39 protein-coding genes, 1 tRNA gene, 2 pseudogenes and 1 riboswitch are annotated in these 53,785 nt (G+C 65.0%); of the genes and pseudogenes, 23 read left to right on the forward strand and 19 right to left on the reverse strand.

The features are described 5' to 3' along the window. Positions 1 to 157 precede the first annotated feature (157 nt). The 4 genes and pseudogenes from DS843_RS27495 (at position 158) to DS843_RS27510 (ending at position 3,703) form a co-directional block, all read left to right on the forward strand. Entirely contained in the window at positions 158 to 1,174 is a 1,017-nt protein-coding gene (locus tag DS843_RS27495; RefSeq protein WP_149472016.1) for a hypothetical protein, read from the forward strand. A 64-nt stretch (positions 1,175 to 1,238) separates the two neighbouring features. Continuing rightward, positions 1,239 to 2,006: an ADP-ribosylglycohydrolase family protein gene (locus DS843_RS27500; protein ID WP_149472017.1), complete on the forward strand. Its 768-nt coding sequence runs from the start codon at positions 1,239 to 1,241 to the stop codon at positions 2,004 to 2,006. Positions 2,007 to 2,096: 90 nt separating this feature from the next. After that, positions 2,097 to 2,362, forward strand: a pseudogene (locus DS843_RS27505) (transposase); the annotation flags it as partial. Between the two features lie 825 nt (positions 2,363 to 3,187). Next, positions 3,188 to 3,703: a hypothetical protein gene (locus tag DS843_RS27510; RefSeq protein ID WP_149472018.1), complete on the forward strand. Its 516-nt coding sequence runs from the start codon at positions 3,188 to 3,190 to the stop codon at positions 3,701 to 3,703. An 81-nt stretch (positions 3,704 to 3,784) separates the two neighbouring features. Here DS843_RS27510 and DS843_RS27515 read toward each other — a convergent pair whose 3' ends face one another. Then, positions 3,785 to 4,450, reverse strand: coding sequence for a hypothetical protein (locus DS843_RS27515; protein ID WP_149472019.1), 666 nt, complete (start codon positions 4,448 to 4,450; stop codon positions 3,785 to 3,787). Between the two features lie 601 nt (positions 4,451 to 5,051). Between DS843_RS27515 and DS843_RS27520 the strand changes: the two genes are divergently transcribed. After that, a complete protein-coding gene (locus tag DS843_RS27520; RefSeq protein WP_149472020.1) occupies positions 5,052 to 8,318 on the forward strand; it encodes a hypothetical protein in 3,267 nt (1,088 codons plus the stop codon). Positions 8,319 to 9,239: 921 nt separating this feature from the next. On the opposite strand, the gene DS843_RS27525 is transcribed toward DS843_RS27520, so the two are convergent. From DS843_RS27525 to DS843_RS27540, 4 genes are all read right to left on the reverse strand, one after another. Then, on the reverse strand, positions 9,240 to 10,163 hold the full coding sequence (locus DS843_RS27525; RefSeq protein WP_208852341.1) for a 5'-nucleotidase: 924 nt from the start codon (positions 10,161 to 10,163) through the stop codon (positions 9,240 to 9,242). A 271-nt stretch (positions 10,164 to 10,434) separates the two neighbouring features. Then, positions 10,435 to 13,152 (reverse strand): DEAD/DEAH box helicase, encoded by a 2,718-nt coding sequence (locus tag DS843_RS27530; protein WP_149472021.1) that lies wholly within the window; start codon positions 13,150 to 13,152, stop codon positions 10,435 to 10,437. Between the two features lie 3 nt (positions 13,153 to 13,155). Continuing rightward, positions 13,156 to 14,844: a site-specific DNA-methyltransferase gene (locus tag DS843_RS27535; protein ID WP_149472022.1), complete on the reverse strand. Its 1,689-nt coding sequence runs from the start codon at positions 14,842 to 14,844 to the stop codon at positions 13,156 to 13,158. Further along, entirely contained in the window at positions 14,841 to 17,714 is a 2,874-nt protein-coding gene (locus tag DS843_RS27540) for an SNF2-related protein (RefSeq protein ID WP_149472023.1), read from the reverse strand. The genes DS843_RS27535 and DS843_RS27540 overlap by 4 nt, the downstream gene beginning before the upstream one ends. Before the next feature lie 418 nt (positions 17,715 to 18,132). On the opposite strand from DS843_RS27540, the gene DS843_RS27545 reads away from it, so the two are divergent. Together DS843_RS27545 and DS843_RS27550 are read left to right on the forward strand one after the other, a co-directional pair. Then, a complete protein-coding gene (locus DS843_RS27545) occupies positions 18,133 to 18,735 on the forward strand; it encodes a recombinase family protein (protein ID WP_149472024.1) in 603 nt (200 codons plus the stop codon). A 707-nt stretch (positions 18,736 to 19,442) separates the two neighbouring features. After that, positions 19,443 to 22,595: a bifunctional diguanylate cyclase/phosphodiesterase gene (locus tag DS843_RS27550; RefSeq protein WP_286192360.1), complete on the forward strand. Its 3,153-nt coding sequence runs from the start codon at positions 19,443 to 19,445 to the stop codon at positions 22,593 to 22,595. A 30-nt stretch (positions 22,596 to 22,625) separates the two neighbouring features. Here DS843_RS27550 and DS843_RS27555 read toward each other — a convergent pair whose 3' ends face one another. From DS843_RS27555 to sfsA, 4 genes are all read right to left on the reverse strand, one after another. Then, positions 22,626 to 23,051 carry a tellurite resistance TerB family protein gene (locus DS843_RS27555; RefSeq protein ID WP_149472026.1) on the reverse strand — a complete coding sequence of 142 codons (426 nt, stop codon included), beginning with the start codon at positions 23,049 to 23,051 and terminating at the stop codon, positions 22,626 to 22,628. An 84-nt stretch (positions 23,052 to 23,135) separates the two neighbouring features. Further along, a complete protein-coding gene (radC, locus tag DS843_RS27560) occupies positions 23,136 to 23,927 on the reverse strand; it encodes a RadC family protein (RefSeq protein ID WP_149472027.1) in 792 nt (263 codons plus the stop codon). Positions 23,928 to 23,997: 70 nt separating this feature from the next. After that, positions 23,998 to 24,828 (reverse strand): type I methionyl aminopeptidase, encoded by an 831-nt coding sequence (map, locus tag DS843_RS27565; RefSeq protein WP_149472028.1) that lies wholly within the window; start codon positions 24,826 to 24,828, stop codon positions 23,998 to 24,000. A gap of 59 nt (positions 24,829 to 24,887) precedes the next feature. Continuing rightward, complete coding sequence (gene sfsA, locus DS843_RS27570; protein WP_149472029.1) at positions 24,888 to 25,616, reverse strand: DNA/RNA nuclease SfsA; 729 nt, start codon at positions 25,614 to 25,616, stop codon at positions 24,888 to 24,890. Positions 25,617 to 25,707: 91 nt separating this feature from the next. Between sfsA and DS843_RS27575 the strand changes: the two genes are divergently transcribed. Both DS843_RS27575 and DS843_RS27580 read left to right on the forward strand, forming a co-directional pair. Beyond that, positions 25,708 to 26,493, forward strand: a complete 786-nt coding sequence (locus tag DS843_RS27575) for a competence/damage-inducible protein A (RefSeq protein WP_149472030.1) — start codon at positions 25,708 to 25,710, stop codon at positions 26,491 to 26,493. Positions 26,494 to 26,578: 85 nt separating this feature from the next. Then, entirely contained in the window at positions 26,579 to 26,839 is a 261-nt protein-coding gene (locus DS843_RS27580; protein WP_286192361.1) for a hypothetical protein, read from the forward strand. Between the two features lie 72 nt (positions 26,840 to 26,911). On the opposite strand, the gene DS843_RS31430 is transcribed toward DS843_RS27580, so the two are convergent. Further along, complete coding sequence (locus tag DS843_RS31430; protein WP_167525492.1) at positions 26,912 to 27,079, reverse strand: hypothetical protein; 168 nt, start codon at positions 27,077 to 27,079, stop codon at positions 26,912 to 26,914. Positions 27,080 to 27,268: 189 nt separating this feature from the next. Between DS843_RS31430 and DS843_RS27585 the strand changes: the two genes are divergently transcribed. From DS843_RS27585 to DS843_RS27595, 3 genes are all read left to right on the forward strand, one after another. Then, positions 27,269 to 27,353, forward strand: a tRNA-Leu gene (locus DS843_RS27585). 413 nt (positions 27,354 to 27,766) lie between these two features. Then, a complete protein-coding gene (gene bfr, locus DS843_RS27590; protein WP_149472031.1) occupies positions 27,767 to 28,243 on the forward strand; it encodes a bacterioferritin in 477 nt (158 codons plus the stop codon). 156 nt (positions 28,244 to 28,399) lie between these two features. Continuing rightward, positions 28,400 to 28,657: a hypothetical protein gene (locus DS843_RS27595; RefSeq protein WP_149472032.1), complete on the forward strand. Its 258-nt coding sequence runs from the start codon at positions 28,400 to 28,402 to the stop codon at positions 28,655 to 28,657. A 133-nt stretch (positions 28,658 to 28,790) separates the two neighbouring features. Here DS843_RS27595 and DS843_RS27600 read toward each other — a convergent pair whose 3' ends face one another. Next, on the reverse strand, positions 28,791 to 31,817 hold the full coding sequence (locus DS843_RS27600; RefSeq protein ID WP_149472033.1) for a transglycosylase domain-containing protein: 3,027 nt from the start codon (positions 31,815 to 31,817) through the stop codon (positions 28,791 to 28,793). 288 nt (positions 31,818 to 32,105) lie between these two features. Beyond that, the gene (gene hisS, locus DS843_RS27605; RefSeq protein WP_149472034.1) at positions 32,106 to 33,455 is read right to left on the reverse strand and encodes a histidine--tRNA ligase; all 1,350 of its coding nucleotides are present in this window, start codon (positions 33,453 to 33,455) and stop codon (positions 32,106 to 32,108) included. Between the two features lie 158 nt (positions 33,456 to 33,613). Here hisS and pyrC point away from each other — a divergent pair, with 158 nt between their 5' ends. Beyond that, the gene (pyrC, locus tag DS843_RS27610; protein ID WP_149472035.1) at positions 33,614 to 34,669 is read left to right on the forward strand and encodes a dihydroorotase; all 1,056 of its coding nucleotides are present in this window, start codon (positions 33,614 to 33,616) and stop codon (positions 34,667 to 34,669) included. Between the two features lie 2 nt (positions 34,670 to 34,671). Here pyrC and DS843_RS27615 read toward each other — a convergent pair whose 3' ends face one another. Further along, a complete protein-coding gene (locus tag DS843_RS27615) occupies positions 34,672 to 35,559 on the reverse strand; it encodes an ion transporter (RefSeq protein WP_149472036.1) in 888 nt (295 codons plus the stop codon). Between the two features lie 155 nt (positions 35,560 to 35,714). Then, positions 35,715 to 37,328, reverse strand: coding sequence for an exodeoxyribonuclease VII large subunit (gene xseA, locus DS843_RS27620; RefSeq protein ID WP_149472037.1), 1,614 nt, complete (start codon positions 37,326 to 37,328; stop codon positions 35,715 to 35,717). A 75-nt stretch (positions 37,329 to 37,403) separates the two neighbouring features. On the opposite strand from xseA, the gene purD reads away from it, so the two are divergent. From purD to DS843_RS27635, 3 genes are read left to right on the forward strand one after another with little or no spacing between them, the layout of a single operon-like run. Then, positions 37,404 to 38,693: a phosphoribosylamine--glycine ligase gene (purD, locus tag DS843_RS27625; protein WP_149472038.1), complete on the forward strand. Its 1,290-nt coding sequence runs from the start codon at positions 37,404 to 37,406 to the stop codon at positions 38,691 to 38,693. 32 nt (positions 38,694 to 38,725) lie between these two features. Further along, on the forward strand, positions 38,726 to 39,022 hold the full coding sequence (locus DS843_RS27630) for a nucleotidyltransferase family protein (RefSeq protein ID WP_149472039.1): 297 nt from the start codon (positions 38,726 to 38,728) through the stop codon (positions 39,020 to 39,022). Continuing rightward, positions 39,019 to 39,375 carry a HepT-like ribonuclease domain-containing protein gene (locus tag DS843_RS27635; RefSeq protein ID WP_149472040.1) on the forward strand — a complete coding sequence of 119 codons (357 nt, stop codon included), beginning with the start codon at positions 39,019 to 39,021 and terminating at the stop codon, positions 39,373 to 39,375. Before DS843_RS27630 ends, DS843_RS27635 begins: the two co-directional genes overlap by 4 nt. Here DS843_RS27635 and DS843_RS27640 read toward each other — a convergent pair. Further along, entirely contained in the window at positions 39,359 to 39,814 is a 456-nt protein-coding gene (locus DS843_RS27640; protein ID WP_149472041.1) for a nucleoside deaminase, read from the reverse strand. The genes DS843_RS27635 and DS843_RS27640 overlap by 17 nt on opposite strands. A gap of 92 nt (positions 39,815 to 39,906) precedes the next feature. Between DS843_RS27640 and DS843_RS27645 the strand changes: the two genes are divergently transcribed. The 3 genes and pseudogenes from DS843_RS27645 to rsmD all read left to right on the forward strand — a co-directional run bounded on the left by DS843_RS27645 (position 39,907) and on the right by rsmD (position 42,023). After that, a complete protein-coding gene (locus DS843_RS27645; RefSeq protein ID WP_149472042.1) occupies positions 39,907 to 40,116 on the forward strand; it encodes a dodecin in 210 nt (69 codons plus the stop codon). Between the two features lie 106 nt (positions 40,117 to 40,222). After that, positions 40,223 to 41,017, forward strand: a pseudogene (locus tag DS843_RS32170) (pseudouridine synthase); the annotation flags it as partial. 415 nt (positions 41,018 to 41,432) lie between these two features. Then, positions 41,433 to 42,023: a 16S rRNA (guanine(966)-N(2))-methyltransferase RsmD gene (gene rsmD / locus DS843_RS27655; protein ID WP_149472044.1), complete on the forward strand. Its 591-nt coding sequence runs from the start codon at positions 41,433 to 41,435 to the stop codon at positions 42,021 to 42,023. Here the strand turns inward: rsmD and DS843_RS27660 are convergent. Then, a complete protein-coding gene (locus DS843_RS27660) occupies positions 42,014 to 43,204 on the reverse strand; it encodes a calcium-binding protein (protein WP_149472045.1) in 1,191 nt (396 codons plus the stop codon). The two genes, rsmD and DS843_RS27660, sit on opposite strands and share 10 nt — an antisense overlap. Before the next feature lie 213 nt (positions 43,205 to 43,417). Here DS843_RS27660 and DS843_RS27665 point away from each other — a divergent pair, with 213 nt between their 5' ends. Both DS843_RS27665 and ribB read left to right on the forward strand, forming a co-directional pair. Then, positions 43,418 to 45,082: an alpha-amylase family protein gene (locus DS843_RS27665; protein ID WP_149472046.1), complete on the forward strand. Its 1,665-nt coding sequence runs from the start codon at positions 43,418 to 43,420 to the stop codon at positions 45,080 to 45,082. A 74-nt stretch (positions 45,083 to 45,156) separates the two neighbouring features. After that, positions 45,157 to 45,309: riboswitch (FMN riboswitch) on the forward strand. A 136-nt stretch (positions 45,310 to 45,445) separates the two neighbouring features. After that, positions 45,446 to 46,120 carry a 3,4-dihydroxy-2-butanone-4-phosphate synthase gene (ribB, locus tag DS843_RS27670; protein ID WP_149472047.1) on the forward strand — a complete coding sequence of 225 codons (675 nt, stop codon included), beginning with the start codon at positions 45,446 to 45,448 and terminating at the stop codon, positions 46,118 to 46,120. A gap of 56 nt (positions 46,121 to 46,176) precedes the next feature. On the opposite strand, the gene mutL is transcribed toward ribB, so the two are convergent. After that, complete coding sequence (mutL, locus tag DS843_RS27675) at positions 46,177 to 48,105, reverse strand: DNA mismatch repair endonuclease MutL (RefSeq protein ID WP_475849425.1); 1,929 nt, start codon at positions 48,103 to 48,105, stop codon at positions 46,177 to 46,179. Positions 48,106 to 48,391: 286 nt separating this feature from the next. Here mutL and DS843_RS27680 point away from each other — a divergent pair, with 286 nt between their 5' ends. Further along, the gene (locus DS843_RS27680) at positions 48,392 to 49,597 is read left to right on the forward strand and encodes a hypothetical protein (RefSeq protein ID WP_149472048.1); all 1,206 of its coding nucleotides are present in this window, start codon (positions 48,392 to 48,394) and stop codon (positions 49,595 to 49,597) included. Positions 49,598 to 50,063: 466 nt separating this feature from the next. Here DS843_RS27680 and DS843_RS27685 read toward each other — a convergent pair whose 3' ends face one another. Then, complete coding sequence (locus DS843_RS27685; protein ID WP_149472049.1) at positions 50,064 to 51,242, reverse strand: hypothetical protein; 1,179 nt, start codon at positions 51,240 to 51,242, stop codon at positions 50,064 to 50,066. A 211-nt stretch (positions 51,243 to 51,453) separates the two neighbouring features. After that, positions 51,454 to 53,097, reverse strand: a complete 1,644-nt coding sequence (gene pgi / locus DS843_RS27690; RefSeq protein ID WP_149472050.1) for a glucose-6-phosphate isomerase — start codon at positions 53,095 to 53,097, stop codon at positions 51,454 to 51,456. 175 nt (positions 53,098 to 53,272) lie between these two features. Between pgi and DS843_RS27695 the strand changes: the two genes are divergently transcribed. Further along, the gene (locus DS843_RS27695) at positions 53,273 to 53,455 is read left to right on the forward strand and encodes a hypothetical protein (RefSeq protein WP_149472051.1); all 183 of its coding nucleotides are present in this window, start codon (positions 53,273 to 53,275) and stop codon (positions 53,453 to 53,455) included. Positions 53,456 to 53,785: the final 330 nt, after the last annotated feature.

Raw genomic sequence — 53,785 nt, forward strand, 5'->3', positions numbered from 1 at the left:
CGCCGAGGCCGACGTCCCCGCCCAGGCAAAGGCCATCCTCGACCTCCGCGAACACTTCAAGGTCCGTCGCCACAGATCGATGCGGTGATTGCCCGGCCCGAGCCGAGGGTGCGCTCGCAACGCTTACGATGGACAGGAGGAGCAGCGCAGCGAAGTCGTGCGGGCGCTGCTCGCTGCCGGAATCGGGGTTCGCCGCCAGGGGGCGAGTGTCCGTGCCGCCTTCGATGGCTATCATTACGATCACTTCGTCCGCCTCGATTTTGACGGCACATCAGAGGAATGCCTCGCTGCCATCACGCAGGCGCTGACGGTTCTGTCGCCGGATCAAACAGGGCATCCACTGCCGGTTCGTCCCAGTATCGAAGCGCCCAATGTTGAGCGGCTGCTGGCCGATAAGGACTCTGAGCTTTCGGTACTGAAGGAGCAACTGAACCAGCAGCAGGCATCAGCGGCGCTCAGAGTCCAAGTCCTTGAACGGCTACTGGCTGCGGCGAAGTCCGAACGAGACGAGTGGGCAGCCCACTTCCAAGACCTTCAACCATCTGGATTGCTGCGTGCTGGTGATCGGCTGGCTGAGGAGAAGATCGCCGCGCTCGAAGCGGAGCTTGCCGCTCTTCAGCAGGACCATGAGAGTTTTGTCACCTATGCGAATGAGCTCGAACGCGATGCGGCGCTGCATCTCCAGACGGAGGTGGAGGCACGACGGGCGCATGAGCGTCGAGCGGAGGCTCTGAATATGGAGCTTCAGGCGCTGCGCGCGTTGGGTGTTGATCGTAGGGTGGGGAGGGTGACGGGCGACGCGGAGGACATCCTGAAGGACCTGCTTCACGCCACGTTCCCAAGGCTGGGGTTCGATGACGACAGCTACAATGAAATCTTGGTCCGGTTTCCGCGACGCGCGCCATTGTTCGAGGCGCTGCGCAAGCTCGACCAAAATGACGACCTTCCCGTTCACGTTCTCAGCGGCTTCCCGACCGTTCGAAAGGTCAAGGTTCATATCCGGACCGGTGATCCTTCGGCTCCCAACATGGGGCGGATCTATTTGAGGGAGGGGCTGCCTGGAAAAGCCTTCACCGTCTTCGTGCGCCGCAAGACGGACAAGGCAGAACAGAATAGAGCCATCCGGAACATTGCGAGCGTCGATCTGACCGTTGCGTGCGGTTTCGATGAATGAATTTGATTGATTGGTCTGTGTCCAAAGCATCAACGGCTGGAGGTTGGACCTGGAGTGGAGCGCGATGAAAGGTGCGATCATTGGTGACATCGTAGGCAGCGTCTACGAGTGGGACAACATCAAGACGAAGGACTTCCCGCTGTTTGTCGAGGATGGGAGCTTTACGGACGACACCGTGTGCACGGTGGCGCTGGCCCATTGCATTATGGATTGGGGAGACCCGGTGGCGTATCTGCGGCGCTGGGGAAGGCGCTACCCCGATGCGGGTTATGGCGGGAGTTTCGGTCGCTGGCTTTGGGCTGAGGAGCCGGAACCCTACGACAGCTTCGGGAACGGTGCCGCCATGCGGGTGTCTCCGTGTGCTTGGCTTGCGCCGAACAATCGCGAGGCGCGGTCCCTCGCACGCGCGGTGACCCGCGTCACGCACAACCACCCCGAAGGAATGCGCGGCGCGCAAGCAGTGACCGATGCCATTTGGCTCGCCCGGCGCGGTGCTGGCTGCGATACCATCCGTGCTCGTGTCTCCGAGCGGTACAGATATGATCTCTCGCCCAGCGTGGGCGACATCCGTCTCGGCTATTCGTACGATATCACCTGCCAAGGCACCGTGCCCCCGGCTATCATCTGTGCGCTTGAAGCAAATGATTTTGAAGATGCAATCCGCAACGCTGTGAGCATTGGCGGGGACAGCGATACGCTTGCTGCCATCTCGGGGAGTATAGCTGAGGCAATGTTCGGCATTCCCGATGCACTCTGGATCAAGGCTGCGGAGTATTTGCCGGAGGACATACGGGCGGTAGTGGCTAGATTCGAGGGAAGCGTGGTGATGTAGATCGTGGGCCGCTTCTGCGACTGGTATGTGGGATGCAGCTGATTCCTGCTGAATTGAATAGCAATGAGGCTCAGCACGAGGGAGTATTAGGAGGTCATCCCGTACTTTGCCTTCCCCCGCGAGGTGCAGCGTATCCTTTACACAACAATTTCCATTGAGGCCCTCAACTCGAAGCTGCGTCGGGCGGTGCGCGCCAGGGGCATTTCCCCAATGACAAGGCCGCGCTGAAGCTCCTATTTCTCGTCTTGAACCGCGCTGAAAAAGACTGGAAGATGCCGCCGCGGGAGTGGACGGCCGCAAAGGCACAGATGGTCGTCATCTTCGGAGAGCGCTTCGCAAAGGCGATGAACGCCTGATACTCAACACGCCCCGCCAAGCACGAAACTCCTGACACTCCCCAGCTACGCCGAGACCGCACGCCGACGATCTACACCCCGGCGTCATACTCCTCTGCCATTAGCACGCAGGGAAGGTCGGCGACCACCCCCAGTGAGGGGAGTTGACCATCGAGTTGCAAAGCTGACCACCATGAAGGAGCCAGCCGTGATCGACCGCGAGAACGTCAACGCTCAGCCTTTCACCCGGACGCGCCGCCACGTACTGCTGCCGCATCGAGGCAAGCTGGTGTGGCAGTTTAGGCCTAAGCCGCGCGCTTTCACGCGCTGGGCATGGCATGGCTGCGGTCGCCGTTACCTGCGCACCTACTCGGTGACCCTGCGAGGGCCGTGCTACCTCGAAATCAACCGTTACAGATAGGAGGGCTTCGGCTCTACACACGGGCGACTTAGCTAGCGTGCCTTGCTCTGTCTAAATTTTCAGGCGCAAGTACCAAGGAGAAAATGGCGGTTGACATTGTAGACGACGCCTCTGAGCGATGCTTGAGACCGTTGCATGAGGTCGGAGCGGGCGGATAGAGCCTCGCCTCACCTTGCCAGACGCGCTCGACACCGCCAACGCTGCTCTCGATACAGCACAGGCGGCGGATGTCGCCTATTGCGGCTTAATCTACGCATCTGACATTGCCATTCATGCGGCCACAGTGTTTTCCATGACGGAATGAACAGTTCTGGATCACGGCGGAACGGACCTGCCCGCACCGATAGACGCTGGCGGGTTGCGCCATCCGACTAAGCGTGGTCGCATTCTCGATGAGCCAACGACGCTGACGCGGAGCATGATGAATGAGTGTGACGGATCGCCCCACCTCGGGATCGTTGCGCCCGCTGCTCTACCTCGACATTGATGGTACCCTCCTCCGTCGCCGGACAGCCATTGCTGGTCTTCGAGACGCTTACGAGGTCGATCCGGACACGCACGGGTTCCTTACGTGGGCGGTGGAGTATTTTGACTGCCGGTGGCTGTCCACGCGCACGCATGCTGGAAACGCAGACGGCGCACGCCGCGCTTTTCGCCATGCGCTCGGCGTCTCAACGCTGCCTGAGGATTGGGCAGGTGTGCTCGGGCCGATCGCTGCGGTGCCTTGGGCGGTTTCAAAAGTCAAAGCAATCGACCTGAATCATCCGGCCGGATGGTTCTGGATCGACGATGCTCCCGGCGCGGCGGACGTCGCCGCTCTGTCCGCCTTGAACGTCGAGGGACTCCTGATCCGCATCAACGATCGCGACCAGAGGCCCCTGATGCGCGTCAAGGCCGCTCTCGTGCATGGTTGCGCGCGAGGACCATCCGTGCTGCCGTGACAAGGGCCGATGCGACCAATGGCGCATACCCGCTCTCGCCATGGCCCTCCCGGCAGTGCTTCTGAGCGGCCCCAGCCCCGGTCACCTCTGGGGCGTTCGGTTTCCCATTTTGCTCATCCAACCGCGTGGTTCCTCCGGGCGTGGAGCAACGTGATGGGTCACACATCCGTTTGTGTCGAAGAGGATGGTCCGATCGTAGGTGTGACGCAGGGCGTAGCCAGTGACCGCGCCGAACGCCGTGACGTGGCCGTGGCATCTCTGGTGGTGCGCGCTCACTGACCGGCTGGCCCATGCGATGCGTTCGCTCAGAGTGGATTGCGCCACTTCGTCGGGAAGAACGATGCGCTTCAAAGCTTCATACGCAATGACCGCGACGAAGATCGGTTCCGGTATCTGGCGCTCGGTCTGCACGAGCACATGTTGACGGAAGGTGGCGCGGTCTCGCTCCTCCCGCTGGCGTGCGGCCTGCTCGCGCGTCGCCGCACGTTCTTTTTGCGTGGCGGCAAGCGCTTGTTCGACAGCCGCGTGTTCGATCCCAAGAGCGCTGGCGATCTTCGGCACCAGAGTGGGGTCGTCACCGGTGGAAAGCAGGTGATCCAGGCGGCGCAGCCCCTTGCTGATGTTGCTGTACCCCAGCCGTCGGGCAAGGTCGGCTCTGGACAGGTCAAGGCGGCGCATCTTGCTGACGATTAGGCGACCAACCGCGAAGCGGGTCGCACCCCATTCTGTTGGTTCCATCTCGACCATCGTGATCCCCTCCAACAACACAACAACCAATCCGTACAAACGGGTGTTTGGGCCTTAAGGGGAAAACGGATACCGGTCAGCTTTGCGAGAAACCACACGACTTTGACTGTACCCGGAGCCGCCGAAGCGGCTTGGCGAACGACATGAGCTGTGCGCGTAGAGGCGTCACTTTGGGCAAATAGCCTAATAGTTTACAAGTAAAAGAAAATGCCACCGGGTGCGCACGAGCGGAAACACTCCAATGTTCGGAAGCAAAAATATTCTTGAGGAAGAAAAAGCACTCTGTTGTCGGCGCGAATTTTTTGATTGATTTCTGGCGGTGCAGGCGTCATCTATGAATTATGAACATGTGGAAACATGTCGATGGGAACGGTGGAGCAATGATGTCAATGCGAGTGGTTGGTGAGGGTAAAGATGTTTGGTTTCATCTACGAAAATTTACACCGTTAGCCAATTTCCCCAACTGCGCCGACACGCCTCGTGGATGTCAGCGGGCGGCGATTTTGGGTGGCAAAAACATGAAGTTTGATTGATTGGTCGCGCTTGACCCTGTTCTCGGCGGCCACAGTCCCCTTCCAATGTCTGTTTTGGAACCTCGAAAGTGGACCAAATCACGTGCATCAATGCTGAAGCCCTTGCCGCTTCGGTGATGACCATGAGTGCTGCCCTGAAGAGAGAAGCCAGAAAACAGTTTCTCTCGGCATGGGCGGAAAATCCGCGTTTTTCTCAGAAGAGGAACAGCCTATGGAATGCATATCTGTTCGAAAATCTTGTTAACGAGCAGGCTGGTTGGCACATTTGCTTGGCTGAACGGCCCGACTATCAGGCTCGTCGCCATGTTCATGCCAGAAATCTTCTTGCAACCAGCGTTCATCCGTACAAGATCCAAGAGCGGTCGCCACTGTTTACCAATGGGATGCACATTCCAACGCAAAGCGCTGCTCTTTACGGATGTGACGAACGCGGCGGCCCGCGCTGGGGGCCGCCACCAAGCCAGCGCACCGCGAATATTGGATTCTTTATAGTAACCTTGGAGATCGATAAGGCCGATCGAGAATTCCTCGAAATTCAGCTATCCTGGCTTCGCTCACCTGATGGAAAGTCAGTAAACTCGCCCCTTGGTAAGCTGGTCAAGCGTCTGAGTCGCTTCTTGGATTTTCGGGGTGCAACTGCCGTATACGGTGGCAACAAGAGTATTCATCTTCACTTCGTTTTCGACACCCGGCATCTATCATCGGCTCTGTGCCAGGGAAACCGGCTGCTGGAGGAACGGTGGCAAGGTGATGTACCCGAGGCGCTGCTCCGCACCCTGTATGAGCAAGCTTGGCTCAGGGTGGTCGGCGAGTTCAAGCAGGTGATTTCTTGCACGGAGCCGTTTGATCCACAGTTGAAGCGGTACGAACAGCTTCGGCGGACTCCGTGGGGAATTCGCCTCGCCCCGGAGGGCCACCTTCTCGGCGTCGAACCCGGCACTCCAGTTCCTCAGTTGGTACTTTTCGAGTGGTTGATTACGCGCGCGCCTAACGGCGCTACGGGGTGGTTCATCCATCCCGATCACTGTGCATCCATCGAGCCGCCACTGCCCACCACACCGCGCGCGCGACGCGCGCCGGACGAGGCAAGCGCCAGCCTCGACTCGGATGCGGTGCTCGACGGCCTTCGTACCTACTGTCGCAACATCTGGAACCAGGACTATCCAGAACCAGTGTTGGTCACCAACATCGACGGCGAACCGGCGGCCTACTTCAGGAACAATCCGGGCGATGTCCACCCTTCCACTGTGGTGAGGGGTGATTACCGAAAACTGATGATCCAGGGGAGAAACGATTTTCACCGAGCATTCCTGTTACCTCAAGGATTGGGCGACACGCTCCGCATAATCACCGGGGATATGGCACCGTCGAGCCCAAGTCCGCTCCCGGCAATGAAAGTGTCCGATGGCGCAAACTGGCTGGAACGCAAGTTCGCTTGCGCCGCCAGGGACGCAGACGGCGCTCGAAAGGCTCTTGGGCAGGCACTCTTGCTCGCCGCGCGACGCCAGCAGATCACACTCATAAAGTCGGTCGAGGGGATCGGGAAAACGTCCGCATTGATGGCGGAGCTTCCGCACATCCGCCTTGACATGTGGTTTGACGATGCCCAGGCCAACCAGTGGAGAGAGTGTAACCAGCTTCCAACCTATCCGCCTCCGGCTCGCCTCAGCGGATTCGCAGCGTTCTCATTCGGCTCTTACGAGCAGGCCGAAGCAAAGCGACGGGAGTTCAACAAGCTGCACAGCCGTCGGGTCCGCGTGGTGTTGAATCGTCCCGCAAGGGCCTCATTGGGCAGCGGCGCGTGTTCGACACGTGACGCCCAGCTAGATAGGGCGACCTTCACCAGCGACGTCGATGCGCACCCTCAGACGAGAGGTCCGCGTTCCTTTCGCCTGTCATCTGATGCGCGCAGCAAGTTAAGGTTTCCAGAGCGTACGCTGCCTTTTGATCGCGCGTTGTTCAAGGGAAAGGTGCTTCGGTCCGTTCGTAAGCTGTATGAGGTTGTATGTGCGGAGCTTGGTGAAGAACTGCTGACATACAAAGACATCGCCTGCGCTGGCTTGCCGTCTTTTCTGCCTGCTGTGGAGCATCTGCAACCGCACGTGTACGCCCGTATGTGTGAACACCGGGACGCATTTTGGGGAGTTGGGGCAAACGGTGAACCGCGTGACTTCGACCCCCTTCGCACGGTCCTCTTCATGGTGCACGACGTCACACGGCGTTGGGGCGATCAGACGTCCGCACGATTGTGGTGGCATCCCCACTACGAGCGACTCCGCCATGACGCCAGCAAACGTGACCAGATCAGGAACGAGATGATGATCTCCGACGTTGTCTACGACGAGGTGACCGTCCGCGACCTCGTGCTGATCCACGGCAAAGGGGCGGTGGAGTGGTGTAAGGAGATCAAAAAGAGCGTGGCCGATTGGGACAGCGCCAAGCTCCCCGAACGCTACGCCGCCTATGCACGAGCCGCAGGAGCCGTCGATAACCCCCCATCGTTCAGACACGTTCAAGACGTCATAGGGGCCAAGTACAGGAAGCGCGATCTTCGTGAAGTGGATACGACCTTCGCCCCGTTCGGGCGGGACAACACCGCCCAGGGCCTCTACACGGGGCAGCAGGGACGGAAGTACTATCTGCGCCCGCACCGTTGGTGGGACAGCTTGGGCGCTCGGGTGGTGTTCCTGACGACGGAGCAACTGCCCACGGACCTCTTCTCCAGCATCGGCAGAATGGACCATGATCGGCGCATGGAGAAGTACGAAGCAGAGAGCAGGAAGGCCGTACAAACTGGGAGTGCGTCACCGCTTCCTCCCCACCCGCGCTTCAAAGCTTATTCGTTCGATCAGACCGGGGCCTTTCTACGCGAACATATTCCGCTCGTGCTCGATCTACGCGCCGCTAAGGATCAGGAGGGAAAGCCGAAGCTTAGCGCCCTGATAGAGGAACTTCGCGCGAAGCGCAGCGATGTCTTTGTCATCACCGACAATGCAGGGAATAGTACGGACATCTGCCCTCACAAAACAGCGCGTGGGCGCAATGATCTCGCCGATCGCATGATCGTAAGCATCTTCACGTACATCGGAGGCAGTCAGTATGCGGAGCTTTGCCTGATTGGCAAGGAGTTCTCGCTGCCCGACATCATCAGAACGTATTACCGGGACGTTCTGTTTCAGGACATCGGTCGGAACATGGGATTTCGGCGCTCACAACTCGACACGTCGGGGCATTGGGTGATCATGCACCCTCGTCTGTTCGACAATCTGGGCGGGGCGAAGCTGTGGGAGGACGAACGGTACGAGCTGTGGCAGCGTGCGGCGATCACGCTGTGACGCGACGACAGGCGGAGGAGGCGGCTGGCTGGGCGTCTCCTTCGCTCCGTTCGGATCGGGCGTGTTCATCGCGCGCTGGTGGCGGGATCGGGACCGGAAGCGGCGAGAGAGGCGAGGGGGAGGAATCGGGTCTTACTGATCCCCAAAGCGGGAAATCGGAAGGCACCCCCAACTTATCCGCATCGCTAATAATATAGTGAGCCATGTTGGAATCATGGGGGTCACCAACCCTCCCTGTCCACACCCTTCGCCGCCGACGCCGACCACCTCACGTAAACCAGAGCGGTCGGCGCGATCCTCCAGGTGGATGGCATCGCCGATTCGCTCCTACGAGTCCATCACCATCGCTCAGGTGACGGAGGCGACCTCCTTGACGCGCAACCCGGCTTTGGTGGAGAGCAGGAACATGACGGTGTCGCGCTAAAGATTCCGGCTGGCGGCGAGGTGGGTAAGGACCGTTCGGGTCTGAACCTGGGTGAGCACTTTCGCCTGCTTGCCAGCCATGTTCTCTCACAGCAAAGTTGATCCTGGGGCGGAGAAGTAGTGTGAGCTTTCGACTTGGTAAGAAGGCGAGGCGAGCCGAAGTGTTGGAAATCCTCGGCTCACAATTTTCCGAGAATTCTTTGTAAGATGCACTCGAAAGTGGGAAATCTTTTCTTCGCGACACGGCAACTGGCCGCTGTTGCGCTAGTCTTGGGTTGGGCATTGTCGAGCGGGTTCAGATAAGTCCAAACCAAGCTAAAAACCAGGTAAATTTTACTGTCTGGCCTTGCCCCATGGAATCGGTCTCAGGGAATGATAAAACACGCGCTCTATCGAACCAGGCCCTTGGCATTGCCATTGTCTCAAGTCCGGGACCATCTCACCTCTCATGGTCTGACACCGAAAAGTCAGCGTCAGACTATGAGGTGAGGTGCATGCCTATGCTGACGCCGGAATCACAACTGAGTCGGCTGCATGAGGCCCCGGAACAAGTCCGGCAGGCACCACGGCGGCAGCCCCCAGGAAGTGCTTTTCCTGATCATCAAAAAAGATGTGCGCCCCCAAGGCCTTGAGAATGGGTGCCTTTTCATGAGAACCCACGAAATGGGCCTCGTCAGCAGGAGTACCCCATGCACGGAAGGTGTGGATCACGCGGGCATGCGCCGGGGCGTTTCGCGCCGTGACAATGGCAATCCTAACCCGGCTTGAACCGTCCGGCCGCTTCGCCTGCTCCCTGAGTTTGGCGAGCTTGTGGAGGAAGTTGCCGAAAGGCCCGCGCTCCATCGGAACTTGTGCGTTCTGACGTTCGTGATCAAGGAACCCGGCCAAGCCCTTCTCCTTGTAGATGGTGTCCGACTCTGGGCTAAAGACCACAGCGTCGCCGTCCAGCGCGACGCGCACTTCGTCCATAGGGTCTTCGGTTTGCTCCAGCGGGGCCGGGCCAAGCTTCGCGGCTGCGGTACCAGCGTGGACGGCGTCCCTCACGTCGGCGTCATTGTTGGAGAGGAACAGGTCGATGTTCCACGCGGCGATGAAAGGCGCAACTGACCTGCCGCTGGTGAAGCTGCCTCGACTGATGCCAAGCTGGTAATGTTCAGCCGAATGAAACGCTCTCAATGACAAGTCAGGAGAGTTCTGAGAGAGGAGTAGAACGTCAACGAGCCGCTTTCCTCCTTCTGGGTTCAAGGCCAGCAGCCTCTTCACCACCTCGAATGCGGCACCAGGTTTCAAGGCAATGTTTTCGCGCTCCAACTGAAGAGCCGCGTATGCTTCAACGCCTTGCTCCACGAAAACCTTATGTTCTTCCTCAAGATTGAACAAGGCGCGGGTAGAGACGCCTACAATGAGCGGAGAGTCGGGCACGAGCACTATTCCCTTGTGTTTGATGCGCTGTGGCGCAAGTGGGCGGAGGAGGCGAACAGCATACCTTTCGGCGCGCCCATGCAAGATCGCATGTTGGATGTCGTGACGCCCCGAAGGACTTTCGAGTAGCAATGGCCGATGTGGCTACCGTCTGTTCTGAGCCTCCCGCTCGATAGGGCGAGGGAACTGCCCAAGCCAAAGTGACTCGCACAGTACCCCTCGATGTACCTGCCCTACCTGCTCCGTCTACCCCGCTGTCCGATTCAGTCGCTTATGCTGGTTCCAGGTTGAACGCAGCCGGTCCCGTGATGGGCGGCTGTTCATGGCTGCGAACGAGGCCATCCAGCGTTACCGATGCGGTGATCACGTCATGTGGGATCAGCATGTAGCGCCACGGCTTCTTTCCGGTGATCCGAGCGTGCTCATTGGAATAACCGACCCAGGTGCGGGCCGCCGTAGCCTTGGTGACTACGGTGGTGTCGGTCAGTTCGTTTCTCGCCTTAACCTCGCAGATGAGCTTTTCCGCCGTTGTCTCGACGATGAAGTCTGGTTCGTAACGCTGCCCCCGCCGGTAGTCGATCATAAACTGGCCCCGCCCAGGCTTAACCCACCGCACTACGCTGGCGGTGTCGTCGATCAATACGGCGAAGCGACGCTCATCATCCGACTGGAACTGCTGAATGGCGTAGCAGCATTTCTTGAATCCAACAAAGATGTGCCTGCGGGTATCTGACTTCGGGGTGACCGCCGTCCTGAAATCGAGAGGTGCCTGCCCAGCTGGCTGGCTGAAATTCTGTTTCTTGAGGACTTGGAAGCCCTTGTCCACCCGTGCCCGGTAGGTAGTCGGCGTCTCTTCGTAGTGTTCCATCATCTGCTGGTGCACGAACTCGCCCAGCTTCTTGGCGTGGCTGACGAGCACCCGCTCAATCTCCTCTCCATCCGTCAAGTAGGCTTGGAGCCGATCCGTGACCTGTCCGGCGAGCTTGTATAGGAGGTCAGCATGAGTGTCGTAGTCGATTTCCGGGTAGCCGATGAGTTCGGCGACGATGAAATCTTCCAGCCGTTCCTGCTTGGTGGCGCGCATCCGAACGGCGATAAAACTCTTCTTCTCCGTCCGTAGCTGCTGAACCATGATCTCGTCAGCTAGCGGCCGGTACGCGATGCTGTCGAGGTTTTTAAGATCGAAATCTCTGAATGTGAAACTGACGGCACCATCAGGGATCACGACGATCTCAGGAATCTCGATGGTGCCTGCCGCGACGTGTTCGGTAACCTTGGCGACGATCTTGGCGACATCCGGCGCGGGACCAGCCCCCAGGCCCTCAAGGACGCCCTGCACCGGCTTGGTCATCTCCGCCACCTTGGCGACGATCTCGGCCTGAACTTCGGGCTTGCTCAGGTCAGCGACGCCGCCGAGCTTGCGCTCCATACCCCTGATGACCTCAAGGGTGGCGCTGGCAACAGCGCGGTCCTCTGGCCGCTCCAGCACTGATGCGGCTTGCTCCCCGCCGCCCAACTGCTTCCCGGTCAGTTCGGCCTCCACGCGCGTTGGGGCCTCAACCAGCACCGCACCTTGAGGCGGCACGTCGCCACCGGGGCCGATCACCACAGCCTTCATCTGCACAACGGAGTCCGGCTTCTTGGCTGCCTCAATAATGGCCTCGAACCGGTCGTGGGCAATGATGGTAAGCCGGTCGATTGGCTCTACACCCGTCCGCTGCCCATACGGCAGGCGGAGGCCGCGCCCGAGCGTTTGCTCCGTCAGGATTTCGGAGGCGGAAGCGCGAAGCGGAACGATGGTGAAGAGGTTGGTTACGTCCCATCCCTCCTTCAGCTTGTTTACGTGAATGACAATCTCGGTTTTTGCGTCGTGTTCAAGCGCGAGAAGCCGCTCGGTTGCTTCATCGCTCTCGTCACCACGAAGCGCGCTGTCAACGCGGATGACCTTGTCCTTGTAGTACCCGCCGAAGAAACCATCGCTTTGGATCATCTCCCGCAATCTCTGCGCGTGATCCGTGTCCTGCGCGACGACCAGCATGAAGGGATGCACCTTGGGCTTGCCGGTATCGGCCGCGTACATCGCCAATTCGACACGCACCTGCTCATGGGCATGGATACCGTCTTCGAGCTTAATGCGCTCGATCTCCTCGTCCGAGTAGTCCTTCGGGTTGAAGTTCGCGCGCGTTGCTACCGCCGGTTCCTTGACGTAACCGTGTTCCATGGCCTCCCGCAGGCCGAAGCGGTAGATGACGTTCTTGAAGTCAACCGAGCGCGCGCCAACCGTCTTGGGCGTCGCGGTGAGTTCGAGGCCGAGCACCGGCCTGAGGTCTGCGACCGCCTTGAAGCCCGCTTTCGCGCGATATCGATGCGCTTCGTCCATCAACAGCACGAGGTCTGGAAGCCCCGCGAGGTAGTCGAAGTAGCTTTCTCCAATGTACTCATGCAGCTTTTTGATTCGCCCCTGATCCTTGTTGATTTTATCAACGTTGAACACGTTAATGATCGCACCACCGTTTCTCTGAGCCGCTTGGATCAGCAGAGCGGACTGATCCCACGTATCCCCCGTCACGACCACGGGCTGGTTCGTAACGAATTCAGCAATGCCCTTGAAGACGTACTTCGGCGTGCCCGGCGTGAAGTCGGCGACCAGCTTTTCGTAGATCGTGGTGTTTGGGGCGAGCACGAAGAAGTTCTTCGAGTAACCCATCTGGTAAAGGTAAGTGATGAACGCGCCCATCAGGCGCGTCTTGCCAACGCCGGTCGCGAGAGCGAAACATAACGACAGGAAGTCTCGTTCGAAATCTTCCACACTCGGGTACGCTGCCTTCATGAGCGTAAGCGCAGCAGCCACATCGCCGTCCTTCGCGAGCGGTACGTCCTCAAGGACATTAGCAAGAATACGAAGAGACTCTTCCTGTGGGAGGCGAAGGCTCATGCGACCCGCAATGTCACGGCGTGTCCGTTCGCCGTTTTTTACCCGTTCCTGCATGGGTTAAGCCTCCGTCTCAGCGGGTTCGTCGAAAAGCGATGGTGTCGGGGTCCCCTGGGCCTTGGTGTTCTTGGCCACTTTCTTGGGCGCAGGCTTAGGCTCCTCGGGTTCGGTGTCTTCCACAACCGGAAGGCTCGCGATGCGCAGACTGTAGTCGTCGCGTCCCCATTCACAGTTCGCTAGCACTGCTTGAGGAATCTTTCGGACCGTTAGGTTTTCGAACTGCTCCGGATTGCCGCTGAACGCCTTGCAGCAAACGAGGAGGTGATGATCAGGCCCCACATCTCGGGAAATAGCTTCGAGCATGCTATGCGTTAGCGCTTGGGCGGTGACGTAGATGAATCCCCGCTCAGTCGAGTAGCCATGCTTCCAGTACTCAGATGCTTCTTGAGATGGAGAATAGGTGTATCCCATGTGTTTGCACATGGACTCTGCAAGCATTGCTTGGTTATAGTCAGAGGAAACGACCCAGTTCCCCCACTTGTCTTTCGTTAGAAGAGATGGCGCGAGCCGAAGGAAGCGGAAACCGCCGCCGCCTGACCAGCCCGAATCCTTTGTTGCTCCCCCGTCGTCTTCTCCGTTGATCACCTTTTTTAGACGCGGAGCAATGTGGGTGACTGCATGATCCCCGAGCTCAACCAGTATCCATCGCCGCCCTAACTTGTGCGCAACAGCCCCGGTCGTCCCAGAACCCGCAAACGAATCTAGGACTATGTCGCCAGGCGAGGAGGCGATCTGGATAATTCGTTCCATTAGCCGTTCAGGTTTGGGTGTTCCGAACGGCTCTCTGTCGGGGAAGAGGGCGAGGATTTCCTTTTTAGCGTCTTCGTTGTCTCCGAACTCACTGGAAGTCCACCACGTAGAGGGAACTAATCCGTCCTCTTCGCCCATGAACTGTTTGATTCGAGGTCTACTATCTCCGCCACGCGGAAAGTAAACGCGGTTCTCCTCTAGCAGCTTGTTGAAGGCTGGTTCTGTTGCACCCCAGCAGCGACCTTTTGGTGGATCAACAACATTACCTGTAGGCGTGGTAATCTTGTACATCTGATTGGGTCGGTAGCCTTGGGCCGTAAATGGAATCGACCGCCACGGCCCTCTTGAGTCGTTATCCGGGTTGCCGAACCCTGCATCGGACGGAGGCAGCTTATTCCTGTAGTTCTTCCATTCAGAGGGAGGACATTTCGCGTACACGAGAATGTGGTCGTGCGATGAACCGATTGCCGCCCGGTTCTCGCGAGAAGCGCGCTTCTGCCAGACGATATTCGCAATGAAGTTCCGCCGCCCAAACACTTCGTCGCACAACACTTTCAGGTAGTGCGCCTCGTTGTCGTCGATGTTGATCCAGATGGAGCCGTTGTCGCTGAGCAACAGCTTTAATATCTCCAACCTGTCCCGCATTAGAGACAGCCACAGGGAATGCTCTACGCCGTCGTCGTAGTGCTCAAAGGCGGAGCCTGTGTTGTACGGAGGGTCAATGTAGATGCAGCGAATTTTTCCTCTGAATTCGGTCTCCAAAGCCTTGAGAGCCAGCAGGTTATCGCCGTGGATCAACATATTGTCGAAAATGTCGCCAGCTTTGCGAGTTGCCGCAAAATGGCTCAATTCGGCACTCTGGACTAGAATGCGCGGCTCCAGTCGAGGGCGCTCCTCTTTTCCAATCCACGTAAGTTCGAGCTTCTGCTTGCGGCTCATGCCACCAAACTCCAGCGAATAGTAAAGACGGGTTCAACCGTAGGGACGAGTTCAAGGTCCGCTTGAGTGCTGTCGAGGATGCCCTCGACTTCAGAGCGGATTGCCTTTCTTCGTTGATAAGTTTCGAGCTTTTGATCGTCGATCAGACCTTCGAGCTTCTTGATCGCCCGCTGCTCCTCGATCTTCTGCTGCGCTGTGAGGTTGGGGTTGGTTCGCAGCGCCTTGCGGCGTTCCTTGACCTCACGCTCCAATTGCTTGATCTCCTCTTCGGCCGCGACCTCAAGATCGTCGGCGTACCGGTCGAGCTTTTCGGTTTCCTCCGACAACCAGCGTTCGTTCTCGCGCGCAGCTTCGTCGATGCGGGCGGCACGGACTTGCGACTCCACGGTTTCGAGTTCGACTGGAGCCGCGCCCGCGACGCCCGTTGTCGCGCCTGGGAGCAGGAACAAGCGGTCTATCAGCTTGCCGTCCAGTGTGCGACCGTCATCGGTGATGGCGGCTGAAATCACGTGCTCGATAGTCTGGCCTGCTGCCCGCAGGCTCAGCTTGCTGACCTTCAACCACCCCGATGCGCCGATAAAGGCTTCCAAGTCGATGAGTCGTCCGCCGCCGTCACTCCGATAAGCGTCGTACCTGAACTCGACGTTGGAAATCGGCAGGTCTCTCGCCTGCGCTCGTTGCACGAGGTCCAGGGCGAGATTGCCGTCTGACAGGCGGAAGAACTGCCATCCCTTGTCGTCGGCGAGGGGCCACTCGGTCGTCCACGTGTTGCCACCGTGCTCAAAGCAGGGACTGCCATTCTCGTGCCGCCAGAAGCGGGCCTCAGGCAGTTCCGATTTGGCAAGCACCAGAAGGCGCTGCTCGAACTCACTCAGCGTGCGGTCAATACTGTCCTTCCGGGTGCGTAGAAGCCGAACGACATCCTCGTCCACATTCAGGAGCAGCTTCTCACGTGCTTCGCGCATGTCCGCCTCGATCTGAGGCTGGAGGCTGCCGGTGAGTTCGTTGAACGCTGCGTCGATCTCGTCCGCTGTGCGGGCGGTCTGCACGATCTCATGCACCCGGCGCTCGAAATCGACGCCGCTTTCGATAGCGCCCAGTACTTCGTCGCTGGCCCCGAACACGCCATCGAAAAGCCGGAATTTCTGATCCAGCAGTTCAAAGACACGCTCTTCGGCACGATTCTTGGTGTTGAGGAGATTTACGACAGTTACGTCGATCTTCTGACCGTACCGGTGGCATCGTCCGATGCGCTGCTCGACGCGTTGCGGGTTCCAAGGCAGGTCGTAGTTCACCAGCAAGGAGCAGAACTGAAGATTGATGCCTTCCGCACCCGACTCTGTGGCGATCAGGATCGTCTTTTCGTCGCGGAACGCCTCCACGATGGCGGCTTTCATGTCAGCCGTCTTGGACCCGGACACCTTGTCGGAGCCTTTGTAGCGCGCCAGCCACTCCGCGTAGATGGTCGCGCTTTCCCGGTCGGTGTTCGCGCCATTCAGCAGGGCGATCTGCCTCGCGAAGCCATTGGCCGCGAGCAGTTCGGCCAAGTAGGTCTGGGTCCGCACGCTCTCGGTGAAGATGACCGCCTTGCGCCTGCCCCCCTTCTCAACGACCGCGTCGAGAAGCACCGGAAGCTCAGCGATGAGGCGCTCCCCCTTTGCGTTCGACTGGATGGAACGCGCTAGGTTGTAATAGCCAAGAAGTTCCTCAATTTCGGCTGCCAGCTTTTGGGGATCAGGCCGCACGGCCACCCCGTCAGCGTCCTCGTCACCAAACGCATTGTCATCAAGGTCGCCCCACTCCTCGACGAGTTCGTCGATGGTGTCCAGATCGGCCAGCGCATCAAGGTCGGCCTCCTGCTGGGCGCGTAGTCGTTCCGCGATCCGCGCGAGGGTTTCGCTGATGGCGTGGCTCGACGAGCCGAGGATTTTCCTCAAGCTCATGGTCACGAGCGCATTGGGCTTTCCGCCCAAATATACCGTGTCGGGGCGTTGCAGGAAAGCCGATACCCGCTCGTAAAGTTCGATCTCTTTCGGATGCGGATCGAACCGAAATGTGACCGGAATGCGGCGGGTGTAGTTGATGTGCCCCGCCTCCTGCACGTTCTTACGCAACGTGCGGCGGCAGATCGGCTCCATGCGCTTGCGCAGGACCATCAACTGACCCCGGTCGGGGCGAGCGCCGCCATAAAGCGTGCGGAAGCTCGCCTCGTCGCCAAACACCTTGTCGTCGATTATCGAAACGAGGCCGAACAACTCCATAATGTTGTTCTGGAGCGGCGTCGCGGTCAGCAGCACCTTGAACGGGTCGCGGAGAGTGTCGCGCAGGCGTTTCGCACGCGCTGACGCGCCCTTCCTGTACACGTTCCGAAGACGGTGCGCTTCGTCGAAGATCACCAAGTCCCACTTGGCAACGGCAAGCTCGTCCGCTTTCAGGGCCGCGAACTCATACGAGGTGACCACGACCACGCCGTCGGCATCGAACGGGCTTCGGTGCCCTGTCTTGACCCGCTCGCGATAGGTCTTCGCTTCCATGATGAGCGAAGGCAGAGAGAACTTCTCCCAGAGTTCCTGGGTCCACTGCTTGCGCAGCGAGGCGGGTACAATCAGCAAGATGCGCCGCTTCCGCTCAGCCCAGCGCTGCGCAATGACAAGGCTGGCTTCGATGGTCTTGCCGAGACCCACCTCGTCAGCCAGGATCACGCCCTTCGAGAGGGGCGAGTGTAAGGCAAATAGCGCGGCGTCCACCTGATGGGGATTCATGTCCACGCGCGCGGTGGACAGAGATTTCGCGAATGCGTCGTCGCTTACCCCCTGAAGCGTGATGCGGCGGGCAAGGTACAGGCTGTGGTACGGAGTGTACGCCGACATTCCTATCCCAGAGCAATTTCCGGTCGCGAATGCCGAACATTCATTCGGCTTTCAGGTTACCCCTTTCTAATTGCATAAAGGGGAGCGTGCAAGCCTTGGTCAGGCGCTGTCTTCGTCCATCTGCATTGCCAGACGACGCCGAAGTGCGGCCAGGAGGCAGAATAGATCCGGACTGGCAGTGACTTGGAGGTGGTCAGCGTCGGCCCGCCCTCGTATGACCAGCCGCAACGCCGATGGAGAAGTCGCGCAGGGCTGTACAAGAATCCCCACCATCCGAGGCTGGTTGGAACCCGCACGGATGCTGGCTCGTTTGTCCGGTTCTCCCCCAGTACAAGAACCACATGATTCCTGACGGGCTTGCCCGAACCGCCGCCGCGTGACCTCCGCATAGGGTAGGAGCAATCACACGGAGGACGGCATGAGGGTCGCCATCTACGCCCGCGTCAGCACCGACCGGAACCAAACCGTCGAGAACCAGCTTCGGGACCTCACCCAGGTCGCCCAGCACCTCGGCTGGACCATCGTCGAAGTGTTCCGGGATGAAGGCATCAGCGGAGCCAAGGGACGCGATCAGCGCCCCGGCTTCGATCGCCTCCTCAAAGGCGTGGCCCGCCGGGAGTTCGACCTGATCGCCGCATGGAGCGTGGATCGCCTGGGCCGGTCCCTCCAGGACCTTGTCGCCTTCCTCGGCGAGATCAACGCGCGCGGCGTCGGCCTCTACCTCCACCAGCAGGGACTGGACACCACCACCCCTGCGGGGCGCGCCATGTTCCAGATGCTGGGCATCTTCTCGGAGTTCGAACGCGCCATGATCCAGGACCGCATCCGGGCGGGCCTCAATCGCGCCCGTGCCGAAGGACGGCGTCTCGGACGTCCCAAGACCAGCGATGCCATCATTGCCCGCATCCGACGGGAACTCGACGCCGGACACGGCATCCACAAGACCGCGAAGCTCGTTGGATGCGGCGTCGGCACGGTGCAGAAGGTGAAGAAGGAGATCGCTGCGACGCCTCTCGCCTGATGCCAAGGTCATCAGGTGAGAGCGTGCCGACCGCCACGACGGTAGGATTCAACACATCGGCTCTGCTTCAAGGCAAACTTGACCAGCGGGCTTGTCGTACCGGATCAACATGAGGCATGTATGACCCTCCTCGGCTCCACCAACCGAAGCAAGCGGCCAACCCGTAGGTGGCTGGATGCTGGCCCAGCCGTGCAGTCCTTCGCGCTACCGCGCTGACCATGAACGCCGAATCCCCTCTTGACCGGTATGACGGGGGATCATCGGACTCTCCGGGGGTGGCGGACCTGACACTGGGGGCGGACGGGACGAATCCGGCCTCTGCGGCGGCGGACGACGCCCCGATCATGCGCGCGGGACCATAGCCGCGCCGGACGGCGCTGCAAAGCCCCTTCGGAAGCCGGTTGCGCGAGGGGCCACCGCCCCAGATGGCGTCACAAAGGTTTCCAAGGACACGGCGCAGTTCCCGGAAAAATCGAAACGGCCGGCAATTCGTCGCGCCTTTATCTTCACCTTGATCTTGCCGAGCCCCCACCGCGCGCACTAATGATGTGCGGTGTGCGCCACGGACGGCAACGCCGGGCGTGGTTCCAGGAGGGCTTCCGTTGTCCGACCCGATCGCCGATTTGATGCGCGAGCCGTCCCGGACTTCGGACGAAAGGCGCCTTTACCGTCTCCAGTTCTTGGCTTCCCTATTTCTGGTTGCGGCCGTGGTGGTGGGCTTGGGCGCCTACTTCATCTGGCAGCACCGGATGGATTTCGAGGCCGACCTGAAGCAGACCGAGGCCCGGTACCTGGAGGAACAGCGCCGGACCCTCCAGGAGGAGTTGGAGAACGCGCGGTCCTACATCGCCTACATGCGGTCGCGCACCGAACCGCTGCTGCGGGCGGAACTGCGCGCCAAGGTGGACGAAGCCTACGGCATCGCCTGGACCATCTACGAGCGCGAGAAGGAGTATCTGCCGGAGGCGTCGATCCGGCAGTCGATCAAGGAGACGCTGCGGCCCCTGCGCTTCTTCGGCGGGCGCGGCTACTACTTCATCGACGGCATGGACGGAAGCTGCGTGCTGCTTCCCATCGACCCGCAGCGGGAAGGCTCATCGCTGCTCGACAACCGGGACGACCAGGGGCGCCCGATCATGCGCAACCTGATCCTCGCGGTGGACGACCCGGACATGCAGGGCTTCACCCGCTACCGCTGGTTTGCGCCGGACAACCCGCACAGCATGTCCGACAAGTTCGCCTATGTCCGCCGATTCGAGCCGTTCGACTGGCTGATCGGCACCGGCGATTACATCGCCGCGGTGGAGGAGAAGATCCAGCACGAGACGCTGGACCGACTGCGCGCCCGGCGCTTCGGCGATTCGGGCTTCATCGCCGTGCTGCGGGAGGACGGGGAGGTGCTGCTCTCGCCGACCTCGCCCGCGGCCGAGGGCATGAACGCCCGCGACCTGCCCTGGGAAAAGGAGCGGGAGCTGGTCACCCGCCTGCTGAGGACCGGGACGCAGGGCGGCGGGGAGGTGCGCTTCGACTGGGTGCATCCGGTGACCGGGCGCCCGGCCCCGAAAGTCGCCTACGCCGGCGCCCCGGACGCCTGGGGCTGGGTCCTGGTCGCGGGCTTCTACGCCGACGACGTCGACACCGTGCTGGAGCAGCGGCGGGCGGAGATCGGCGCCGGCATGAAGAAGCGCATCCTGACCACCGTCGCGGTCCTGGCGCTGGCGCTGGGCGCGTCGGCCTGGGTGTCCTGGCTGGTCACCGGCTGGGTGCGCCGCATCGTGCGCGGCTATCAGTCCAACATGCGGCAGAGCGACAGCATGCTGCGCGAACGGGCGCGGCAGCTCTACCTCGCCAATTTCTTCGTGGACCATGTGTCCGAGATCGTCGTGCTGGCCGACGCGGAACTGCGCATCGCCTACGTCAACCCCTTCGGCTGCGAGGCGCTGGGCGCGTCGCCGGAGGAACTCGTCGGAACCCATGCGGACCTTCTGGAACGCTTCCGCGACGGGGCGGCGGAGACGTCGGCGCATTACGAGTCGGCGCATTACGAGACGGTCTACCACACCCGCGACGGGCGGACGCTGGAGCTGGAGGTGACGGCCAGCCGCGTGACCTACGACGGCGACGCCTACTGTTGCGCCATCGCCCGCGACATCTCGCAGCGCAAGCGCGCGGAGTGGGAGCTGCGCCTGTCCGCCAAGGTGTTCGACAACGCCGCCGAAGGCATGGTCGTCACCAACGAGAAGAACCGCATCGTCGCGGTGAACGACGCCTTCTGCCGCATCACCGGCTACAGCCGCGAGGAGGTGATCGGCGGCGATCCGGCCATGCTCGCCTCCGGCCGCCAGGACGGCGTCTATTACGCCGGCATGTGGGCGAAGCTGAGGGAGGAGGGCCACTGGTCCGGCGAAATCTGGAACAAGCGCAAGTCCGGGGAGGTCTACCCGGAATGGCTCAGCATCCAGGTGGTGCGGAACGAGGCGGGGGAGGCCGTCAACTACATCGCCGCCTTCTCCGACATCACGGAGAAGCGCGCGCAGGAGGAACGCATCCGCCATCTGGCCCAGTACGACTTCCTCACCGATCTGCCGAACCGCTTCCTGCTGCGCGACCGGCTGGAGCGCGCGATGCTGTCCGCCGACCGGCACGGCACGAAGGTGGGCCTGCTGTTCGTCGATCTGGACCGCTTCAAGAACATCAACGACAGCCTGGGGCACGGCGTCGGCGACCGGCTGCTGCGCGCGGTCGGCGAGCGGCTGCTGGAGACGGTGCGGGCCAGCGACACCGTCAGCCGCCAGGGCGGCGACGAGTTCGTCATCCTCGTCAACGACCTGGACAGCACCGACGCGGCCGGCTCCGTGGCCCGCAAGGTGCTGAGCGCCATGACCGTGCCGTTCCCGGTGGACGGGCACGAGCTGGAAATCTCGCCGTCCATCGGCATCGCCGTCTACCCCGATGACGGCAAGACCATCGACGTTCTGCTGAAATGCGCGGACATGGCGATGTACGCCGCCAAGGAGGCGGGCCGCGCCAACCACCAATATTTCACGCCGGAGCTGAACAAGCGGGCGTCGGAGCGGATGTGGCTGGAAAGCAACCTGCGCCACGCTCTGGCCGACAACGAGCTGGAACTGCATTTCCAGCCGCAGTTCGCGGTGGACGGGCGGCGCCTCGTCGGGGCGGAGGGGCTGCTGCGCTGGCGCCGCCGCGACGGCACGATGGTCCCGCCCGGCCAGTTCATCCCGGTGGCCGAGGACACCGGCCTCATCCAGCCCATCGGCGACTGGGTGCTGGGGGAGGCCTGCCGCCGCGCCGCCGACCTGATCGCCCGCGGCCACCCGATCCTGATCGCCATCAACCTGTCGGCGGTGCAGTTGCGCCGCCCCGGCCTGGCCGACCGGGTGGCCTTCTGGCTGGACGCCTACAAGGTGCCGGCCCGCTGCCTGGAGCTGGAGGTGACGGAAAGCATCCTGATGGACGATTCCGACGCGGTGACCGGCACCTTCGCCCGGCTGCGGGAGATGGGGGTGGCGCTGGCCATCGACGATTTCGGCACCGGCTATTCCAGCCTCAGCTATCTGAAGCGCTTCCGCGTGGACAAGCTGAAGATCGACCGGTCCTTCGTGACCAGCCTGACCGACGGGTCCGACGGCGGCGTCATCGCCGAGGCGATCATCGGCATGGCGCGCTCCCTGCGCATGCAGACCCTGGCCGAGGGGGTGGAGACGGAGGAGCAGTTCGGCGGGCTCGCCCGGCTCGGCTGCGATCAGATCCAGGGCTATCTGCTGGGCCGCCCCATGCCCTTCGAGCAGTTCGCCGCCTTCGTCGCCCGTCACGCCGACGCCCCTGAAGCGGTCGGCTGACGGGCGATTCGCAGGCCGTGCGAGGGGGGCTTACGCGCCCAGCACGCTGCGGTCGTTCTTCGCGACCAGCGCCTGGAAGTAGGGGCCGAGCTTGGCGTCGTCGAGGCCGAAGGCCTGCTGGAAGCGCGCGATCAGGTCACGCTCGCCCTGTTCGGCCTCGCCGTCGGCCATGGCGCTGTCGAGCATGTTCAGCAGGATGCACAGCCGCTGCTGCTCGTTGAGGTTCGGCGTGGCGGCGGCCAGGAAGGCGTCGGGCGGGGTGCTGCGGGCATACTTGAAGCAGCGGTCCAACTCCTCCCGCGTCGCGCCGCGGCCCATCACGGACAACAGATGGCCGACCTCCTCCGGGTCCAGCTCGCCGTCCGAACCCATGCAGTAGATCAGCGAGACGGTCAGTGAGCGGCGGGGGGTGAGATCCAGCGGCGCCGATCCCTTGAACATATCGAAAAGACCCATGGTGCTACCCCTATGGTGACGAACGCCGCACATATGGGGGCGCCGGACCGGGCGACAAGATGGGCATGCGGGACAGGGTTGCGGTTACATCAACCCTTGGGCCTTGAAGCTGGTGTGCTTGCCCCGGCCGACGATGACGTGGTCGTGGACCACGATGCCGACGCCGTGGGCCGCGCGCACGATCTCCTTGGTCATCTCCACGTCGGCGCGGCTGGGGGTGGGGTCGCCGGAGGGATGATTGTGGACCAGGATGACGGCGCTGGCCGACAGCTCCAGCGCGCGCTTCACCACTTCGCGCGGGTAGACCGGGGTGTGATCCACCGTGCCGGTCTGCTGCACCTCGTCGGCGATCAGCTTGTTCTTGCGGTCCAGGAACAGCAGGCGGAACTGCTCCATCGGCTGGTGCGCCATCGCGGCGGTGCAGTAGTCCAGCAGCGACTGCCAGTTGGCGAGCACGGGCCGGTCCATCACCTGCTGCCGCATCCCGCGCAGGGCCGCCGCCCCGACCGCCCGCAGCGTGGCGACCGCCTTGTCGGAGGCCAGCGACACCTCCTCCACGCAATAGGTGCGGAGCCTCGCCGGCGGGGCGTTGACGACGGTCCAGAGATCGCCGAAGTCGCGGATCAGAGCCTTCGCCAGCGGCTTCACGTCGCGGCGCGGATTCACCGCGAACAGGATCATCTCCAGCAGCTCGTAATCCTGGAGCGCGTCCGGCCCGCCTTCCAGGAAGCGGGTGTAGAGCCGCTGGCGATGGCCCTTGTAATGGGGTTCGTGGCGGGGCTCCTCCACGCGGGAAGAGGCGGGCGGCTCCAGCCCCGGCAGGTCCCGGACCGCCGCCGCGTCCCCAAGCCCCTTCGCGCTCTTTCGTCCCGCCATCCCGCGTTCCACCGTCCCGGCGCCGTCATGCGATCGTGTGCGCCGGGACTATACCTCCTTCGCGCGAAAATCACACCGTCGCGGTCGCTTCCTCGGCCAGGACGTAGGGGGGCTTGGTGAAGCCGGCGGGGGACAGGGTGAAAATTTCGCAACCGTCCTTGGTCACGCCGATGGAATGCTCGAACTGGGCGGACAGCGACTTGTCCTTGGTCACGGCGGTCCAGCCGTCGCCCAGGATTTTCACGTCGTAGCGCCCGGCGTTGATCATCGGCTCGATGGTGAAGATCATGCCTTCCCGCAGCACCGCGCCCGTGCCGGGGTTGCCGAAATGCAGGACCGACGGCGGCTCGTGGAAGACGCGGCCCAGGCCGTGGCCGCAGAAGTCGCGGACGACCGAATAGCGGTGGCCTTCCGCGAAGGTCTGGATGGCGTGGCCGATGTCGCCCAGCGTGGCGCCCGGCTTCACCTGGGCAATGCCGATCATCAGCGCGTCGTAGGTGACCTCGACCAGCTTCCGCGCCTTCACGCCGACGTCGCCGCACAGATACATGCGGCTGCTGTCGCCGTACCAGCCGTCCAGGATGGGGGTGACGTCGATGTTCAGGATGTCGCCGTTCTGCAGCCGCTTGTCGCCGGGAATGCCGTGGCAGACCACATGGTTGACGGAGATGCAGTTGGCCCGCGGGAAGCCGCGGTAGCCCAGCGGGGCCGGAACGCCGCCATGGTCGCGGATGTACTGCTCCAGCAGCCGGTCCAGCTCGCCGGTGGTGACGCCCGGCTGGACGTAGGGCGTGATGAAGTCGAGCGTGGCCGCGGCCAGCCGTCCGGCCTTGCGCATGCCCTCGAAGTCCTCCGGCCCATGAATCCGGATGCGATGGGAATCGAGGTCGTCGTGGTCCAAGAGAGTCGTCCCTTACAGATCAGGCCTTACAAATCAGGTCCCAGGAAACAGGAATGCGGTCAATCCATGCGGATCGGCAGCGGCCGCTCCAGCTCGATCGCCTGCGGCGTGATCCTACAGGACCAGCACAGCGCTTCCACCCCCGATTCGAGCGCCCGGCGCAATCCCGCGGCGTAGGCGGGGTCGATGTCGGCGGCGACTCGGAAGTAGGCGCAATCGGCGCGCTGCACAAGATAGACCATGACGGCCCGCGCGCCTTGGCGCACCATCTCCGCCATCTCCACCAGATGCTTGGCCCCGCGGGCGGTCACGCAGTCCGGGAACTCCGCGGCCAGCCCGTCGCCAAGCCCGGGGCGGCGCAGGTGGACGTTCTTGACCTCCACATAGGCCGGCGGGCGCCCGTCGTCCTCCAGCAGGATGTCGATGCGGGAGTTGCGCCCGTACTTCACCTCGCGCCGCAGCCGGGCGTAGCCGGCCAGTTCCGGGATGGCGCCCGCGCCGATGGCGGCGGCGACCAGCCCGTTGGGGTGCGACGTGTTGACGCCGACGAGACAGGGGGTGCCGGGATCGTCGAGCGCCTCCACCAACTCCAGCGTGTGGGCGAGCTTGCGCTTGGGGTTGTCCGACCGCGACAGCCAGACGGCGGAACCTGGGGCGTCCAGCCCGATCATGCTGCCCGAATTCGGCACATGAGCGGTGATCAGGGCGCCGTCGAGGTCGACATCCGCGAGGAAGCGCTTGTAGCGGCGGACGAGGCGGCCTTGCCGAAGGGGGGTGGGGAAGAGCATCTTGAGCCCTACGTTAAAGCGCACCCCCTCCGTCCGGCAAGCCCGCCGGTCCAGCCGCTCACGCCCCAATCGAGAACGGAGCCGACTCCGCATGTCCACGCCCTCCATCGCCGCCACCACGCCGAACCCGACCGCCGCCGTCCTCATCATCGGCAACGAGATCCTGTCGGGCCGCACCAAGGACGCCAACCTGCCGTACATCGCGGAGAAGCTGGCCGGAATCGGCATCCGCCTGCGCGAGGCGCGCGTCGTCCCCGACCTGGAGGAGGAGATCATCGCGGCGCTGGACGCCCTGCGCGGACGCTACGGCCATGTCTTCACCACGGGCGGCATCGGCCCGACCCACGACGACATCACCTCGGCCTGCGTCGCCAAGGCCTTCGGCGTTCCGCTGGAACGCAACGCGGAGGCCGTCGCCCGGCTGGAGCGCCATTACGGCGACCCGTCGAAGCTGAACGAGGCGCGGCTGCGCATGGCCAACATCCCGGCGGGCGCCACCCTGATCGACAACCCCATCAGCGCCGCGCCGGGATTCCGGATCGGCAACGTCTATGTGATGGCGGGCGTGCCCAACATCATGCAGGCGATGCTGGACGGCATCCTGCCGCAGTTGGAAGGCGGACCGGAATTGCACGCCCGCACGGTCGCCTGCGCGCTGGCCGAGGGGCAGATCGCCGCCGATCTGGGGGCGCTGCAGGACCGCTATCCGGACCTGGAGATCGGCAGCTATCCGTATTTCCGGAACGGCTTCTTCGGCGTCAGCCTCGTGTTGCGGGGCACCGACGAGACCCGCGTGTCGGCGGCCACGGAGGAACTGGCGGGCATCGTCCTGCGCTTGGGCGGTACGCCGAACGTCACGGTGGGAACCAAAGGCTAGGGGGATTTCTACGACGCTAAGCCATGCAAGGTCATATTGTCGCCGCCGCGGGCAATTCTATGTTGATGAGTGGGACGTGTTGGCCATGAAAAGTCGCGCCATGAAACCCTTTGAAAAAGCGGCGATCCTGTTCTTGCTGAAACACCTTGCATCCGGCGTGGCCGGGGCTGTCGTTCTGGCGACGGGACTCTTGATTTTCGATGTCGCCAATCTGGCGACCCTGATCGGAAGCAGCGATCATGGCATCGTCGCCACGTTCATGCTGTACGCCAGCCTCATCCTCACCTTCGGCAGCGTGGCGATGGGCATCGGCATCATGACCCTGAACGAGGACACGCGGCCCTGAACCACACGCGGCCCTGAACCGCCCTGGCGAAGGCCGGGGGGTGGGGTTGATGGCGGGACGTGTGCGGACTGCTCAGAACGGCCCGAAGGCGTCGTACGCCCAGACCAGCGCCAGGATGGCGGCGATCCAGACCGCCGCATAGGGCAGCCAGGTTCCACGGTTGCGCCTCAAGACGCCGGGAACGATCAGCAAGGCGATCATCAGCAGACTCACCAGGCCCAGCCAATTGATCGATTCCAAACTCACCTCCGTTGAACGCCAGGGTTGCGGGGGATTTTTGCGTGTCCTACGCCCGAAACGCGCTGCATCCTTGACCAAACGCCCGCCGATTGTCTAAGTCAATCCGGCGGAACGGCAGGCTGCATACACTGATATGCAACTCCGGCGGGCGGGGGCAACCCGTTCTCCGAACCGATCCGCCGATGGTGCGCGGGCGTGGCGGAATCGGTAGACGCAAGGGACTTAAAATCCCTCGCCTTTTGGTATGCGGGTTCGAGTCCCGCCGCCCGCACCACACATTCAACAGTCATGACGTTCCCGGTCCCGCACGTTTCCTTCGGCCAAGCCGAAGGCAGGCCGACGGCCATGGACCCGCTTTCGAGAGGCCGGGGCCTTTGCATTCCGCCTGTATTCGCAGATGCGACATGCCGGCTTCCCGCCACCCTGAACAATAAAGCGCTCCGGGAAACGGCTTCTCCAAATAGAGGCGCCAACAATCGTCTGCCCAATTTGTCATCAAATGGTGCGCCGACCTTTCCTCCGGCAAGCGGAGTTGATATTCACTCGCAATGTCAGTGGCGGGTCTGGTGCGGTATCGACGAATTTGTTCTGCGGATTACCGCCCAGCCGGTTGCCAACACATCGCAATTCGGGCATGGTCATTCCAGAAGCATCGCAATCCGATAAACAAACCGCTGGAGGCAGGACGTGAAGGGCGATCCGCAGGTCATTACCCATCTGAACAAGATCCTGACCAACGAACTGACGGCGATCAATCAGTACTTCCTGCATGCCCGCATGCTGAAGAACTGGGGCCTGAAGCGCATTGCGCACAAGATCTACGAAGAATCCATCGACGAGATGAAGCACGCCGACAAGGTGATCGAGCGCATCCTGTTCCTGGAAGGTCTCCCGAACCTTCAGGACCTGGGCAAGCTGATGATCGGCGAGGACGTGCCGGAGATTCTCGGCAACGATCTGAAGGTCGAGCACAAGGCTCGCGCCGACCTGATCGACGCCATCACGCTGTGCGAGCAGGTTCGCGACTACGAGACCCGCGCGCAGCTCACCGTGCTGCTCGACGATACCGAAGAGCACATCGATTGGATCGAGACGCAGCTCGACCTGATTCAGCGCGTGGGCGTCGTCGCCTACCAACAGGAGCAGATCTACGGCGAGAGCTGAGCCTTCCGAGGCCGGTCGAGGGGGTGTGGCTTTTGGGCCGCGCCCCCGACGCCTTTTGCGTTGCGCGGGGGGCGCGGCGCGGGCGTGGCAACGCCTTGTTAACCATGTTGGCGTAGCTTGCGGGTTTCCGCTTCAGTTTGTACGGGAACCGCCATCATGCTCTCCATCATGTCCCTGCAGGTTGACGATCTGACGCCGGAGGAAAACGCCGCCGTCGCGCGCGCTTATCTTGCGGCGCTGGACAGCAGCGATCTGGATCAGGGCGATCATGACAACGCCTTCGAACGGGCGCTGGAGACGCTGCGCGGTTATCGTCCCGGCCTGCCGCCGAACGTCGCCGCGGCGGAGCTTGAGCTTCTGCTGGCTTCCCTGCCGGCGACCGTCTCCGTTCCGCAGGAATCCGCCCTGGCGTGAGGCGCGCCCGGCGCCGCATCCTCGGCCCATGAAAAAGGCCCGCTCCGGTTCGCCGGGGCGGGCCTTTTCGTTGGCTGGCAGGGAATGGCGGCCGGGGTTGGCCGATCACGGGCCGTTGGTCAAAGGCCGCCGGTCAAAGGCCCGTCTGGGGCTTGCCGGTGTCCGCCGTCTTGGTCACGCCGGGGTCGATGAGGGGCTGAAGGGCCGGGGCGATGCTCTTCAGAAGCTGGGCGGGCAGGGCGCTGGTGAAGCGGTAGTTGTCGGCTTCCGGCCCCTGGACGAAGGCGGTCATGGTGCCGAAGAAGCGGTCGCCGATATAGAAGGCGAAGGTCGCCGTCCGGTTCACCGCCCGCGACTCGATCAGGTGCCCGCCGGGGCCGTAGCGGTCCAGCCGGTGGTCGCCCGTGCCGGTCTTGCCGCCGATCGGGATGATCTCACCCGACGAGTCGCGGAAGGAGCCCCAGACGCGCTTGGCCGTCCCGTTCTGCGCCACGTCGGTCAGCGCCTTGCGCAGGGTGGCCGCCACCTCCGCCTTCATCACGCGCTGGCCGCGCATCTCGCCCAGCCCCACGATGGCTTCGTAGGGGGTGCCGGCGGCGAAGTGCAGCTTGCGCACGCGCACGGTCGGCTGGCGCACGCCGTCGTTCTGGATGATGCCCACCAGTTCCGCCAGGGCGGCGGGGCGGTCGGCGGAGCTGCCGATGGCGGTGGCGAAGGACGGCACCAGCGTTTCGAAGGGATAGCCGAGCTTGCGCCACTGCTCGGTGATGCGCTGGAAGGCTTCCTCCTCCAGCCCGATGCGGATGCGGGTGTTCTGCGCCGACTGCCCCTTCTTGAACAGCCAGCGGTAGCTTTCCTGGCGCTCCTGCACGCTGGCCTCCAGCACCTCATGCCGCTTGGCGTCGGGGCGCTTCTGCAGGTAGGAGACCAGCCACAGCTCCAGCGGATGGACGCGGGCCAGATAGCCGAGGTCGTTCAGCGGGAACTTGTCCGGCCCGTACTTGCCGTAGAGCGCCGCGATGTCGCCGTCGTCCAGCTTGGCGTCGGGCAGGCGGGCGCGCAGGAAGGCGCCGAACTCCTTCAGCCCGGCTTGCGGACGGACGGTGCGGAAGATGACGGACAGGCGGTGCGGCATGGGGCGCGACCGGCTGGCCAGCATGTTCAGCATCGCGTCCGGCGTGTGCTTGCGGTAGCTGTTGTAGAAGCGGTTCAGGAAGTCGCTGCCTTCCTTGTCGGCGAAGCGGGCCAGATAGGCCTGGCGGGCGGGATGGTCGGGGTTGTGCAGGATGTCCGTGCTGTCGTCGCCGCCTTCGGCCATGTAGAACTGCACGATGTCGCGCATCATGCGGATGAAGGGCAGGTTGACCGAATGGCGCAGCGACTCGGTCACGGTCAGGATGCTGCCGTTGTCCTTGCTGTTGAAGTTCACGAAGCTGTGCAGCCCGCCGCCGGTGAAGAAGGCCTCGCCGGGGTTCGCCGAATAGCGGCGCTCCATGGCCGCGTCCAGCATGGCGCCGAGTCCGCGGTTGCCGGAGGTCGCCAGCCAGCTCGCCGCCCAGCGCGTCAGGTTGTCGGACGCCTCCTCCTGCACGTCGGCGAGGAAGTCCTTGGGCAGATGGGCGTAGCGGGTGTGCAGTTCCGCCACGATCTCCAGATAGGTGGCCAGCGTGCGCAGCTTCGCCGTGGAACCGAGGTCGAGCTTGGCGCCCTCGTTGATGTCCAGCGGCTGGTCGAGGTTGTCGGCCTGGACGCGCAGGTAGTTGGCGTCCGTTCCCCGCTCGTACAGCGTGACGGAGTAGATGACCTTGGACAGGTCGTTGCCCTTCACGTCCAGCAGCCGTTCGCCGGTCAGCCCCATCTGGGCGGCGAAGGCCGGGTCGCCCAGCTTCGCCAGCACCTCCACCACCCGCTGCTGCGCGGGGGCGTCGAGCGTCGATTCGGCGGTCAGGTCGATGCGGTCGAGCTGGTAGAGGCTGGGCACGCCGAGCATGGACAGAAGCCGCGCGCGGATGGCGTTGGGGGCCTTCTGCTCGACGAAATTGGCGGTCTGGGCCTGGGGCGGGTCCTCCCGGAACTTCAGCGTCAGGCCCAGAGCGGCGTCGCGCAGCGCCGTGTCGATCACGCCCGCGTTGTGCAGCACGCGCAGGTGGCTGTCGGCCAGCCGCTCCAGCGCCTGCCGGTCCTGGATCAGGTAATAGGAGGGACGGCGCTGGGCCAGCAGAAGGCTCAGCACCTGCTTGTAGGCCAGCGCCTTCACTTGCAGGGCGCGGGCGTCGGCGGGCTCCTCCGACAGCACCTTCTCCGCGATGGCGAGGTCGGTGCCGAACCAGGCCCACAGCCCGTCGCCCAGCCCGTTCACCTCGCCGAAGCCGGGCCGTCCCGTCAAGGGGGTGGAGTTCAGGTAGTCGATCAGGATGCGGCGGCGGTGGGCGCCGGTGTCCTCGCCGTCCAGGTAGGCGCGCGTGCTGGCCGAGATCATCTGGCGCAGCTTCTCCGTGGCGCCGCTGGTCTGGCCGTCCGGGGAGTGGCGGTACTTCTCGATCTGGGTCGCCAGGGTGGAGCCGCCGGGGGAGCGCTGGCCCGGCTTGATCCACTGCACCGGCAGCATCGCCACGGCGCCGGCGAAACGGTCCCATTCCACGGCGGGGTTGCGGCGCGGCTCGTCCTCGTTCAGCAGTTCACGGTTCTCGATGAACAGCAGCGTGTTGGCAACCAGCGGCGGCACGTCCTCGAACTTGGCGAAGACCCGCTCGGGATAGCGGGCGGAGAACAGCGCGGTGCCGTTGCGGTCCAGCAGGGTCAGGCCGGCGCGCGTCTTCTCGTGGTAGATCGGGAAGCCGCCCGCGGCCATGAAGCGGTCGAGCGTGGGCGACAGATGCGCCTGCATCTCCACCGCATACATGTCCGACGTCAGCGAACGCAGGTAGCCGGGCAGCCCGACATAGCCCATCCGCTCGTTGTAGGGACCCTGGGTGGGATGGCGCGCGGCGGGGTTCGGCCCCTCGCGCAGCGTGTAGGTCATGTCCTTGGCGTAGTCGGCGAGCAGGCGGGCCTGCAACCGCGACGTGCGGATCTCCTCCTGCGCCAGAAGGGCGCCGCCCCCCAGCGTCGCCGCCAGCGTCACACCCCAGATCGCACGCCGCAACCACAACCGTGTCATGTCCGGCTCCAGCCATGACCGCGGGCGACACCCGCGAATTGGTTAAAATGCTTGGCAAAAAGGCCAAGCGATATGGCCGGAATGTAGAGGCGCCTTGGTTAACAACCGGTGTAATCCCCTGTCCGGGAGGGGTGCGATCCGGCCTCGAAATCGGTGTAACTCAAATTCGCAGGAAGCCGTGGCGGCGCAGCCACAAATGCTCCCCTCGGTTGTGTGGTTAATGTGTGTGACCGGGGCGCCGCCGGCAAGACCGTTAACGTCGAGCCGGCGGCGGAGAAGGAGCGGGCGTCAGGCGCCCAGCAACTCCTTCGCCTTGGCGGCCAGATCGGACAGAGGAACTTCGACCTGCTCACCCTTCACCAGATGCTTCAGCGTCGCCGTGCCGCGCGCCTTCTCGTCGGAGCCCATCAGGACGACCAGCGGGATGCCCGCCTTGTCGGCGTACTTCATCTGCTTGGCGAGCTTGCCGCCGTCGAGCTGGATTTCGGTGTTGATGCCCGCGGCCCGCAGCGCCGTCGCCAGACCGTAGTAGTCGGCGGACAGGGCCGGGTCCATCTGGGTCACCAGGACCTGGGCGGTGGCGCCGCCGTCCTTGATGATGCCGGCTTCCATCAACTGGTAGAACAGCCGCGTCGCGCCGATGGAGATGCCGACGCCCGGCAGCTTCGACTTGGTGTAGTGGCTGGCGAGGTTGTCGTAGCGCCCGCCGGAGCACACGCTGCCGATGCCCGGATGGTCGTTCAGGAAGGTCTCGTAGACCGTGCCGGTGTAGTAGTCGAGCCCGCGCGCGATGGCGAGGTTGATGCGCACGATGCCGTCCGGCACCTGGAAGGCCTTCAGCCCCTCGACGACGGTGGTCAGTTCCGACACGCCTTGGCGGAAGGTCTCGTTGTCGATTCCCAGCGCGTTGAGAGCAGCGAGCGTCTCCTCGTTCGTGCCCTTGGCGTCGATCAGGGACAGGATCGTCTCCGCCGCCTCCGTGGTCATGCCGAGGCCGGTCAGGCTGTCGCGCACCTTGTCGCGGCCGATCTTGTCCAGCTTGTCGATCTCGCGCAGGACCAGGACGCGCTTCTCCGCGTCGTCCACGCCCAGCCCGTCCAGCAGGCCCAGCAGGACCTTGCGGTTGTTCACGTTGATCGTGAAGCCGCCGAAGTCCAGCTCGCGGAAGACGTGGTAGATGACCGCCGGGATCTCCGCGTCGTAGTGCGGGGACAGGCTGTCCTTGCCGATCACGTCGATGTCGCACTGGTAAAATTCGCGGAAGCGCCCGCGCTGCGCCCGCTCCCCGCGGTAGACGCGCTGGATCTGGTAGCGGCGGAAGGGGAAGGCGAGGTCGCGCTCATGCTCCGCCACGTAGCGGGCGAGCGGGACGGTCAGGTCGAAGCGCAGCGCGATGTCCGGCTTGTTCCCCTGCTGGAGGGCGCCGGTGGACTGCACGAAATAGACCTGCTTCTCCGTCTCGCCGCCGGACTTGGTCAGCAGGGTGTCCACCGTCTCGAACACCGGGGTTTCCACCGGCACGAAGCCGAACCGCTCGTAGCCGCGGCGGATGGTGTCGAGAAGACGCTGGAAGGCGACCTGCTGGCGCGGCAGCAGTTCCATCGTTCCGGGTGGGGTGCGGGGGGTAATGAGGCTCATCGGCGCGGGTCCGGCTTCGAATGTCCCTGGGGAATCGGCTAGGGTTCTAGCGGCTTTCACCGGTCCCGTCATCCATGCAGTGGCCGGTTACCGTTGAGCGGGGGGCCGTAAGGGGCTAGAACTCCGGCGATCCTCCCCCTTCCGCGCCCGGAGCCGCCATGCCCACCGACCGTCTCGTCCTTCGCCGTCCCGACGACTGGCATGTGCACCTGCGCGACGGCGCCATGCTGAAGGCGGTGCTGCCCTTCACCGCCCGCCAGTTCGGCCGCGCCATCATCATGCCGAACCTGAAGCCGCCGGTGACGAGGACCGCCGACGCCGTGGCCTATCGGGAGCGCATCCTGGCGGCCCTGCCGGAGGGCCACTCCTTCACGCCGCTGATGACCGCCTATCTGACGGACGGCACCGACGCCGACGATCTGGCCGAGGGCTTCGAGGACGGCGTCTTCGCCGCGGCGAAGCTCTATCCGGCCAACGCCACCACCAACAGCGCCCATGGCGTGACCGACCTCGGCAAGATCGCGCCGGTGCTGGAGCGCATGGCGGAGGTCGGCATGCCGTTGCTGATCCATGGCGAGGTGACCGACGCGGACGTGGACATCTTCGACCGCGAGGCCGTCTTCATCGAGCGCACCCTCGCTCCGCTGCTGGAGCGCTACAAGGCGCTGCGCGTGGTTCTGGAGCACGCGACCACAGCGGAGGCCGTGGCCTTCGTGCGCGAACACGCGGCTTCGGGCCGGGTGGGGGCGACCATCACGGCGCACCATCTGCTGATCAACCGCAGCCACCTGTTCGCCGGGGGCATCCGCCCGCACCTCTACTGCCTGCCCATCGCCAAGTGCGAGACGCACCGCGTGGCCCTGGTCGAGGCCGCGACGTCGGGCGAGGGTCCGTTCTTCCTGGGCACCGACACCGCCCCGCACGCGGTGACCGCGAAGGAGAGCGCCTGCGGCTGCGCCGGCTGCTTCACCGCCGCCAACGCCCTGGAACTCTACGCCGAAGCCTTCGAGGAGGCGGGCGCGCTGGACAAGCTGGAAGCCTTCGCCAGCCTGAACGGCCCGCGCTTCTACGGCCTGCCGGCCAACGAGGACAAGGTGGTTCTGGAGCGCTCCCCCTCCACCGCGCCGGACATCGTCCTGACCGCCGACGGCGAGGCCGTTCTGCCCTTCCGCAGCGGCGAGGCGACCCGCTGGACCTTCGCCGGGGCCGCCTGAGGTCAGTCCCCGGCGCCCGGAAGGGCGTCGGACAGGGCCGGGAGCGGAGCCCGGCCCGCCGCCGTGTCGAGCTGTCCATCCAGCGCCCGACGCAGGGCGGCGACCTCCTCGCGAAGGCTCCGCAGCTCCTCGACCACATGGTGGGATTCGCTGAGGATGGCGTCCCCGACCTCCTTGGTTTCCTGGTCGTGCAGGGATTGCAGAGCGTTCACGATCACCGCGACGAACAGGTTCAGCATCGTGAAGGTGGCGGCCAGGATGAAGGGAAGGAAGAAGGTCCAGGCGTAGGGATAGACCTCCATCACCGGGCGCACGATGCCCATCGACCAGCTTTCCAGCGTCATGATCTGGAACAGCGAATAGAGCGACGCGCCAAGCGTGCCGAACCACTCCGGGAAGTCCGCGCCGAACAGTTTCGTCGCCATCACCCCGGCCACATAGAACAGCAGGCATTGCAGAAGGACGATCATCGCCAGTCCGGGCAGCGAGGACACCAGGGCGTGGACGATCATCCGCAGCCGCGGCATGACGGTGATGAGGCGGAAGATGCGCAGCACGCGCAGGGTGCGCAAAACCGTGAAGCCGGGGCTGACCGGGGCCAGCGCGACCATGACCACCACGAAATCGAACAGGTTCCATCCGTCGCGGAAGAAGGAGCGTCCGCGGCAGGCGATGCGCACGGCCAGTTCCACGGCGAAGACGGCAAGGATCGCGCTGTCGAGCGCGCCGAGCAGCGGCCCGATGGCGTCGGACACGGTGGGGGACGTGTCCAGCCCCAGCACGGTCGCGTTCAGCAGGATCAGCCCGAAGATGGCCTTCTGGCCCCGCTCGCTTTCGATCCAGGTTGCAGCCTGCACCAACGGGCCGGTCGAGGCGGCGCGCTGCTCCATATCCTTTCCCTCCAGTATCGCCGGGTTATCGTGCGGCGCGGCACCACTATAGGTGATGCGGGGAGGGCGGTTGCGGTGGAAATGCCCGGGACGGGGCGCATCTGACTCCAGTCCGGTGCTCCGGAATGGAGCAAATCCACCTTGAGGCCGATGGATTAGAACAGGCTTCCCTGGGTGGGCGGACGGTTCGGCTTCTTCGGCTCCGCTTTCGGTCTGGCAGGTCTGGGCTTCGGCTCCGGCGCGGCGGCGGGCGGGGCCTCCACGAGTGGCCCGCCGTCCACCGTCGCGGCGGCCCGGCCGTCGGCGAAGACCAGCGACACCGCCAGTCCCGGCGTGGCCTGGGCGGCGCTGGTCAGCGGCTTGCCGTCGCCGGATTGCACCAGGGCGAAGCCGCGCTCCAGGACGCCCTTGTAAGAATAGCTTTCCAGAAGCTGCCCCACCGCCGTCAGCTTCGCCGCGCGCTCCTCCACCGCCTTGCCGTAGCTGCGGTCCAGCCGGGGCGTCAGGTCGGACAGGCGGCGGCTGCCGTCGCCGAACTTCACCCGGATCGGGCCGAGCGTCAGACGCCCGCTCACCCGCTCATATTGACCCCGCGCGGCGACGACGGCGTGGCGCAGCGCGCCGTCCAGCGCGCGGGACTCTGACGCCAGCCGCTGCCCGGCCTCCGCCAGCTTCTCGCGCGGGTGGCGCAGCGTGGCGCCCAGCTCGTTCAGGCGGGTGCGGCGGCGGTCGAGCAGGGCGGCGGCGGCCAGCGTCAGCCGCTCCGCCCGGTCGTCCAGCCGCTGGGCATGGCTTTCCAGCAACGCGCGCGGGTCGCCCAGCCCGCGGGCCAGCCCTTCCACCCGCGTCCGCCGCTCGGCCAGCAGGCGGGTGGCGGCGCCGACCATGCGCCGTTCGTCGTCCAGCACCTGGGCCAGCAACTCCGCCCGCACCGGCACGGCCATCTCCGCCGCCGCGGTGGGGGTGGGGGCGCGGCGGTCGGACGCGAAGTCGATCAGGGTGGTGTCCGTCTCGTGCCCGACCGCGGAGATCAGCGGGATGCGGCTGGCCGCCGCCGCGCGGACCACATTCTCCTCGTTGAAGGCCATCAGGTCCTCCAGCGAGCCGCCGCCGCGCGCCACGATCAGCAGGTCCGGGCGCGGCACCGGGCCGCCGGGCGCGATGCGGTTGAAGCCCTCGATCGCCGCGGTGACCTCCGCCGCCGCCCGCTCTCCCTGAACGGCGACCGGCCAGAGCAGGACCCGGCGCGGAAAGCGGTCGTGCAGCCGGTGCAGGATGTCGCGGATGACCGCCCCGGTGGGGGAGGTGACGACGCCGATCACGTCGGGCAGGAAGGGGATGGGCTTCTTGCGCTCCGCGTCGAACAGCCCCTCCGCCGCGAGGCGCTTCTTGCGCTCCTCCAGCATCTTCAGGAGCGCGCCCTCGCCGGCCAGCTCCATCGACTCGATGATGAGCTGGTATTGCGAGCGGCCCGGGTAGGTCGTCATGCGCCCGGTGACGATGACCTCCAGCCCCTCCGCCGGCTGGATGGCCAGCTTCGACGCGGTGCCGCGCCAGCACACCGCCTCGATCACCGCCGTGTCGTCCTTCAGGCGGAGGTAGCAGTGGCCGGAGCTGTGCCGCTTGGGCTGGGAGATCTCGCCGCGCACGCGGACGAAGCCGAACTCCTCCTCGATGCTGCGCTTCAGGCGCCGGGCGAGATCGCCCACCGAGAATTCGGGCAGGTTCGAACCGGGGCGCGGTTCGGGGGCGATCAGAGGCGAGGTCATATCAAGGTCTTGAGTCATGGCGGCACCATGATACAAGGCGCGGTGTCGGCAACAAGCGTGGAAGGACGGGGTGCCATGAATGTCCTGGTGGTCGGGTCGGGTGGGCGCGAACATGCGCTGTGCTGGGCCATTCAGAACTCGCCGCTGTGCGACACGCTCTACTGCGCGCCGGGCAACGCCGGCATCGCGGACGTGGCCGAATGCGTCGCCATCGGCGCGGAGGATGTGGACGCCCTGGTCCACTTCGCCCAGGACAAGGCCATCGACTTCGTGGTCGTCGGGCCGGAAGGGCCCCTGGTGCTGGGCCTCGTGGACAAGCTGACCGCCATCGGCATCAAGGCCTTCGGCCCCAGCGCGGCGGCGGCGGAGCTTGAGGGCTCCAAGGGCTTCATGAAGGACATCCTGGCCAAGTACGGCGTGCCGACCGCCGCCTATGGCCGCTTCAAGGATGTCGAGGCCGCCAAGGATTTCGTGCGCCAGAACGGCGCTCCCATCGTGGTCAAGGCCGACGGGCTGGCCGCCGGCAAGGGCGTGACCGTCGCCCGCACCCAGGAGGAAGCCTTCGCCGCCATCGACGAGGCTCTGGTCGAAGGCCGCTTCGGCGCCGCCGGGGCCGAGGTGGTGGTCGAGGAATTCCTGGACGGCGAGGAGGTCAGCTTCTTCGCCCTGTGCGACGGCGAGTCGGCCCTGCCGCTGGCGTCGGCCCAGGACCACAAGGCGGTGGGCGACGGCGACACCGGTCCGAACACCGGCGGCATGGGCGCCTATTCCCCGGCCCCGGCGCTGACCCCCGACCTCCAGGCCCGCGTGATGCGCGAGATCGTCGAGCCGACCGTCAAGGGCATGGCGGCGGAGGGGCGTCCCTTCAAGGGCGTGCTGTTCGCCGGCCTGATGATCGTGAAGGACGCCGATGGAAATCCGGTGCCGAAGACGCTGGAATTCAACGTCCGCTTCGGCGACCCGGAATGCCAGACGCTGATGATGCGCCTGAAGTCCGACGCGCTGGCCGCCTTGATCGCGGCGGCGGACGGCCAGTTGAAGCACATCGACCTGCGCTGGTACGACGAGACGGCCCTGTGCGTCGTCATGGCCGCCAACGGCTACCCCGGCGATTACGTGAAGAACACGGAGATCAAGGGCTTCGACGCCGCCAACGCGGTGGAGGGCGTGACCGTCTTCCACGCCGGCACGAAGCTGGCGGACGATGGGCGGGTGCTGTCCACCGGCGGGCGAGTCCTGGGCGTGACCGCCAAGGCCCCGACCGTGGCCGAGGCGCAGAAGCGCGCCTATCAGGGCGTGGATGCGCTGGACTGGCCGGACGGCTTCTGCCGCCGCGACATCGGCTGGCGCGCGGTGGGGCGCTGACGGGGCCCCGCTTTGACGCTATATAGATAAGGATGGCGACGGCGCTCCAACTGCCGGCTGGCGTTTCAGCCGAAGACATCAAGGCCCTGGCATCCCGTTATGGAGCCAGGAACTTGCGTGTCTTCGGTTCTCGTGCGTTGGGGCGGGCGCGCCCCGACAGCGATCTGGACCTTCTGGTGGAATTGGAACCGGGGCGGGATCTGTTCGATCTGATCGAGTTGAAGCACGCTTTGGAGGAACGGACAGGCGCCGCCGTTGACGTGGTGACCGAGGGCGGACTGTCGCCTTACATGCGCGAAGGCATTCTTCAAACGGCGCGATCCCTGTGAACGGTGACCGTGCCTATCTGGAGCATATTCGCGAGTCGATCCGACGTGTGATGGAGTACACGGCAACCGGGCGCGACGACTTTTTCGCCCGCACGCTCCTTCAGGACGGTGTCATCCGCAATCTGGAGATCATCGGCGAAGCGACGAAGAAGCTGTCGCCGGAACTGCGGTCGCGATATCCCGATTTGCCATGGAAGAATATGGCGGCGTTGCGCGATGTGCTGATCCACAACTACCTGGGTGTCGATCTGAGCATCGTGTGGGACGTGGTTGTGCACCGGCTTCCGGGTGTGGACCGCCGGATCGCGGACATCCTAGGCGACTTTGAAGAAGACCCTACCGCCGCCCCCTGAAGAACCCCCTCAGCATCTCCCCCGCCCGCGTCTCGTCGATGCCGCCGTAGACGTCCGGGGCGTGGTGGCAGGTGGGCTGGTGGTAGAAGCGGGGGCCGTGCTCCACACCGCCGCCCTTGGGGTCGTAGGCGCCGAAATAGACCCGCCGCAGCCGGGCGAAGCTGATCGCCGCCGCGCACAGCGCGCAGGGCTCCAGGGTCACATACAGGTCCAGACCCGGCAGGCGCGGCTCGCCGAGCGCTGTGCAGGCGGCGCGGATCGCCAGGACCTCGGCGTGGGCGGTGGGGTCGTTCAATTCCTCCGTCCGGTTGCCGGCGCGGGCTAGCACGGCGCCGGTCGCCGGATCGACCACGACCGCGCCCACAGGCACCTCTCCGCGGGAAGCGGCGGCTTCGGCCTCCTGGAAGGCGATGTCCATGGGGGAGGGGGGGCGGCTCATGCGGGGCACCCTGCCCGGCGGTCCCTGTTTTCGTCAAGCGGCGGAACGCCCTCCGGTGTTGTTAAGCATCGGACGGAACAGGGAGGATTGTCATGAGCAACCATGTCTACAAGAAGGTGGAAATCGTCGGCACCGCCGAGACCTCCATCGACGACGCCATCCGCAACGGGATCGAGCGGGCGGCCAAGACGCTGAAGAACGTGGACTGGTTCGAGGTGGGCGAGATCCGCGGCCATGTCAGCGGCGGCAAGGTCGCCCATTTCCAGGTCGTGATGAAGGTCGGCTTCCGCCTTGAAGAATAAAGGCGAAGAATAACGGCGGGGACCCCGTGCCGTGGGTTGCGGGCGGGGCTTGCAAGCCCTATGGTCCGTGCCCATGGACACCCCCGATTTCGACCATTCCGAACCCATGCCCGGCGCCGCCGATGCGGACGCGGGCGAGCCCGATGCCGGCGAGCGCATCGCCAAGCGGCTGGCGCGCGCGGGCCTGTGCTCGCGCCGCGACGCCGAGCGCTGGATCACCGACGGCCGCGTCGCCGTCAACGGCACGACCCTGGACAGCCCGGCCTGCGTCGTGCGGCCCGGCGACGTCGTGCAGGTGGACGGCAAGGTCATTCCGGAGCCGGAGCCGGCCCGCATGTGGCGCTATTACAAGCCGTCCGGGCTGGTCACCACCGCCCGCGACGAGAAGGGCCGCACCACCGTCTTCGAACGGCTGCCGCCGGACATGCCGCGCGTCATCTCGGTCGGGCGGCTCGACCTGACGACCGAAGGGCTGTTGCTGCTGACCAACGACGGCGAACTGGCCCGCTTCCTGGAGTTGCCGGCCACCGGCTGGACCCGCCGCTACCGCGTGCGCGTCTTCGGCGAGGTGGACGAGGTCAAGCTGGCCGAACTGGCGAAGGGGCCAACCATCGAGGGGGTGAAGTACGGTCCCATCGAAGCCGTCCTGGACCGCATCCAGGGCCGCAACGCCTGGCTGACCGTCAGCCTGAAGGAAGGCAAGAACCGCGAGATCCGCAAGGTGATGGAGGCTCTGGGCCTTCAGGTGAACCGGCTGATCCGCGTCGCCTACGGCCCCTTCCAGCTTGGCAAGCTGGAGGAGGGCACCGTCGAGGAAGTGCCGAAGCGCGTGGTGCGGGAGCAGGTGTCCCGCTTCTTCACCGGCGCCGACCCGGCGGAGGATGGCAAGGCCAAGGGCGCCGCCAAGACCGCCGCCAGAGGGGAGGGCGCCAAGGGCGAGGCCCCCAAGAGCCGCCCCGCCGCTCCGGCGAAGGCGTCCAAGCCGCGCGACGCCAAGGCCGGATGGGCCAAGGCGGAGCCGAAGGCCGCGTCCGACCGGCGCAGCCACTCCAAGCCGCATGATGCCAAGCCGCGCGACGCCAAACCGTATGACGCCAAGCCGCACAGCGCCAAAGGCGCCTCGGCGGGCTCCGCCCCTGGCAAACCCGCGGCCAAACCCGGCGGCAAGCCTGGAACGCTGACGCTGAAGGGCGGAAAGCCCGGCGGCGGCGGGAAGCCGGGGCCGAAGCCGCGCGGCGCGGGTGGTGCAGGCGGTGCCTCTGGGGGCGGCGCGTCCGGCGGTGGCGCGTCGGGTGGCCGGGGACCGGAGCGGACCCGTGCGGATCGTCGGCGGTAGGCACCGGGGGCGGCGGCTGGCCGCCCCGGCGGGGAGCGACACGCGGCCGACCACCGACCGCACCCGCGAATCCCTGTTCAACATCCTGGGCCACGCCGACTGGGGGCCGGACGGCGCCGACCTGCTGGAGGGCGCCGTCGTCGTGGACGCCTTCTGCGGCACCGGCGCGCTGGGGCTGGAAGCCCTGTCCCGCGGCGCCGCCCACGCCAGCTTCCTGGATGTGGGCCGCGCCGCTCTGGACGCCGTGCGCGCCAACGTCGCGGCGCTGGGGGAGGGTGCGAACGCCGCCGTCCTGCGTGCCGACGCCACCCGCCCGCCGGCGGCGGCCCGCCCCTGCACGCTGGCCTTTCTCGACCCGCCCTACGGCCAGGATCTGGCGCCGCGGGCGCTGGCGGGGCTGGCGAAGGCCGGCTGGCTGGCCCCCGGCGCGGTGCTGGTGGTGGAGGTCGCCGGGCGCGATCCGCTGCCCCTGCCGCCCGGCTTCACGGACCTGGACGAGCGCCGCTACGGCGACACCCGCATCCAGTTCCTGCGCTATCGGATTTCCGACGCGGTGCCGCCTCAGCCGTAGGTGAAGAAGGACGAGGAGACCTGCATCGGCGCGATCCCCGCCAGGATCAGCCGGTCGCCGCCCCCGAAGTCCAGCAGCGCGCTGCCCGAGCCGTCCGACCCCAGACGGTAGGTCATGTTGGACGCGATCTGGATGCGGTCGTTCTGCGCACCGCTGAAATCGGCGATGCGGTCCTGCCCGCCGCCGCGCGCGAAGACGAACAGGTCCGCCCCGGCGCCGCCCCACAGCGTGTCGTTGCCGGCATCGCCCCACAGCGTGTCGTTCCCCTCGTCCCCCATCAGCAGATCGGCGCCGGAGCCGCCGTGCAGGGCGTCGTTCCCCACCTGCCCGCGCAGCGTGTCGTTTCCGGCATCGCCCCACAGCAGATCGTTGCCCGCGCCGCCGAAAAGCTGGTCGTTGCCGCTCAGCCCGCTCAGCGTGTCGTTGCCGGCCCCGCCATGCAGGCTGTCGGCCCAGGTGTTTCCGGTCAGCGTCAGGTTCCGCGGGATCTCCACGATCTCGAAGGTCCGTCCGGTGAACTGCTCGGCGTAATAGTCGATGGAGTTCATGTAGTTGGGGCGCAGGGTCGGGGTCAGGTCCGACATGATGGTGCCGGTGGCGGCGAAATTGCCGTAGGTGGCGCCGCCCGCATACTCGTCGAAGGCGCCGATCATGTGGCCGAACTCGTGGGCCGCCAGTTCGTCCTGGTAATCGGGACCCCAATCGGTCTGGGTGCACCAGTTCAGCATGTCGCAACGCCCGTAGCTGTTGCTGACGTTCACGTTGTAGTGCTGATTCCCGGAGTTGACGAACTGGACGTCGAAGCGGATGGCGTAGCTGCCGGTGCCGTCCGACAGGCTGTACTTGTCGCCCCAGATCCCTTCGATCCCCTGCTCCCACACCTGCTTCATCGACCCGGGGTCGTCGCCGGTCAGGTGGATGCGGGTCTGCACGGTGAAGGCGGAGCCGTCGAAGGACAGGTCGTACTTCACGTCCCAGCCGAAGCCGCCGTCCGCGCGCGTTTCCGCGTAATTGATGGTCGCGGGGGCGAAGCTTGTGGGGACCGGTGCCGCGGGAGCCGACGCCAGCGTGCCGGCGTTGTTCCCGTAGGAATAGCTGATGGCCTGCGTCGTGGTGGTCTGCGTCCCGGAATTCTGCGTCCCGGCATTTTGCGGCGCGTTCTGGCGCATGGCACGCTTCATGGCACGATTCCCCTGGTTCGGTGCGTCTTGGGAGACATCATGCGGGCAGGATTGCAGGCTTTCTTGTGACCTTAACGTTCCCTTAACCTTTTTCCTAAGGTCGTAGGACACCCCTTACGGTCGGCGCGGCAACGCGAGGGGACCTTGGCCGGTCGGTCCTGTTGAGGCCTAGGACGAGCGGCGGCGGGCGCCGCATCCGGGGCGGGGCGGGTCATGATCAAGGATCTCTGGTACAAGAACGCGATCATCTACAACCTGTCGGTCGGCAGCTTCATGGACGCCGACGGGGACGGCATCGGCGATTTCCAGGGTTTGCAGCGCCGGCTGGATTATCTGCAGGGGCTGGGCGTGACCTGCCTCTGGCTGGGGCCGTTCCAGCCGTCGCCGATGAGGGATCACGGCTACGACGTCGCCGATTTCTACAACGTCGATCCACGCTACGGCACGTTGGGCGATTTCGTGGAATTCAGCCACGCCTGCAAGCAGCGCGGCATCCGCGTCATCATCGACCTCGTGGTCAACCACACCTCCGACCAGCACCCCTGGTTCCAGGCGGCGCGCAAGGACCCGGAGTCCCCCTATCGGAACTGGTACGTCTGGTCGGACAGGAAGCCGCCCGACGCCGACCAGGGAGTCGTCTTTCCGGGTGTGCAGGAAACGACCTGGACCTGGGACAAGGAAGCGCGCGCCTATTACTTCCACCGCTTCTACGAATTCCAGCCGGACCTGAACACCGCCAATCCGGAGGTGCAGGCCGAACTGCTGAAGATCATGGGCTTCTGGATCGAACTGGGCGTGTCGGGCTTCCGCATGGACGCCGTGCCCTTCGTCATCGCGTCCAAGGGGGCGGACGTGAAGAAGCCCAAACAGCAGTTCGACATGCTCCGCACCTTCCGGGAATTTGTGCAATGGCGGTGCGGCGACGCCGTTCTGCTGGCGGAAGCCAACGTGCTGCCGAACATCGACCAGGAGTATTTCGGCGACGACGGCGACCGCATGCACATGGTCTTCAACTTCCAGGTCAACCAGAACCTGTTCTACGCGCTGGCCACCGCGGACACGCGGCCCTTGGTCAAGGCGCTGGACGCAACCAGGGTGCCGCGCCCGGCCACCAACCAATGGGGCCTGTTCCTGCGCAACCATGACGAACTTGACCTTGGCCGCCTGACCGAGGCGCAGCGCAAGCGCGTGTTCGACGTCTTCGGGCCGGACAAGGACATGCAGGTGTACGGGCGCGGCATCCGCCGCCGGCTGGCCCCGATGATGCACGGCGACCGGCGGTGGCTGGAACTGGCCTACAGCCTTCTGTTCACGCTGCCCGGCACGCCGGTGCTGCGCTATGGCGACGAGATCGGCATGGGCGACGACCTGTCCCTGCCGGAGCGCGACTGCGCCCGCACCCCGATGCAGTGGTCGGACGAACCGCAGGGGGGCTTCACCAAGTCGGACGAGCCCGTGCTGCCCGTCATCAGCGGCGGAGCCTACGGCTACGAGCGGATCAACGCCGCCCACCAGCGCCGCGAGCCGACGGCCCTTCTGAACTGGACCGAGCGCATCATCCGCATGCGCAAGGAGTGCCCGGAAATCGGCTGGGGCGATTATCAGGTGCTTCCCACCGGCTCGCAGGCGGTGCTGGCGATCCGCTACGACTGGCGGAACAATTCGGTCGTGATGATCCACAATTTCGACGACCGGCCGCACGAGATCACGTTGGCGGTGGATGGCGAGGGCAAGTCGCCGCGGCTCGTCAACCTGCTGACCGAGGACCACGACGAACCCGACGAGGACGGGCGGCACCGTCTGGTGCTGGAGCCGTACGGCTACCGCTGGTACCGGCTGGGCGGGCTGGATTACCTGCTGCGCCGGACGGAGGAGTGAAGCGGTCTTGACATCGCCCGGCCCGGAGGCGGACTCTGGCGCCGCCGTCCCCATCCGGGGGCGGTCTGTCAGACGCTTGTTCTCAGGGCAGGGTGGAAATCCCGACCGGCGGTAGCCCCTCGCAAGAGGGGGAGCCCGCGAGCGCTCCCGGCCTTCGGGCGGGGAGGTCAGCAGATCCGGTGAAAAGCCGGAGCCGACGGTTACAGTCCGGATGGAAGAGGACGAGCCGGTCATCACCGTGCCCCGCGCTTGCCGTGGGCGCGCGTGCGGTGGCCTGCGACGGCGGTCCGCGGGAATTCCCCCCGCGCCGCCGGATGTCTCTTTGCGCCCTGATTCAGGCTCGCCCCAACCGGAGTGAGAACCGTGAATCAGACTTTTGCCAGCACCCAACCTTCCACCGGCCTTCTCGACCGCTTCGGCACCGCCGAAGAGCGGGTTGCCCGCGCCGTGGACGCCATCCGCAAGGGCGGCGGGGTCGTCGTCGTGGACGACGAGGACCGGGAGAACGAGGGCGACGTGATCTACGCCGCCGAGACCATCACCGCCGAGCAGATGGCCCTGCTGATCCGCGAAGGGTCGGGCATCGTCTGCCTGATCCTGACCGACGCGGACGCGCGCCGTCTGGACCTGCCGCCCATGGTGGGGGCCAACACCGCGCGCTTCGGCACCGCCTTCACCGTCTCCATCGAGGCGCGGGAGGGCGTGACGACCGGCGTGTCGGCGGTGGACCGGGTGACCACCATCCGCACCGCCATCGCCGACGGCTGCAAGCCCGAGGATCTGGCCCGGCCCGGCCATGTCTTCCCGATCCGTGCCCACGCCGGCGGCCTGTCCGCCCGGCGCGGCCACACGGAGGCCACCATCGAGCTGACCACCCTGGCCGGACGCCGCCCGGCGGGGGTGCTGTGCGAGGTGATGAACCCGGACGGCACCATGGCCCGCCTGCCGGAACTGGTGGCCTTCGCCGAACGCCACGGCATGCCGGTGGTGACCATCGAGGATCTGGTCGGGGCGATGCGCCTGCGCGCCGCCGCGTGACGGGTCAGGGCGGGCTGCGTTCGCGGACACAGCCCGCCCCCCTTTACCGCTTCCCTTTACCGTCGCCCGAACAGCCGTTCGATGTCGGACAGTTTCAGTTCCACGTAGGTGGGGCGCCCGTGGTTGCATTGGCCGCTGTGGGGGGTGGCCTCCATCTGGCGCAGCAGGGCGTTCATCTCCTCCACGCTCAAGGACCGCCCGGCGCGGACGGAGCCGTGGCAGGCCATGGTGCCGCACACCGCCTCCAGCCGCTCCTTCAGCGACAGCGCGTCGCCCAGCTCCGCCAGTTCCTCGGCAAGGTCGCGGACGAGGCTCTTGACGTCGCTCTGGCCCAGAAGGGCAGGCACCTCGCGCACCAGGACGCAGCCGGGGCCGAAGCCCTCCACCATCAGACCCAACTCGGCCAGTTCGGCGGCGCGGCCCAGCAGGCGGTTGGCGGAGGGTTCGTCCAGTTCCACCAGTTCGGGGATCAGAAGGGCCTGCCGCTTCACCCCACCCTCCAGAAGGGCAGCCTTCATCCGCTCATAGACCAGCCGCTCGTGCGCGGCGTGCTGGTCCACGATGACGATGCCCTCGGTGGTCTGGGCGACGATGTAGGTGTTGTGGACCTGCGCGCGGGCGGCGCCCAGCGGGTGGCTGTCGAGCGGCGGAGCGGAAGCGGCGGCTTGCGCCGTGTAGTCCGGCGGACGCGCGGCGGGCGCGGCCTGCCAGCCGGCGAGGCGGCCCTGCAAGGGGGGAAGCGGCGCCTGATGGGGCGCCTGGAAGGCGGTCGCCCGGTCGGCCAGCCCGCGCGGCACGGCGGAGCCGTAGCTGCCGCCCCAGGATTGCACGGGATTGCGGTAGGGCAGGGGAGAAGGCTGAGGCGGAGCGGTTCCGTCCGTCTCCGTCCCGCCGTCCGGGCGGAGCGCGCCCAGCGTCGCCAGCCCCACGGTGGTGGAGGCGCGGTGCCCGGCCTCGGCCAGGGCGTGCTTCAGAGCGCCGACGATCAGCCCGCGCACCAGCCCTTGGTCCCGGAAGCGCACCTCCGCCTTGGCGGGATGGACGTTCACGTCCACCTCCTGCGGGTCGAGGTCGAGGAACAGCGCCAGCATGGGGTGGCGGTCGCGCGGCAGGAAATCGGCGTAGGCCGCCCGCACCGCGCCGACCATCAGCTTGTCCCGCACCGGGCGGCCGTTGACGAACAGGTGCTGGTGGCGGGCGGTGGGGCGGTGCAGGGTGGGCAGGCCGATCCAGCCGGCCAGCGTCACCCCCTCCCGCGCGGCCTGGACCGGCACGGCGTTGTCCTGGAAATCGCGCCCCATCAGCGCGCCCAGCCGGGTCAGCCGGGCGTCCAGCAGGTCGCCCTGCGCCGCCGACAGGCGCAGCGCCGAGCGCCCGTCGCCGTCCAGCGTGAAGGCCACGCCGGGATGCGCCATGGCCAGCCGCTCGATGCAGTCGCCGATGTGGTCGAATTCGGTGCGGGCGGCCTTCAGGAACTTCAGGCGGGCGGGAACGGCGGCGAACAGGTTGCGCACCTCCACACGGGTGCCCTGGGCCAGCGCCGCCGGCTGCGGCGCGCCCTTCAGCCCGGCGTCCACGGTCAGCGCCCAGGCGCTGTCGGCACCGCGCGGGCGGCTCGTCAGGGTCAGGCGGCTGACCGCCCCGATGGAGGGCAGCGCCTCCCCCCGGAAACCCAGCGAGCGGATGTCCAGCAGGTCGTCGGACGGCAGCTTGGACGTGGCGTGCCGTTCCACGGCGAGCGCCAGTTCATCCGGACCCATGCCGCAGCCGTCGTCGGTGATGGTGATGAGCGACTTTCCGCCGTCGCGCACCACCACGTCGATGCGGGTGGCCCCGGCGTCGATGGCGTTTTCCACCAGTTCCTTGACGGCGGCGGCGGGCCGCTCGATCACCTCGCCGGCGGCGATTCGGTTGACGAGCGTGTCTGGCAACATGCGGATCGGCATGGCCCAAATATAGTAGGCCGGCAGCAGGAATGCCACCATGCGCAGGGTAGGGAGGGGTCAGGGATCGGCAATCCTTTGGACGGCGCGGCCTTCAGGTCGTTGCGCGTCGTCGTTCATGCCGATCGCTTGTGGGTGATAAATAAAAAGAAGAGACGATCTTCTTCATGCTGCTGTGAAAACAAAAAATTTCGTGGTGATCCAGACTCAAGAACAAATAAGCGGACATCGATAAATAATACAAACGCATGAATATGAAATAATATTTGTGAGTCCAAGGGGTGTCGGTGATGGTGTTCTTCCTTTCATTCCTCCATAGGAGCGTTCGATGTCCGATACCCCGACCAGCTACGCCTCGGCGGTCAACATTCCGGTGGCCAGCCAGCCCTTCAATGTGGAAAACCGCGCCAACAATCTGGGCATCATCATCGGCACGCCGAGCGGCCTGCTGCACGAGGTCCAGGTCGACACCGGTTCGACCGGCATCGTCATCCCGGCCTCGCTGCTGATGGTCGACGGCGACACGTCGAAGGGTCTGGCCGCGGGCGTGGTGTGCCTCGGTCCGGCGCAGATCGCCTACCAGCCGTCCGGCAACACGCTGGTCGGCTGCCTCTACCTCGTGCCCAGCCTGCAACTCGGCGCCGCCCTGAACGAGTCGAAGCAGATCGTCTCCGCCTGCGAGGCGGGGCCGCTGGTGGTCTTCGGCGCCCAGTATGCCGGCAACACCAGCACGCCCGGCGTGCAGAACCCCGTCGATGCCGGCATGGGCATGATGGGCATCGGCTTCGGCCGTCCGGCGCTGAGCTACACCGCCAACGCCGGCCAGTCCGACGAGATCGTCTACACGCTGAGCAACCCGTTCCTGGCGGGGTCGGTCGACGGGCAGGCGCTCTATCCGTCCTATCTGCTGTCCTCGGCGGGGTCCGGCCTGGACGGCTACATCACGCTGGGCGTCACGCCGGAGCAGTTCACGGCCAGCCCCTTCAACGGCCAGACCGTGTCCCTGACCGCTGGTAAGCCCCCGATCCCCAAGAACGTCCCCAACACTTGCAACTGCGCCCCGGCGTCGGGCACGTCCTGGCCGGCGGCTCCGGTCCAGTCCTATTGGGAGACCGGGCCGGCGACCGTCACCATCAGCACGGCGAACGACGGGCTGCCCCTGAAGGGCACGCTGCTGCTCGACACCGGCGTCAGCCTGATGATGATGAGCGTTCCGCAGGTGCGGAACTGGGGCGCCAATCTGGGCGGGGCCGGGATCACCATCGCGGTGCCGAACGGCTCCAGCACCTCCGCGGAGCCGATCATGAGCTACAGCTTCACCGTCTCCACCGCGGCTCCGGTCAAGGGCGTCTACGCCATCGACACGTCGCTGTCCAACGCGGCGGCCCCGACGTCGCTGGAGCCGGTCGTGCCGTCGGGCGACCTTGCCTTCGTCAACACGGGCATCAACGTGCTGCTGTCGTACAACTACTTCTTCGACGGGTATGCGGGCCAGCTCGGCTTCGCCACCACCGCTCCGGTCACGCTTCCGTAATCACCGGCCGTCCGACCGTCCCGCCCGGCTCCGCGCCCGGGCGGGGCGGTTCCGAAGGAGGCGGTCACGCCGGGCCGGTCTTGTCGGCGGGGTGGCCGTCCTCCTCCGTCTTCGGTTCGGCGGGGGTGGCGGGGCAGGTGGCGCGGGACGGGCCGGTGACGACGTCGAAATCGAAATCGGACATGATGTGACCTCCGGTTCGTAAGGGAGGCCGCCGCGACCGTCAGGGGAATTTTGCGTGCACCGCGTGCTGGAAACACAAAAGCCGCCTCGGGTCGGGCGGCTTCGGGTGCATCGTGGGTGTGCGATACCTAGGCCGCCGGTGTGTACCAGCGGTACCAAAATCGCCCCAGAAGGGCGGACGAGGTGAGGCGCACGGGGTTCATGACGCGCACCCTACGCCGGATCGTCCCGCCGCACAAGGGCTTCCTGGCGGGACGGCGCCCGGCGCTTCGGTCATTCCGGGTCAGGCGACCGCTTCGCTGATGTCGTCGTACAGTTCCTCGGCGGCCTGGGCGGCGCCCCAGGCGATTTCCACGATCTTGTCGGCTTGGGCGGACAGATCGGTGAAGGAAAGGCCGAGATCGAGCAGGACGAGCGACTTGTCGAAGACCTTCAGCCAGCCCGGCTTTCCCTTTTCAAGCATCTCCAGCGCCGCGTCCATACGGGTCGCCCACTCGCGGCCCTCGTTGATCATCTCCTGCTTGGCGACGATCTTGACGATCAGGTCGTTGATCTGGGTTTCCAGCTTCGGCAGCGCAGCGGCCAGCGCCTTGTTGTTCTTGGCGACGGTCTTCAGGTCCTTCATGGCCCGGTCGAGCTTGGACATCACCTTGCCGAGTTCCCGCGAGATCTCGTGGGATTTCACGTCCACGCCGTCCAGCTTGCTCAGATACTGCTTGATGTCGCCGCGGCACTTCCCGATCGTGCCGAGTTCCGTCCCGAAGACCGCGTTGATGACCTCCTTCGCGGAATCGGAGCTGTTCCGCGCGGCCGACTTCTTCGCGTTGTAGGCTTTGACGAGCTTCGTGACCTGCCCGTTGATCGCCGTGCGGAACTTCTCGGCGGACAGCCAGAGCTTGACCAGATCCTTGAACAGCCCGAGGCAGCTCTTGACCATGCCGTAGATGCCGATAACCGCGGACACCCCGCCGGTCGCCACGGCCCCGCCGATCCCGGCGGCGGAGATCGCGACGCCACCGATCTGCAGGCCGACATGGACGGCAGCCCGCCACTTGTATTTGCTGTAATCCTTGTTGGTCTTGACGATCTGCGCCCACGCCTTCTTGACGTTGGCGTCCACCTCCTTGGGGAGGCTCGACGCCTTCATCTTGATGCCGGCGTAGCAGACATCCGCCGCGGCCTTCTGCATGGCGGGATCGCCGACCAGACGGCCGATCACCTTGTCCGTCTTGGTGACTTCGGCGACGGCGCCGGCGATGAAATCCTTGTAGGCGGAGGACGCGGCGTCCTGGAGCTTCTGCCAGGACAGCGGATCGTCCTGAAGCTTCTCGATGAATTCCTTCTCGAAATCGACGCCGATGCCGATGTTCAGCTTGCCGCCATCGAAGGTGATATTCTTCGGCTTCGCTTCCGCAAGGATGACCTTGGCGGCGTTGGCCTCGATGAATTTCAGGATGGGCATCAGCGTCTCCACACGCGCAAGGGCTTCCGAAGCGGTTCGGGAAAGCGTGGCGCTGGAGGATTGATGGCGCTACAAACGATTGCACCAATTTGGCGGAGCGGGCGGTGCGGCGCCGGGATGGCCAGTGCTTTGTGCATCCAACCTGGACCTCATCCCGCTGGGGTGGCCGGTCGGATGGGAAGCTCCCCCACCGGGGCGGGGGAGCGGTGTTTCAGCGATTCCTGCGGTACCAGCCGATCAGCCCGTTGGTCGAGGCGTCATGCCCCAGCGCGGCGGTCGGGCCGCTCTGGAGTTCAGGCAGGATCTTGCCGGCAAGCTGCTTGCCAAGCTCCACCCCCCACTGGTCGAAGCTGTTGATGTTCCACACGATGCCCTGGACGAACACCTTGTGCTCGTACAGCGCGATCAGGGCGCCCAGCGTGTGGGGGTCCAGCTTCTTGAACAGGATGCTGTTGGACGGCTTGTTGCCCTCGAACACGCGGTGGGGGACCAGCGGCTCGATGGCGTCGGCGGGCTTGCCGGACGTGGCCATCTCCGCGCGCACCTCGTCGGCGGTCTTGCCGCGCATCAGGGCTTCCGGCTGGGCGAAGAAGTTCGACAGCAGGATGCGGTGGTGGTCGCCGATGGGGTTGTGGGTCTCCGCCGGGGCCAGGAAGTCGGCGGGGACCAGCTCCGTCCCCTGATGGATCAACTGGTAGAAGGCGTGCTGGCCGTTGGTGCCGGGCTCGCCGAAGACCACCGGGCCGGTGGCGTAGTCCACCCGCGCGCCCTGCCGGTCCACCGTCTTCCCGTTGCTCTCCATGTCCAACTGCTGGAGGTAGGCGGGGAAGCGGTGCAGATACTGGTCGTAGGGCAGCACGGCGTGGGACTTGGCGCCCCAGAAGTTGACGTACCAGACGCCCAGCATCGCCATCAGCACGGGCATGTTGCGCTCCAGCGGAGCGGTGCGGAAATGCTCGTCCATCGCGTGGGCGCCGGCCAGCAGCTCCTGGAAGCGGTCCATGCCGATGCCGAGCGCGATGGGCAGCCCGATGGCCGACCACAGCGAATAGCGCCCGCCGACCCAGTCCCAGAAGCCGAACATGTTGGCCGGGTCGATGCCGAACTTGCGCACCTCCGCCTCGTTGGTGGAGACGGCGACGAAATGCTTGGCGACGTGGGCGGGATCGCCGGCGCTTTCCAGGAACCAGCGCCGCGCGGTGTGGGCGTTGGTCAGCGTCTCCTGGGTGGTGAAGGTCTTGGACGCGATGACGAACAGCGTCGTCTCCGGGTCCAGCCATTCCAGCGTCTCGCTGATGTGGGTGCCGTCCACGTTGGAGACGAAATGCACGCCGATCTGCGGGTGCAGGTAGGGGGTCAGCGCCTCCGTCACCATCACCGGGCCAAGGTCGGACCCGCCGATGCCGATGTTGACGATGTCGGTGATCGGATGGCCGGTGTAGCCGGTCCAGGCGCCGTCGCGGACCTGCCGGACGAAGCGCTCCATCCGGTGCAGGACGGCGTTCACCTCCGGCATCACGTCCTGGCCGTCCACCATGACGGGGCGGTTGGAGCGGTTGCGCAGAGCGGTGTGCAGGACGGCGCGGTCCTCGGTGATGTTGATGCGCTCCCCGGCGAACATGCGGTCGCGCCAGTCCTCCACCCGCTGCTGGCGGGCGAGGTCGAGCAGCAGGGTCCGCGTTTCCTCGGTGATGCGGTTTTTCGAATAATCGAACAGCAGGCCGCAGGCTTCCAGGGAAAAGCGGTTGAAGCGGTCGGCGTCGGCCGCGAACAGGTCGCGCATATGGAGGGCCGATGCGTCCTGGCGGTGACGGGCCAGGGCTTCCCAGGCGGGCGAACGGGTGAGCGCTGACATTGGGATTTTGCCTCCTTCTCGCGTGCGCGGAGCCTACCACCAATCGGCGCGCGGCGGGTACGCGCCAAAGCGGCGCATCGAACGCGCACAAAGAGATAGGTTGAGCGGACTATGTGCGGCAGCCGATGAAACCGGCAACCCGGAGCTTGTGTTCCTTTCGGGACAGGAGGTGACCATGAGCGACCCGAACGAGCCCGAACGGAACCCGCCCATCCCGGCGGAGCCCATGCCTTCGGAGGAGGAGCGCCGCGAGGACCCGCGGCCCGATCAGGTGGGGATCATCCCCGGCAAGGTGCCGGGCCGCCCCGTGGACCCCGGCGATCCGCGCTTTCCGGGGAGCCAGCCGGATCTGGCGTGAGGGGGGGTGGTTGAGGTGGGCCCCCACCCAACCCTCCCCCGCTTTGCTCTCGCGCAAGTGTAGCTTGCGCTGACGCGGCAGGCGGACCAAGGTCCGCCGAGAGCAGGGCAGGGCTTAACTCCTCCCCCTGCGAAGCGGGGGGAGGTCGGGAGGGGGGCCTCACCGCGACCGCTCCCCCCTCAGCTCCCATAGGCGCTAACATAAGGCTGATGCGATAGATGTGTCCGGCGTAACGGAGTGCGCCGGGCTCTGTTTTCCGGGGATGCTTTCAACTGATCCCGCCGATGCCCCCTGGCGCACGGTTGAGACGCTGGTCCGCTCGGTCATCGA

Origin of the sequence: Roseomonas genomospecies 6, assembly GCF_008365375.1 — a bacterium.
Taxonomy (GTDB): Bacteria; Pseudomonadota; Alphaproteobacteria; order Azospirillales; family Azospirillaceae; genus Azospirillum.

What these genes read in the sequence shown, in the direction of transcription:
- xseA (WP_149472037.1), bottom strand. Translation starts at nt 37,328, where the DNA reads ATGACCTCGCCTCTGATCGCCCCCGAACCGCGCCCCGGTTCGAACCTG.
- DS843_RS27515 (WP_149472019.1), bottom strand. Translation starts at nt 4,450, where the DNA reads ATGGTCGAGATGGAACCAACAGAATGGGGTGCGACCCGCTTCGCGGTT.
- pyrC (WP_149472035.1), top strand. Translation starts at nt 33,614, where the DNA reads ATGCCCACCGACCGTCTCGTCCTTCGCCGTCCCGACGACTGGCATGTG.
- DS843_RS27540 (WP_149472023.1), bottom strand. Translation starts at nt 17,714, where the DNA reads ATGTCGGCGTACACTCCGTACCACAGCCTGTACCTTGCCCGCCGCATC.
- DS843_RS27580 (WP_286192361.1), top strand. Translation starts at nt 26,579, where the DNA reads ATGAAAAGTCGCGCCATGAAACCCTTTGAAAAAGCGGCGATCCTGTTC.
- DS843_RS27665 (WP_149472046.1), top strand. Translation starts at nt 43,418, where the DNA reads ATGATCAAGGATCTCTGGTACAAGAACGCGATCATCTACAACCTGTCG.
- hisS (WP_149472034.1), bottom strand. Translation starts at nt 33,455, where the DNA reads ATGAGCCTCATTACCCCCCGCACCCCACCCGGAACGATGGAACTGCTG.
- DS843_RS27630 (WP_149472039.1), top strand. Translation starts at nt 38,726, where the DNA reads ATGGCGACGGCGCTCCAACTGCCGGCTGGCGTTTCAGCCGAAGACATC.
- DS843_RS27645 (WP_149472042.1), top strand. Translation starts at nt 39,907, where the DNA reads ATGAGCAACCATGTCTACAAGAAGGTGGAAATCGTCGGCACCGCCGAG.
- DS843_RS27695 (WP_149472051.1), top strand. Translation starts at nt 53,273, where the DNA reads ATGAGCGACCCGAACGAGCCCGAACGGAACCCGCCCATCCCGGCGGAG.
- purD (WP_149472038.1), top strand. Translation starts at nt 37,404, where the DNA reads ATGAATGTCCTGGTGGTCGGGTCGGGTGGGCGCGAACATGCGCTGTGC.
- mutL (WP_475849425.1), bottom strand. Translation starts at nt 48,105, where the DNA reads ATGGTGGCATTCCTGCTGCCGGCCTACTATATTTGGGCCATGCCGATC.
- DS843_RS27500 (WP_149472017.1), top strand. Translation starts at nt 1,239, where the DNA reads ATGAAAGGTGCGATCATTGGTGACATCGTAGGCAGCGTCTACGAGTGG.
- DS843_RS27660 (WP_149472045.1), bottom strand. Translation starts at nt 43,204, where the DNA reads ATGAAGCGTGCCATGCGCCAGAACGCGCCGCAAAATGCCGGGACGCAG.
- sfsA (WP_149472029.1), bottom strand. Translation starts at nt 25,616, where the DNA reads ATGCTCTTCCCCACCCCCCTTCGGCAAGGCCGCCTCGTCCGCCGCTAC.
- DS843_RS27530 (WP_149472021.1), bottom strand. Translation starts at nt 13,152, where the DNA reads ATGCAGGAACGGGTAAAAAACGGCGAACGGACACGCCGTGACATTGCG.
- DS843_RS27545 (WP_149472024.1), top strand. Translation starts at nt 18,133, where the DNA reads ATGAGGGTCGCCATCTACGCCCGCGTCAGCACCGACCGGAACCAAACC.
- DS843_RS27600 (WP_149472033.1), bottom strand. Translation starts at nt 31,817, where the DNA reads ATGACACGGTTGTGGTTGCGGCGTGCGATCTGGGGTGTGACGCTGGCG.
- DS843_RS27640 (WP_149472041.1), bottom strand. Translation starts at nt 39,814, where the DNA reads ATGAGCCGCCCCCCCTCCCCCATGGACATCGCCTTCCAGGAGGCCGAA.
- DS843_RS27595 (WP_149472032.1), top strand. Translation starts at nt 28,400, where the DNA reads ATGCTCTCCATCATGTCCCTGCAGGTTGACGATCTGACGCCGGAGGAA.
- DS843_RS27685 (WP_149472049.1), bottom strand. Translation starts at nt 51,242, where the DNA reads ATGCCCATCCTGAAATTCATCGAGGCCAACGCCGCCAAGGTCATCCTT.
- pgi (WP_149472050.1), bottom strand. Translation starts at nt 53,097, where the DNA reads ATGTCAGCGCTCACCCGTTCGCCCGCCTGGGAAGCCCTGGCCCGTCAC.
- DS843_RS27535 (WP_149472022.1), bottom strand. Translation starts at nt 14,844, where the DNA reads ATGAGCCGCAAGCAGAAGCTCGAACTTACGTGGATTGGAAAAGAGGAG.
- radC (WP_149472027.1), bottom strand. Translation starts at nt 23,927, where the DNA reads ATGGCGGGACGAAAGAGCGCGAAGGGGCTTGGGGACGCGGCGGCGGTC.
- DS843_RS27510 (WP_149472018.1), top strand. Translation starts at nt 3,188, where the DNA reads ATGAGTGTGACGGATCGCCCCACCTCGGGATCGTTGCGCCCGCTGCTC.
- DS843_RS27555 (WP_149472026.1), bottom strand. Translation starts at nt 23,051, where the DNA reads ATGGGTCTTTTCGATATGTTCAAGGGATCGGCGCCGCTGGATCTCACC.
- DS843_RS27575 (WP_149472030.1), top strand. Translation starts at nt 25,708, where the DNA reads ATGTCCACGCCCTCCATCGCCGCCACCACGCCGAACCCGACCGCCGCC.
- DS843_RS27615 (WP_149472036.1), bottom strand. Translation starts at nt 35,559, where the DNA reads ATGGAGCAGCGCGCCGCCTCGACCGGCCCGTTGGTGCAGGCTGCAACC.
- DS843_RS27680 (WP_149472048.1), top strand. Translation starts at nt 48,392, where the DNA reads ATGTCCGATACCCCGACCAGCTACGCCTCGGCGGTCAACATTCCGGTG.